The 56,910-nt window shown below is 67.2% G+C and carries 52 protein-coding genes, 1 tRNA gene and 2 riboswitches (1 of these 55 running past the window's edge); of the genes, 33 read left to right on the top strand and 20 right to left on the bottom strand.

What is annotated here, in order from left to right; all coding sequences use genetic code 11:
- The 4 genes from gcvT to BJG92_RS07885 all read left to right on the top strand — a co-directional run.
- Window positions 1-102, top strand: the final stretch of a protein-coding gene (gene gcvT, locus BJG92_RS07900) for a glycine cleavage system aminomethyltransferase GcvT (protein WP_232083469.1). The gene continues 1,047 nt to the left of window position 1, outside the view; the window shows 102 of its 1,149 coding nt (coding positions 1,048-1,149); its start codon lies off the left edge, out of view; the stop codon is at window positions 100-102.
- Window positions 103-183: 81 nt separating this feature from the next.
- A complete protein-coding gene (gene gcvH / locus BJG92_RS07895; RefSeq protein WP_232083468.1) occupies window positions 184-579 on the top strand; it encodes a glycine cleavage system protein GcvH in 396 nt (131 codons plus the stop codon).
- Window positions 576-1,904, top strand: coding sequence for a serine hydroxymethyltransferase (glyA, locus tag BJG92_RS07890; protein WP_308011637.1), 1,329 nt, complete (start codon window positions 576-578; stop codon window positions 1,902-1,904). Before gcvH ends, glyA begins: the two co-directional genes overlap by 4 nt.
- 173 nt (window positions 1,905-2,077) lie before the next feature.
- Window positions 2,078-3,490 carry an L-serine ammonia-lyase gene (locus BJG92_RS07885; protein ID WP_232083467.1) on the top strand — a complete coding sequence of 471 codons (1,413 nt, stop codon included), beginning with the start codon at window positions 2,078-2,080 and terminating at the stop codon, window positions 3,488-3,490.
- Window position 3,491: 1 nt separating this feature from the next.
- Here the strand turns inward: BJG92_RS07885 and BJG92_RS07880 are convergent, their stop codons facing one another.
- Entirely contained in the window at window positions 3,492-4,046 is a 555-nt protein-coding gene (locus tag BJG92_RS07880) for a TspO/MBR family protein (protein WP_232083466.1), read from the bottom strand.
- 114 nt (window positions 4,047-4,160) lie between these two features.
- On the opposite strand from BJG92_RS07880, the gene BJG92_RS07875 reads away from it, so the two are divergent.
- Together BJG92_RS07875 and BJG92_RS07870 are read left to right on the top strand one after the other, a co-directional pair.
- Window positions 4,161-5,234 carry a peptidoglycan bridge formation glycyltransferase FemA/FemB family protein gene (locus BJG92_RS07875; RefSeq protein WP_232083465.1) on the top strand — a complete coding sequence of 358 codons (1,074 nt, stop codon included), beginning with the start codon at window positions 4,161-4,163 and terminating at the stop codon, window positions 5,232-5,234.
- A 31-nt stretch (window positions 5,235-5,265) separates the two neighbouring features.
- A complete protein-coding gene (locus BJG92_RS07870; RefSeq protein ID WP_232083464.1) occupies window positions 5,266-6,762 on the top strand; it encodes a threonine/serine exporter ThrE family protein in 1,497 nt (498 codons plus the stop codon).
- Between the two features lie 26 nt (window positions 6,763-6,788).
- On the opposite strand, the gene BJG92_RS07865 is transcribed toward BJG92_RS07870, so the two are convergent.
- Entirely contained in the window at window positions 6,789-7,628 is an 840-nt protein-coding gene (locus tag BJG92_RS07865; protein WP_232083463.1) for a siderophore-interacting protein, read from the bottom strand.
- Between the two features lie 78 nt (window positions 7,629-7,706).
- Window positions 7,707-8,477, bottom strand: coding sequence for a uracil-DNA glycosylase (locus BJG92_RS07860; protein ID WP_232083462.1), 771 nt, complete (start codon window positions 8,475-8,477; stop codon window positions 7,707-7,709).
- A 91-nt stretch (window positions 8,478-8,568) separates the two neighbouring features.
- On the opposite strand from BJG92_RS07860, the gene BJG92_RS07855 reads away from it, so the two are divergent.
- The 6 genes from BJG92_RS07855 to BJG92_RS07830 all read left to right on the top strand — a co-directional run bounded on the left by BJG92_RS07855 (window position 8,569) and on the right by BJG92_RS07830 (window position 14,378).
- Entirely contained in the window at window positions 8,569-8,886 is a 318-nt protein-coding gene (locus tag BJG92_RS07855; protein WP_232083461.1) for a DUF3263 domain-containing protein, read from the top strand.
- 82 nt (window positions 8,887-8,968) lie between these two features.
- Window positions 8,969-9,595 carry a LytR C-terminal domain-containing protein gene (locus tag BJG92_RS07850; protein ID WP_232083460.1) on the top strand — a complete coding sequence of 209 codons (627 nt, stop codon included), beginning with the start codon at window positions 8,969-8,971 and terminating at the stop codon, window positions 9,593-9,595.
- A 159-nt stretch (window positions 9,596-9,754) separates the two neighbouring features.
- Window positions 9,755-9,958 (top strand): cold-shock protein, encoded by a 204-nt coding sequence (locus tag BJG92_RS07845; RefSeq protein WP_232083459.1) that lies wholly within the window; start codon window positions 9,755-9,757, stop codon window positions 9,956-9,958.
- On the top strand, window positions 9,958-11,304 hold the full coding sequence (locus tag BJG92_RS07840; RefSeq protein ID WP_374199773.1) for an ABC transporter substrate-binding protein: 1,347 nt from the start codon (window positions 9,958-9,960) through the stop codon (window positions 11,302-11,304). The genes BJG92_RS07845 and BJG92_RS07840 overlap by 1 nt, the downstream gene beginning before the upstream one ends.
- 316 nt (window positions 11,305-11,620) lie before the next feature.
- Window positions 11,621-13,258, top strand: a complete 1,638-nt coding sequence (gene groL / locus BJG92_RS07835) for a chaperonin GroEL (RefSeq protein ID WP_232083458.1) — start codon at window positions 11,621-11,623, stop codon at window positions 13,256-13,258.
- 148 nt (window positions 13,259-13,406) lie between these two features.
- Window positions 13,407-14,378, top strand: coding sequence for a ribonuclease HI family protein (locus BJG92_RS07830; RefSeq protein WP_232083457.1), 972 nt, complete (start codon window positions 13,407-13,409; stop codon window positions 14,376-14,378).
- 27 nt (window positions 14,379-14,405) lie between these two features.
- Here BJG92_RS07830 and BJG92_RS07825 read toward each other — a convergent pair whose 3' ends face one another.
- From BJG92_RS07825 to BJG92_RS07815, 3 genes are all read right to left on the bottom strand, one after another.
- Complete coding sequence (locus BJG92_RS07825) at window positions 14,406-14,693, bottom strand: WXG100 family type VII secretion target (protein ID WP_232083456.1); 288 nt, start codon at window positions 14,691-14,693, stop codon at window positions 14,406-14,408.
- Between the two features lie 140 nt (window positions 14,694-14,833).
- Window positions 14,834-16,360, bottom strand: coding sequence for a HAMP domain-containing sensor histidine kinase (locus tag BJG92_RS07820; protein WP_232083488.1), 1,527 nt, complete (start codon window positions 16,358-16,360; stop codon window positions 14,834-14,836).
- 5 nt (window positions 16,361-16,365) lie between these two features.
- Complete coding sequence (locus BJG92_RS07815) at window positions 16,366-17,076, bottom strand: response regulator transcription factor (RefSeq protein WP_232083487.1); 711 nt, start codon at window positions 17,074-17,076, stop codon at window positions 16,366-16,368.
- A gap of 227 nt (window positions 17,077-17,303) precedes the next feature.
- On the opposite strand from BJG92_RS07815, the gene BJG92_RS07810 reads away from it, so the two are divergent.
- Entirely contained in the window at window positions 17,304-17,561 is a 258-nt protein-coding gene (locus BJG92_RS07810; RefSeq protein WP_232083455.1) for a hypothetical protein, read from the top strand.
- A gap of 3 nt (window positions 17,562-17,564) precedes the next feature.
- Complete coding sequence (locus tag BJG92_RS07805) at window positions 17,565-18,440, top strand: FHA domain-containing protein (protein WP_232083454.1); 876 nt, start codon at window positions 17,565-17,567, stop codon at window positions 18,438-18,440.
- Window positions 18,441-18,464: 24 nt separating this feature from the next.
- Here BJG92_RS07805 and BJG92_RS07800 read toward each other — a convergent pair whose 3' ends face one another.
- Genes BJG92_RS07800 through BJG92_RS07790 form a run of 3 tightly spaced genes read right to left on the bottom strand, consistent with a single transcriptional unit; the run spans window position 18,465 to window position 22,853 of the window.
- Complete coding sequence (locus BJG92_RS07800) at window positions 18,465-20,120, bottom strand: DNA repair helicase XPB (protein ID WP_232083453.1); 1,656 nt, start codon at window positions 20,118-20,120, stop codon at window positions 18,465-18,467.
- A complete protein-coding gene (locus BJG92_RS07795) occupies window positions 20,117-22,609 on the bottom strand; it encodes a helicase-associated domain-containing protein (RefSeq protein WP_232083452.1) in 2,493 nt (830 codons plus the stop codon). Before BJG92_RS07795 ends, BJG92_RS07800 begins: the two co-directional genes overlap by 4 nt.
- A gap of 10 nt (window positions 22,610-22,619) precedes the next feature.
- Window positions 22,620-22,853 carry a hypothetical protein gene (locus tag BJG92_RS07790; RefSeq protein WP_232083451.1) on the bottom strand — a complete coding sequence of 78 codons (234 nt, stop codon included), beginning with the start codon at window positions 22,851-22,853 and terminating at the stop codon, window positions 22,620-22,622.
- Window positions 22,854-23,031: 178 nt separating this feature from the next.
- On the opposite strand from BJG92_RS07790, the gene BJG92_RS07785 reads away from it, so the two are divergent.
- From BJG92_RS07785 to BJG92_RS07775, 3 genes are read left to right on the top strand one after another with little or no spacing between them, the layout of a single operon-like run.
- Window positions 23,032-23,415, top strand: coding sequence for a cold-shock protein (locus BJG92_RS07785; protein WP_232083450.1), 384 nt, complete (start codon window positions 23,032-23,034; stop codon window positions 23,413-23,415).
- Window positions 23,416-23,423: 8 nt separating this feature from the next.
- The gene (locus tag BJG92_RS07780; protein WP_374199772.1) at window positions 23,424-23,990 is read left to right on the top strand and encodes a DUF3027 domain-containing protein; all 567 of its coding nucleotides are present in this window, start codon (window positions 23,424-23,426) and stop codon (window positions 23,988-23,990) included.
- 44 nt (window positions 23,991-24,034) lie between these two features.
- The gene (locus BJG92_RS07775) at window positions 24,035-25,300 is read left to right on the top strand and encodes an MFS transporter (protein WP_232083485.1); all 1,266 of its coding nucleotides are present in this window, start codon (window positions 24,035-24,037) and stop codon (window positions 25,298-25,300) included.
- Between the two features lie 29 nt (window positions 25,301-25,329).
- Here the strand turns inward: BJG92_RS07775 and serC are convergent, their stop codons facing one another.
- Window positions 25,330-26,457, bottom strand: coding sequence for a phosphoserine transaminase (gene serC / locus BJG92_RS07770; protein ID WP_232083449.1), 1,128 nt, complete (start codon window positions 26,455-26,457; stop codon window positions 25,330-25,332).
- Between the two features lie 296 nt (window positions 26,458-26,753).
- Between serC and BJG92_RS07765 the strand changes: the two genes are divergently transcribed.
- From BJG92_RS07765 to BJG92_RS07730, 8 genes are all read left to right on the top strand, one after another.
- On the top strand, window positions 26,754-27,449 hold the full coding sequence (locus tag BJG92_RS07765; RefSeq protein WP_232083448.1) for a metal-dependent transcriptional regulator: 696 nt from the start codon (window positions 26,754-26,756) through the stop codon (window positions 27,447-27,449).
- A gap of 121 nt (window positions 27,450-27,570) precedes the next feature.
- A riboswitch (cyclic di-AMP (ydaO/yuaA leader) is annotated at window positions 27,571-27,811 on the top strand.
- Between the two features lie 4 nt (window positions 27,812-27,815).
- A complete protein-coding gene (locus BJG92_RS07760; protein WP_232083447.1) occupies window positions 27,816-28,637 on the top strand; it encodes a M23 family metallopeptidase in 822 nt (273 codons plus the stop codon).
- A 149-nt stretch (window positions 28,638-28,786) separates the two neighbouring features.
- Window positions 28,787-28,946: riboswitch (cyclic di-AMP (ydaO/yuaA leader) on the top strand.
- A gap of 261 nt (window positions 28,947-29,207) precedes the next feature.
- Window positions 29,208-29,987 (top strand): NlpC/P60 family protein, encoded by a 780-nt coding sequence (locus BJG92_RS07755; protein WP_232083446.1) that lies wholly within the window; start codon window positions 29,208-29,210, stop codon window positions 29,985-29,987.
- 231 nt (window positions 29,988-30,218) lie between these two features.
- Window positions 30,219-30,719: an HNH endonuclease gene (locus BJG92_RS07750; protein WP_232083445.1), complete on the top strand. Its 501-nt coding sequence runs from the start codon at window positions 30,219-30,221 to the stop codon at window positions 30,717-30,719.
- 49 nt (window positions 30,720-30,768) lie between these two features.
- On the top strand, window positions 30,769-31,755 hold the full coding sequence (locus BJG92_RS18540; RefSeq protein WP_232083444.1) for a DUF6457 domain-containing protein: 987 nt from the start codon (window positions 30,769-30,771) through the stop codon (window positions 31,753-31,755).
- A complete protein-coding gene (locus BJG92_RS07740; RefSeq protein ID WP_232083443.1) occupies window positions 31,752-33,233 on the top strand; it encodes a molybdopterin molybdotransferase MoeA in 1,482 nt (493 codons plus the stop codon). Before BJG92_RS18540 ends, BJG92_RS07740 begins: the two co-directional genes overlap by 4 nt.
- 113 nt (window positions 33,234-33,346) lie before the next feature.
- Window positions 33,347-34,219: a formate dehydrogenase accessory sulfurtransferase FdhD gene (gene fdhD / locus BJG92_RS07735; protein ID WP_232083442.1), complete on the top strand. Its 873-nt coding sequence runs from the start codon at window positions 33,347-33,349 to the stop codon at window positions 34,217-34,219.
- A gap of 111 nt (window positions 34,220-34,330) precedes the next feature.
- A complete protein-coding gene (locus tag BJG92_RS07730) occupies window positions 34,331-37,375 on the top strand; it encodes a glycoside hydrolase family 38 C-terminal domain-containing protein (RefSeq protein ID WP_232083441.1) in 3,045 nt (1,014 codons plus the stop codon).
- A gap of 223 nt (window positions 37,376-37,598) precedes the next feature.
- Here BJG92_RS07730 and BJG92_RS07725 read toward each other — a convergent pair whose 3' ends face one another.
- The 3 genes from BJG92_RS07725 to BJG92_RS07715 all read right to left on the bottom strand — a co-directional run bounded on the left by BJG92_RS07725 (window position 37,599) and on the right by BJG92_RS07715 (window position 40,015).
- Window positions 37,599-38,342, bottom strand: a complete 744-nt coding sequence (locus tag BJG92_RS07725; RefSeq protein WP_232083440.1) for a hypothetical protein — start codon at window positions 38,340-38,342, stop codon at window positions 37,599-37,601.
- A gap of 183 nt (window positions 38,343-38,525) precedes the next feature.
- On the bottom strand, window positions 38,526-39,275 hold the full coding sequence (locus BJG92_RS07720; protein WP_232083439.1) for a hypothetical protein: 750 nt from the start codon (window positions 39,273-39,275) through the stop codon (window positions 38,526-38,528).
- Window positions 39,272-40,015, bottom strand: coding sequence for a hypothetical protein (locus BJG92_RS07715; protein ID WP_232083438.1), 744 nt, complete (start codon window positions 40,013-40,015; stop codon window positions 39,272-39,274). Before BJG92_RS07715 ends, BJG92_RS07720 begins: the two co-directional genes overlap by 4 nt.
- Window positions 40,016-40,286: 271 nt before the next feature.
- On the opposite strand from BJG92_RS07715, the gene BJG92_RS07710 reads away from it, so the two are divergent.
- A complete protein-coding gene (locus BJG92_RS07710; protein ID WP_232083437.1) occupies window positions 40,287-41,960 on the top strand; it encodes an ABC-F family ATP-binding cassette domain-containing protein in 1,674 nt (557 codons plus the stop codon).
- Window positions 41,957-43,870 (top strand): ABC transporter ATP-binding protein, encoded by a 1,914-nt coding sequence (locus BJG92_RS07705; protein WP_232083436.1) that lies wholly within the window; start codon window positions 41,957-41,959, stop codon window positions 43,868-43,870. The genes BJG92_RS07710 and BJG92_RS07705 overlap by 4 nt, the downstream gene beginning before the upstream one ends.
- A gap of 13 nt (window positions 43,871-43,883) precedes the next feature.
- On the opposite strand, the gene BJG92_RS07700 is transcribed toward BJG92_RS07705, so the two are convergent.
- From BJG92_RS07700 to BJG92_RS07685, 4 genes are all read right to left on the bottom strand, one after another.
- The gene (locus BJG92_RS07700; RefSeq protein WP_232083435.1) at window positions 43,884-44,975 is read right to left on the bottom strand and encodes a TRAP transporter substrate-binding protein; all 1,092 of its coding nucleotides are present in this window, start codon (window positions 44,973-44,975) and stop codon (window positions 43,884-43,886) included.
- A 151-nt stretch (window positions 44,976-45,126) separates the two neighbouring features.
- On the bottom strand, window positions 45,127-45,525 hold the full coding sequence (locus tag BJG92_RS07695) for an NUDIX domain-containing protein (protein WP_232083434.1): 399 nt from the start codon (window positions 45,523-45,525) through the stop codon (window positions 45,127-45,129).
- On the bottom strand, window positions 45,522-46,043 hold the full coding sequence (locus BJG92_RS07690; RefSeq protein WP_232083433.1) for a DUF6314 family protein: 522 nt from the start codon (window positions 46,041-46,043) through the stop codon (window positions 45,522-45,524). Before BJG92_RS07690 ends, BJG92_RS07695 begins: the two co-directional genes overlap by 4 nt.
- 1 nt (window position 46,044) lies before the next feature.
- Window positions 46,045-46,117: transfer RNA gene (locus BJG92_RS07685), tRNA-Arg, on the bottom strand.
- Between the two features lie 86 nt (window positions 46,118-46,203).
- Between BJG92_RS07685 and BJG92_RS07680 the strand changes: the two genes are divergently transcribed.
- The gene (locus tag BJG92_RS07680) at window positions 46,204-46,974 is read left to right on the top strand and encodes a DUF998 domain-containing protein (protein WP_232083432.1); all 771 of its coding nucleotides are present in this window, start codon (window positions 46,204-46,206) and stop codon (window positions 46,972-46,974) included.
- 78 nt (window positions 46,975-47,052) lie between these two features.
- Here BJG92_RS07680 and BJG92_RS07675 read toward each other — a convergent pair whose 3' ends face one another.
- Window positions 47,053-48,627, bottom strand: coding sequence for a chitinase (locus tag BJG92_RS07675; protein WP_232083431.1), 1,575 nt, complete (start codon window positions 48,625-48,627; stop codon window positions 47,053-47,055).
- Between the two features lie 202 nt (window positions 48,628-48,829).
- Between BJG92_RS07675 and BJG92_RS07670 the strand changes: the two genes are divergently transcribed.
- From BJG92_RS07670 to BJG92_RS07660, 3 genes are read left to right on the top strand one after another with little or no spacing between them, the layout of a single operon-like run.
- Window positions 48,830-51,175, top strand: coding sequence for a glycosyltransferase family 2 protein (locus BJG92_RS07670; RefSeq protein ID WP_232083430.1), 2,346 nt, complete (start codon window positions 48,830-48,832; stop codon window positions 51,173-51,175).
- On the top strand, window positions 51,172-51,699 hold the full coding sequence (locus BJG92_RS07665) for a hypothetical protein (RefSeq protein WP_232083429.1): 528 nt from the start codon (window positions 51,172-51,174) through the stop codon (window positions 51,697-51,699). Before BJG92_RS07670 ends, BJG92_RS07665 begins: the two co-directional genes overlap by 4 nt.
- A complete protein-coding gene (locus tag BJG92_RS07660) occupies window positions 51,689-53,209 on the top strand; it encodes an EAL domain-containing protein (protein WP_232083428.1) in 1,521 nt (506 codons plus the stop codon). The genes BJG92_RS07665 and BJG92_RS07660 overlap by 11 nt, the downstream gene beginning before the upstream one ends.
- A 109-nt stretch (window positions 53,210-53,318) precedes the next feature.
- On the opposite strand, the gene BJG92_RS07655 is transcribed toward BJG92_RS07660, so the two are convergent.
- Window positions 53,319-53,543 carry a hypothetical protein gene (locus tag BJG92_RS07655; protein ID WP_232083427.1) on the bottom strand — a complete coding sequence of 75 codons (225 nt, stop codon included), beginning with the start codon at window positions 53,541-53,543 and terminating at the stop codon, window positions 53,319-53,321.
- 211 nt (window positions 53,544-53,754) lie between these two features.
- Between BJG92_RS07655 and BJG92_RS07650 the strand changes: the two genes are divergently transcribed.
- Window positions 53,755-54,777, top strand: a complete 1,023-nt coding sequence (locus BJG92_RS07650; RefSeq protein ID WP_232083426.1) for a hypothetical protein — start codon at window positions 53,755-53,757, stop codon at window positions 54,775-54,777.
- 204 nt (window positions 54,778-54,981) lie between these two features.
- Here the strand turns inward: BJG92_RS07650 and BJG92_RS07645 are convergent, their stop codons facing one another.
- Entirely contained in the window at window positions 54,982-55,635 is a 654-nt protein-coding gene (locus tag BJG92_RS07645) for a hypothetical protein (RefSeq protein WP_232083425.1), read from the bottom strand.
- Between the two features lie 98 nt (window positions 55,636-55,733).
- On the opposite strand from BJG92_RS07645, the gene BJG92_RS07640 reads away from it, so the two are divergent.
- Complete coding sequence (locus BJG92_RS07640) at window positions 55,734-56,591, top strand: inositol monophosphatase family protein (RefSeq protein WP_232083424.1); 858 nt, start codon at window positions 55,734-55,736, stop codon at window positions 56,589-56,591.
- The last annotated feature ends 319 nt before the right edge of the window (window positions 56,592-56,910 follow it).

Genomic DNA, 56,910 nt, shown 5'->3' with positions numbered 1-56,910 from the left:
GTCGCGTTCGCCGAGCCCGGCACCGCCCTGGACATCGACCTCCGCGGCAAGGCCGAGCCCTTCGAAGTGGTCGCACTGCCGTTCTACAAGCGCGTCAAGTAGCCCTGAGGGTGGCGGACCCCGCCGCGTCACCCAGCCACAATAGATGTAGCCCACGAATCTTTAGACTTAAAGGAAAAACACATGGCAAAAGTTGCCCCTGAACTGCAGTACTCCGACGAGCACGAGTGGGTTGCCCGGGACTCCGGCAACGCCGGATCCAACATTGTGTCCATCGGCATCTCCGCCGTCGCCACCGACGCCCTCGGCGACATCGTCTACGTGGACCTGCCCGAGGTTGGCGCCGCGGTGACCGCGGGGGAGACCTGCGGCGAAGTCGAATCGACCAAGTCCGTCTCGGACCTCTACGCCCCCGTCACCGGCGAGGTCACCGAAACCAACCCCGCCGTCGTCGACGACCCGTCGCTGATCAACAGCGATCCGTACGGTGCCGGCTGGCTCTTCAAGGTGGCCGCCGAATCCGACGGCCCCCTGCTCTCGGCCCAGGAGTACGCCTCCAAGAACGGCGGCGAGCTGTGAGCGGCGCAGGGACCGCAGGGACAGTAACTTTTGAGCAGGTTCTCTCCCCGAGCCTGGACGCCGAGCTGTCGGCCCTGGACCCCGAGATCGCCGTTCAGATCGACGCCGAGCTGACCCGCCAGCGCGACGGCCTGGAAATGATCGCCTCGGAAAACCACACCGCCAAGGCCGTCATGCAGGCACAGGGTTCGGTGCTGACCAACAAGTACGCCGAGGGGTACCCGGGCAAGCGCTACTACGGCGGCTGCGAGCACGTCGACGTGATCGAACAGCTCGCGATCGACAGGGTCAAGGCCCTCTTCGGCGCCGCGTACGCCAACGTCCAGCCGCACTCCGGCGCCCAGGCCAACGCTTCGGTCATGCACGCGCTGATCCGTCCGGGCGACACCATCATGGGCCTGAACCTGGCTCACGGCGGTCACCTGACGCACGGCATGAAGATCAACTTCTCCGGCCGTTTGTACAACGTGATCCCGTACCAGGTCCGGGAAGAGGACCACCGGATCGACATGGCAGAGGTCGAACGCCTGGCCCAGGAGCACAAGCCGCAGCTGATTGTTGCCGGCTGGTCCGCGTACGCCCGCCAGTTGGACTTCGCCGAGTTCCGCAGGATCGCCGACTCCGTGGGCGCCTACCTCATGGTGGACATGGCCCACTTCGCCGGGCTCGTGGCCGCAGGGCTGCACCCGTCACCGGTGCCGCACGCGCACGTCACCACCTCCACCACGCACAAGACCCTTGCGGGTCCGCGCGGCGGCATCATCCTTTCCAACGACGCCGCCATCGCCAAGAAGATCAACTCGGCTGTGTTCCCGGGCCAGCAGGGCGGACCGCTCGAGCACGTTATCGCCGGTAAGGCCGTGGCCTTCAAGATCGCCGCGTCCCCGGAGTTCAAGGAACGCCAGGAACGTGTCCTCGCCGGCGCCCGGATCCTCGCCGACCGGCTGGTCCAGCCGGACGTCACCGCCCGGGGCATCAACGTGATCTCCGGCGGCACCGACGTGCACCTGGTCCTCGTGGACCTGCGCAACTGCGAACTCAACGGCCAGGAAGCCGAGGACCGCCTCGCGGACATCGACATCACCGTCAACCGCAACGCCGTCCCGTTCGACCCGCGCCCGCCGATGGTCACCTCGGGCCTGCGGATCGGCACCCCGGCCCTGGCCACCCGCGGCTTCGGCGAAGCAGCCTTCGCCGAGGTTGCGGATATCATCGCTGAGGCGCTGACCGCCGACGCCGGTGCGGAGCTGGCAGGCCTGCGCACCAGGGTGCAGGCCCTCGCCGCCGCCCACCCGCTCTACCCCTCGGTTGCCAACGTCAGCTGACTGTTGTCCGGGCCCGCTCCGGGACCGGCTGGCCTCGGAGGGGGCCGGGCATCCGGCAGCCTGCGTCCAAGGGAGCGTCACGTCCGCGCAGCGGGCGTCTTCGCGACCGAGCATGCAGAGGATGTCCGGTTCCCTCCGCCGACCGACCACGAATATTAGTTAGGAACCCGGCCATGGCTGTTGGCGTCTTTGATCTTTTTTCCATTGGGATCGGGCCTTCGAGTTCGCATACGGTGGGCCCGATGCGAGCTGCCGCGGTTTTCGCGGAGGAGCTGAAGGCCGCCAGGGACCTGGAGAAGGTGGCGTCGCTCCGGGTTGACCTGTATGGCTCGCTCGCCGCGACGGGGCATGGCCACGGGACGATGACCGCCATTTTGCTGGGCCTGGAAGGATTCCACCCCGAGCTGATCCTCCCCGAGGAAGTGGAGGAGCGGCTGGCCACGATCGCCGAGACCGGCACCCTGCAGCTTGCCGGCGCCGTCGCGCTGCCCTACGCGGTGCAGGACATGATCCTGCGCCCCCTGACCATCCTGCCCCGGCACACGAACGGGATGACCTTCACGGTCTCCGACGCCGACGGGGAAGTCCTCCACACGGCGACGTTCTTCTCGGTCGGCGGCGGCTTCATCGTCCGCGAGGGCGAGGAGGATGCCGCGCTGAAGGAACTCGACGAATCCAAGAAGGAACTTCCACTGCCTTTCCGCACCGCCGCGGAACTACTGGGCCGCTGCCAGTCCAAGGGCCTCTCGATCGGTGAGATCATGTTCGTCAACGAGCGCGCCTCCCGGACCGAGGCGGAGATCCGCGACGGGCTCCTGCACATCTACTCCGTGATGGAAGGCTGCGTCGAAGTCAGCCTCAAGCGCGAGGGACTGCTCCCGGGAGGGCTCAAGGTCCGCCGTCGTGCACCCGACTGGCACGAACGCCTCATGAAGGAAAACCGCGGGCAGGACCCCGACTACCGGGACCCCAAGTACTGGCAGGAATGGGTGAATCTGATTGCACTTGCCGTGAACGAGGAAAACGCCTCGGGCGGCCGCGTGGTCACCGCCCCCACCAACGGCGCGGCCGGCATCATCCCCGCGGTGCTTTATTACGCCCTGCACTTCGCCCCCGGCATGGACAAGGCCAGCCAGGCCGACCGCGACGACGTTGTGGTCAAATTCCTGCTGACCGCCGGTGCCATCGGGGTGCTGTATAAGGAACAGGCGTCAATCTCCGGCGCCGAGGTGGGCTGCCAGGGCGAGGTCGGCTCGGCGTCGTCGATGGCCGCAGCAGGCCTCGCGGAGGTCATGGGCGGGACGCCCCAGCAGGTCGAAAACGCCGCGGAAATCGCCATGGAGCACAACCTCGGACTGACCTGCGATCCCATCGGCGGGCTCGTGCAGATCCCGTGCATCGAACGCAACGCCATTGCGGCGGCGAAGGCCATCAACGCCGCCAAGATGGCGCTGTGGGGCGACGGCACGCACCGGGTCTCCCTCGACGAGGTCATCGTCACCATGCGGGAAACCGGCAGGGACATGAGCTCCAAGTACAAGGAAACGGCCATGGGCGGCCTCGCCGTGAACGTGGTGGAATGCTAGGTCAGTTGTGCAGCGCCGCCCAGAGGTTCAACGACGAGGCAAAGACGACCCAGGCGAGGTAGGGCAGCATCAGCAGCCCGGCGGCGCGGCTGATGGGCCAGAAGTACAGGGCGGTCACGGCCACGGCAACGGCCAGGGCCACAATGATCACGAACGCGATCCACAGGGCGGGCGTGCCGAGTGCCGGGTACAGGCCGAAGAAGGCCGGTGTCCACAGCAGGTTCAACACCAGCTGCACAGCGTAGGCGGTGAGAGCGGGCCTGGTCCTTGCGGTGCCGCGGCGCCAGACAAGCCACGCGGCCACGGCCATCGCGCTATAAAGAATGGTCCATGCCGGCCCGAACACCCAGTTCGGCGGAGACCAGGGCGCCTTGTCCGCGGTGGTATACCAGCCGTCGACATTGCTGGCCGAGGCCAGTCCGCCCAGCCCTGCGACCAGAGCGGAGGCCGCGAGGAAGACCAGCAGCCCCAGCACCTGGGCGCCAGGCGTGCGGTGTCCGGCCGCGCGTTCCTGGCTTCCGGATCCTGTGGCCAATGATTGCTGATCAGAGGGCATGCTTCCAGAGTAGCGTTCCGCTCCGGGCGGGAACAGGGACCCGGGCGGATAGACTTGACTCTGCATGTCCACATGCCGCCGACGCTCGAACAGCAATGATTGGATGCCGCACCCTTGCGTGAATTCACTGCCCGCTTTGCCTCTTCCGAAGAGATCGCCAACTGGGACGCCCACGTCACCGCGAACCCCAATGGCGGCAACCTGCTGCAATCGGCAGCCTTTGCCGAGGTCAAGCAGCACTTCGGCTGGAAACCCCTGCACCTTGTCTACGAGAGCGCCGAGTACACAAGTTACAACCTCGTCCTGGAGAAGTCCTTTCCCCTCCTGGGCAAGCTCTGGTACCTCATCAAGGGCCCGGACGTGGCGTCCGTTGAGGACATCCCCGGCATCGCCGCAGCCAACGCCGAGTTCGTCAAGCGCGCCCGGCTGGGAGTCTTCGCCATCAAGATCGAGCCGGACATCGTCCTCTCCGAGGAGGCCCGGCGCGTCCTCGAAGGCGCCGGGCTGATCAAGACCCCCAACCTGCAGCCCAATGACTCGACGGCCCTGCTGGATATCTCCCCGGAGGAGAACCAGCTGCTGCGCAACCTGCACTCCCGGGGCCGCAATGCCGTCCGCCGTGCCATCCGCGAAGGTGTCGAGGTCAGCACCGTGGAACCCACCGAAGAGAACTTCCGCGCCATGTACGCGCTGATGACCACCACCGTGGAGGCCAAGTCCCAGGTCCGGGTCCGCGAGTATGAGTATTACCGCCAGTTCTGGACGAATTTCATCAACCGGGGCCAGGGCAGGCTCCTCTTCGTCTACGAGAACGGCGTGCCCTCAGTGGGCGCCTTCGTCATCAACTACGGCCGGAAGGGCACCTACAAGGACGGCGGCTCGCTGCAGAAGCGCAGCCAATACGGGGATTCCCACCTGGTGCAGTGGACAGCCATCAACCAGCTCAAGCAAATCGGCTGCACCGACTACGATTTCTGCGGTACTCCTCCGAGCGACCAGCTGAAGGACACGTCCAACCCGTTCCACGGGCTGGGCCTGTTCAAGACCAGCTTCAGCAAGACCGTCACCGACTTCGTCGGCTGCTACGACCAGGTGCTGAGCCCGTCAAGGTACAAGGCCTGGATGGCCGCCGGGGAACGCCTGGCCCGCCAGATCTATACCCGCCGCACAGGCCAGCAGTTCTACTAAACCGGTTGCCACGGAAACTGAGGACGCCGGAATGACCAAGGAAGCCGACGGCCGCCGCAGGCCGCACACCGACGGATTGCCCATGACCGAGCCCATGTCGCCTCTGCAGGTGCGCCAGAACGCCGCCGCGAAGCGCATGCTGCGCCGGCTGGTCCAGGGCGAAAACCCGCCGACAGCCCCGATGAGCATCGTGGACCGCCTGGCCGGCAGCCCCTATGCGAACCCGATGATCCAGGTAGGCGGGGTGGACACCTCCGCCCGCAAGACCATCGACTTCGCGCTGCACCTGGCCGAATCGATGTTCCGCTACGGCGCCGGCGCCCTCGAAGTCGAGACGAGCATCATCGCGATCACTGCCGCGCTGGGGCTCAAAAACATCGAGGTGGACATCACGAACCAGTCGGTGGCCATCAACTATGCGCCCAAGGACCAGACGCCCATCACGCTGCTGCGCGTCGTGCGGTCCTGGACCAACAACTACGCAGGGCTGGCCCAGGTCCATTCCCTGGTCACGGACATCGTGGCCGGAGGAGTGGGCCGTGAGGAGGCCGTTCGCCGGCTCGAGGACATCACCCAAAGTGCCAAGCCGTTCCCGCGCTGGATGGTCACGGTGGCCTTCGGGGTGTTCTCCGCCGTCTTCGTCGGAGTCCTCGGTGGCGGACTGGGCGCCTCTGTGGTGGCGTTCTTCTCCAATCTGCTGGTCAGCCTGCTGGCCCGGCAATTGGGGCGCTGGCGCACTCCGGACTTCTTCGTCACCGCGTCCTGCTCCTTCCTTGTCACCATCGTCGCCCTGCTGCTGTGGCGGTTCGGCAGCCCGGTGGGGATTCAGATCGCCCCCGCCATCGTGGTGGTGGGCGGCATCTTGCTGCTGCTTCCGACCGGGCGGCTTGTCTCGTCGGTGCAGGACGCCATCAACGGATTCCCGGTCACGGCGGCCGGCCGTTTCGTGTCCACCATGCTGACCTTCGGGGCGCTCGTCGCCGGAATTGCCATCGGTTTCGTGGTCGGGGATATGACCGGAATGGAGCCCATCGACGTCACGGAAACATTCCCGCCCAAGTATGACTTGTGGGTCATCGTCCTCCTGATCGCCATTGCAGTGCTCATGATTGGCATCACCGAGCAGACCAGCTGGACCCTGCTGCTGCCGACGGCAGCCGTCGGCGTTGTGGGCTATCTGGTGCTCATCGGAGGAGACGCCCTCGGCATCGGCCCGCGATTCGCGCCGGCTCTCGCCGCCGTCGTGATCGGCTTGCTGGCCCGGGTGGTCGCGCTGCGGATGGGCGCCCCGCAGCTGGTGGTGGCCGTCCCCGCCGCCCTGATCCTGCTGCCCGGCCTCACCATATTCCGTTCGATGTATGTCTTGACCATCGAGGAGTCGGAGATCCTGATAGGAGCCGGCGGCATGCTCAACGCTGGGGCGATCGTCCTCGGCGTCGCGGCCGGGATCGTGCTCGGCGACACGCTCGCGCGGCCCCTCACCCGGAGCCTTGCCAGTAACGAACGACGGCGGGCCCGGCGCCGCTAACGCCTGGCCGGCGCCGTCGTGCGCCCTTAGATCTTGCCTATCGGCAGCTTCTTCTCGGCCTGGAAATCGTCCTCGACCCTGCCCCGGGCCCAATAGCCGGACAGTGAGACCTGTCCACGTTCGAGTCCGCGCTCTGTGAACAGGACATCGCGGAGGCCTTTCATGGAGCCGCGCTCCCCGTGGGCGAAGACCTGGACCCGGCCCTCGGGCCAGGCGGCGTCGCGGACGGCGCTGACTAACAGTTCGGCGGCCCCGGCCGGGACGCCGTCACGCTGGAGCCAGCGTAGTTCGACGCCGGCGGGAGCGGCGATGGCCTGGATGTCGGCCGCGCTGTCCACCTCCAGGAAGGCGAGGCCGCGCGCGTCTTCGGGCAGGTATTCGATCGCGGCCCCGATGGCCGGCAGCGCGGATTCGTCGCCCGCGAAAAGGTGCCAGTCCGCCGCCGGGTCCGGGTTGTAGCCGCCGCCCGGGCCGGTGAAGATGAGGGTGTCCCCGGGTTCGGCCGAGGCCGCCCAGGGCCCCGCGAGGCCATCTTCGCCATGGATGACAAAATCAATGGCGAGTTCGCCGGCGGCCTCATCCACCCAGCGGACGGTGTAAGTCCGGGTGTGCGGCCACTGATCGCGCGGCATGGAGTCCCGCACTTCCCAGAGGTCCAGCGGCTGCGGGTAGTCGACGCCGGGCTGCGGGAACACAATCTTGACGTACCGGTCCACGAACCCGTTATTGACGAACTCGGCAAAGCCCGGGCCGCCCGCCACGATCCGGACCATGTGCGGTGAGAGCTGCTCGCGCCGCAGGACCGCGAGGTTCGTCTGCGGACGCGATTTCCGGGAGGCCGAGGTGGTGGCGGGGACTGAAGTCATGGGGACAAGCCTAACGAAGAAGCCTGACGGCCGGTCCCGGCCGGCAAGCCCGGCAGCAACCACCCGACGGCCAGCCCGTCAGGGAAGCGGCGGGAGTTCCCAGTCCACTTCACCGCCACCTTGTTCCTGGAGCAGGCCGTTGGCGCGGCTGAAGGGCCGGGAACCGAAAAATCCCCGCGAGGCCGACAGGGGGCTGGGGTGGGCGCTGGCGATCACCGGCGCAGCCCCCAGCAGCGGCGTGACGGACCCCGCGTCTTTGCCCCAGAGGATCGCGACAAGCGGCGCCGGTGCCCCGTCCGCGGCACGACGGTTCGCGACGGCGGTGATGGCCGCCGCCGTGATCGCCTCCCACCCCCTGTTCCGGTGCGAGCCGGCAGCGCCGGCGCGGACGCTGAGGACCCTGTTCAGGAGCAGGACTCCCTGGTCCGCCCAGCGGCTCAGGTCCCCATGGACCCGCGGCGGCAGTCCGAGGTCGGCGTCGAGCTCTTTGTAGATATTGGCGAGGCTGCGGGGAATGGGGCGGGTTGCGCCGTCCACCGCGAAGGACAGTCCGATCGCGTGCCCGGGCGTCGGGTAGGGGTCCTGGCCAACGACCAGGATCCGGACGCCCGCCAGTGGTTGCCGGAACGCGCGCAACACGTTCGACGGGGAAGGCAGCACCTCATGCCCTCCGGCGACCTCGCCCGCCAGGAACTCCAGCACGCCCCGCAGCTGCGCATCGACCCCGGCAAGCGCCTCAGCCCAGTCCGGCGCCACGAGCTCGCTGAGGGGGAGCCGGGCCAGCCCGGCAAAGCCCACCGGTTCAGCCGCTGCGGGCTCCAGTTCGAACAACGCCTCGGAATCAAACACGGCTCCATTCTCGCAGGGTCCCAAATGACAAGCCTGTTATTCGCCCGTAACATGGGGGAGATTCTTATCGGAGCCAGCCAGGGAGTGTGTCGTGGCCGAACAAGCGCAAGAGCATCCTTCGACGGCGGACGCAGCCGCCGCGGAGACCGGCAATGAGTCGGCGCTGAGCAGCCGGGACCAGCAGATGCTGGCTCTGGAACGGCAGTGGTGGAAGTACGCCGGGGCCAAGGAACAGGCCATTCGGGAGCTCTTCGACCTGTCCGCCACGCACTACTACCAGATCCTGAACGCGCTCATCGACACCGATGATGCGCTGGCCCACGATCCCATGTTGGTCAAGAGATTGCGTAGACTACGTACGTCACGCCAACGCGCGCGCACTGCTCGCCGGTTGGGAACAGACGCGTAAAACCATGGCCGTAGCGCATCTTCCTGCGCACAGACCGGCCTTGGGAAATTCGTAAGAAATCAGCAAGGACGTCTTTTTTACCATGACCAAATACGCTCGGGATGAATTTGATCGGGTCCCTGAAACCTCCACACGGCAGGGTGTCCACCGGACGGTCGCCGAATCCCGCCGCCGCCGTCTGGGCCCCGTCCTGGCCGCCGGTGCCGCGGCACTGGCCGTGGGGCTGGTGGCCTTCCTGATCATGCCGAAGCTGGGCACGACGCCCGCCGGAACCACCGCGGCCGTCTCGGCCGGCCAGGGCAGCAGCGCCACCGCATCGTCCGCCCCGGCCAGCGCCGCCCCGGCCAGCCCCGCGCCGGCCAGCCCCGCGCCGAGCGAGGTGCCCTCCGCCGCCGCAACGCCGTCGGGCACGCCCAAGCCGGCCGCCGCCGCCGTCGACAAAACCCAGCCTGTCGCGATTTACAACGGCACCACCACAGCGGGACTTGCGGGCCGCGTGGGCGGAACGGTGACCACGGCAGGCTGGAACCTCGGCCCGACTGGAAACTGGGGTGGCGTTCGCCAGCAGGCCTCCGTGATCTTCTACAGCAGCGCTGCGCAGAAGGGCAACGCCGAGGCCCTCGGCTCGCTGCTCGGTATCCCGGCGATGGTGGAGTCCGCCGAGTTCAAGATGCCGCTTGTTGTGGTGCTTGGCCCCGGCTTCCAGTAGCCGTTTCCGGTTACGCCTGAATAACTATTAGCCGCGGCCCCGGCACGCGGCCTGCACTCCGGCCCGATGCTGCGGGTACAGTATTTTCGGACTTCTTATCGCATTCCGCGGCGCACAGTGTGGTGGGCCGTTCGCCAGCAAACTGAAAGCGTGGACAGCATGGCATTGGGAACCGTCAAATGGTTCAACGCCGAAAAGGGCTACGGTTTCATCACGGTGGACAGCTCCGGGGCCGACGTCTTCGTGCACTGGTCCGCGATCGCGGGGGAGGGCTACCGCGCACTCGACGAGGGCCAGCGCGTGGAGCTGGAAATCGGCGAGGGCGAGAAGGGCCCGCAGGCCGAAAGCGTCCGGCCAGCGTAGTGTCACGTCCCGCTGCTGAGCGCAGCCCGCACCCGTCCCCGGACGCCGCGTCCGGCAACGCCGGCTCCCGTGCGCCGCGCCTCCGCCGCACCGCGGCTGCGGCCGCCTCGGCCGCTGCGGCTGTGCTTGCCCTGACGGCCTGCGGGGGCCCGGCCGGCGGCGCCCGCGTGGGGCCGGCCGATGCCAGCGGAGACGGCACCCTGAGGATCGGGCTGATCCTGGACAACACGGGCCAGCAAAACTTCCTCAACGCGCCCCAGCTGGCCGCGGCGAAACTCGCCGTCAAGGAGATCAACGCCGCGGGCGGCCACAAGGGCAAGCCGGTGGAGCTGCTCCCGGCACGAATCGGCGCGGACACGGCGGCCCAGGCCAAGGAGCTGGTGGCGGCCAAGGCGGACGTTGTGATCGGCCCGACCGATTCCAGCCGGGCGCCCGGCGCCATCGACGTGCTCTCCAACGCCAGGATCGCCCTGATTTCCCCCGCGAACTCGGCCAGCGGGCTCAGCAGCTACAAGAGCAACGGCTACTATTTCCGCACCTCGGCCGCTGACATCGCGCAGGCCCCCGTGCTCGTCAAGCTCGCGAAGGACGGCGGCGCGTCAGCGATCGCCGTCGTGTTCGAGGAAGGCAGCTACGGCAAGGACGTCTCCGCTGCCGTCTCCGCCGCCGCCAAGCAGGCCGGGCTCGGCCCGGTAACAGTCGCCGAATTCACGCCGGGACAGGCCCAGCAGGCCGCTGCCGCCGCCGAGGCCGCGGGTCCCGACGCCGTCGTCCTGGTTTCCCGGGACGGTGCGCAGGGGGCCATTGCCGAACTGAACAACGTCGGCCTGGCCGGGAAAAAGCTGATCCTCAGCGATGGCGCCATCAACCAGTACGGGTCCGGCCTCGGTTCCCGGGCGCTGGACGGCGCGAGGGGGATCCTTCCCGGGATCTTCGCCTCCGCGCACTTCCAGGGTGAGCTGGTGTCGGTCGATCCCGGGCTGAAGGACATGGCGTTCGCCGCCGAGACGTACGACGCCGTCAACCTGGCCGCTGTTGCGGCCGCCGCGGCCCAGGACGACGCCGGCACGTCCATCGCGTCGAAGCTGATCGCCGTCTCCGGCGGTACGGCCCCCGTGTCCGGCGGCGCCCTGCCCGCCGGGGAGGCCGCCGTGTGCACGAGCTACAAGGAATGCAGCGATGCGCTCCGCGCCGGCAAGCGACCGGATTACGACGGCGAATCCGGGCGGATCAGCTTCGACTCCAACGGAGACGTCACCTCCGCGAACTACGTTGTCTACACCTATGGACCAGAGAACCTGGCCACCATGAGCGGAAGCGAAACAGCAAGCCGTAAGGGGAGTTAATCGCCCGTAGCGAATTGTGGCCCCGCGCTGCCCGCCGTGGCGCAGATACCTAGCCATCCGGCACGCCCACTGCTTGCACTCTCCCCGGGGGAGTGCTAATTATTGACTTAGCACTCCCGCGTATTGACTGCTAAAACGACGCCCGGTTCGCCCGGCCGCGAAGTGAAGCAGCCGGTCCGGGAGCGAGAGAAATACCTGGCTGTGGTGAGATCCCGGACCCGGCGGCATACAGAGGCCGCAGGCGAGGAATCGTCCGTCGCGGGCACCGCAGCCAAGGTCCATTCTTAACGACTGTCCCGAAAGGACTACTGCCGTTATGGCCAAGATCATTGCATTTGATGAAGAGGCACGCCGCGGTCTTGAGCGGGGCCTGAACATCCTCGCCGACGCCGTCAAGGTCACCCTCGGCCCGCGTGGACGCAACGTCGTCCTCGAGAAGAAGTGGGGCGCCCCCACGATCACCAACGATGGTGTTTCCATCGCCAAGGAGATCGAGCTGGACGACCCTTACGAGAAGATCGGCGCCGAGCTGGTCAAGGAAGTTGCCAAGAAGACGGACGACGTCGCTGGCGACGGAACCACCACGGCTACCGTGCTGGCCCAGGCCCTGGTCAAGGAAGGCCTGCGCAACGTCGCGGCCGGCGCAGATCCCCTGTCCCTCAAGCGGGGCATTGAAAAGGCTGTCGAAGCCGTCACCCGTGAACTCCTGGCTTCCGCCAAGGAAATCGAAACCAAGGAAGAGATCGCCGCTACGGCCTCGATCTCTGCCGGTGACAACGAAATTGGCGCCCTGATTGCCGAAGCCCTGGACAAGGTCGGCAAGGAAGGCGTCATCACGGTCGAGGAGTCGAACACCTTCGGCCTGGAGCTGGAGCTCACCGAAGGCATGCGCTTCGACAAGGGCTACATCTCCGCGTACTTCGTCACCGACGCCGAGCGCCAGGAAACGGTCCTTGAGGATCCGTACATCCTGATCGTCAACTCCAAGATCTCCAGCGTCAAGGAACTGGTTGCTGTCCTCGAAAAGGTCATGCAGTCGTCCAAGCCGCTGCTGATCATTGCCGAAGACATCGAGGGCGAGGCCCTGGCCACCCTCATCGTCAACAAGATCCGTGGCACTTTCAAGTCCGTCGCCGTCAAGGCTCCGGGCTTCGGTGACCGCCGCAAGGCGCAGCTCGCCGACATCGCCATCCTCACCGGTGGCCAGGTCATCTCCGAGGAAGTCGGCCTCAAGCTTGAGACCGCCGGCCTCGAACTCCTGGGCCGCGCCCGCAAGGTCGTTGTCACCAAGGACGAGACCACCATCGTCGAGGGTGCAGGCGACGCGGACCAGATCGCCGGCCGCGTATCCCAGATCCGTGCCGAGATCGAGAACTCCGATTCGGACTACGACCGCGAGAAGCTGCAGGAACGCCTGGCCAAGCTGGCCGGCGGCGTTGCAGTCATCAAGGCCGGCGCCGCAACCGAAGTTGAACTCAAGGAACGCAAGCACCGCATTGAGGACGCTGTCCGCAACGCGAAGGCTGCTGTCGAAGAGGGCATCGTCGCCGGCGGTGGCGTTGCCCTGATCCAGGCCGGCCTCAAGGCCTTCGCCAACCTGAACCTCACGGGTGACGAGGCAACCGGTGCGAACATCGTCCGCGTCGCCATCGACGCCCCGCTGAAGCAGATCGCCTTCAACGCCGGCCTCGAGCCCGGCGTCGTGGTCGACAAGGTCCGCGGGCTGCCTGCCGGCCACGGCCTGAACGCTGCAACCGGCGAGTACGTCGACCTGCTGGCTGCCGGGATCAACGACCCGGTCAAGGTCACCCGCTCTGCCCTGCAGAACGCGGCTTCCATTGCCGGCCTGTTCCTCACCACCGAGGCCGTTGTGGCCGACAAGCCGGAGAAGAACGCGCCGGCCATGGGCGGCGGCGACGACATGGGCGGCATGGGCGGCATGGGCGGTTTCTAACCACCCGGCTCCCGGCCACCTGAACGCATCGTTCGACGACGGCGGTCCCACCTTCGGGTGGGGCCGCCGTCGGCGTTAACCGGAGGCCGGTGCGGGCCGGCCTTCGCCGGCCGGCTATTGTGGCTCAGCAGTCTGGCAGGATAGTGCAGTGACGATTACAGCAGCAGCCGACGGTTCGGCTTTAGGAAATCCCGGTCCGGCCGGATGGGCCTGGTACGTGGACGAGGACTGCTGGCGCGCCGGAGGATGGCCGCACGGCACCAACAACCAGGGCGAGCTGATGGCCGTCCTGGACCTGTTCCGGTCCACCAAGCACCTCGCCGGGGAGGAGCTGCACATCCTCTGTGACAGCCAGTACGTCATCAACTCGGTGACCAAGTGGATGCCTGGCTGGAAGCGGAAGGGGTGGCGCAAGTCCGACGGCAAGCCCGTGATGAACGTGGAGCTGCTCAAGGACATCGACCGGGAACTGGCCGGGCGCAAGTACACCTTCGAGTGGGTGCGCGGCCACGCCGGGCATGACCTGAACGAGGCGGCCGATGACCGCGCCCGGGCCGCGGCCACGGCCTACCAGCAGCGTGTTGCCGTCCGCCAGGGCCCCGGTTTCGGTGCCGAGGCGGAAGGTGAGCCCCCTGCGGCGGGGGCCGCACCCCCGGTGCCGCAGCCCTCCCCGGTCCCCGCGGCCCAGCAGGGACTGTTCGGGGGACCCGGAATGTTCGATGAGCCCGACCTTTTCAGTGAGCTGGAGGAGGACCCGACGCCGGCGCCCGGCACGGATTCCAGCCCGGAAGCGATTGTTGAAGCACTCGAGCGCGAGCTGCTGCGCCCGGAAACCAGGGCCGACACGGGACGCACCGGCGTTCTGTTGCACCCGGACTTCACCGAAATCGGCAGCTCGGGCCGGATCTGGACCCGCGACGCCATGATGATGGCGCTGGAAGAGGGCCCGGGCGCGCCCACCGAGCTGGAGCTGCTGGGGGCGGAACGGGTGGGCGAAGGTACCGTTCTGCTGACCTACCGCAGCTACGCACGCACCGGAACGTCACTCCGTAGCTCCCTATGGGTCCACGACGGCGCGCAATGGCGGCTCCGCTTCCACCAGGGCACCCCCGAAGCCTGATTGACGCAGCGGGCCGCCGAGGGCCGCCTAGCTGAAACGCTGGGTGTTGTTCAGTTCGGCCTGCGCGTAGCTGGCCGCAGCGGAGTTGAGCGCCAGGTTGATGGAGGCCAGGGACGCCTCGACCTTGCCTTGCGTCAGGGTCCACTCGGCGACGAGCGCCTGGAAGTTCGTGGCGGCCGAGCCGCGCCACGTGGACTGCAGTTCGTCCAGGCCGCGCTTCATCATCTGGACGTCAGCGCTGATCCGGTCGACCGTGGCTTTGACGTTGGCTGACTTGAGCTGGAGGAGTTCCGTGTCGACGGAGATAATGCTCATGGAAGATTGCCTCTCGAGGGAGTGACCCGCCCGGGCTGTCCGGACCCCTCGAGCCTAGGCAGGCTGCCGCAGCACGCGGCGGGGCCACGTGGGCTATGTGGAAAAGCCTTCAGACGGCGCCGCCGGGACGGACCGGCCGGCTAACGGTCGGCGGCATCACGGGCAGCGTCGGGGACGGCGTCGGCCGCGCTGTCATCGACAGTGTCCTGGAGGCCGTCTCCGGGACGGTCCGCGGTTGACTCGTCCAGGAACGGAAGGCTGACCACTAGCGTGGCGCCGCCGCCGTCGGTCTCCTCGACCCGGACGGTGCCGGAGTGGGAGCCGACAATGGCCGCCACGATCGCCAGCCCCAGCCCGCTGCCGCCCGTTTCCCTGGTCCGCGACGTGTCCGAACGGTAGAAGCGCTCGAAGATCCGGGCGGCTTCCTCGTCCGGGACGCCGGGGCCGTGGTCGCGGACCTCGATGACCGAGTACCTGGCGCCGTCCTCGCCGGCACGGACGCCGACCGCCAGTTCAATCGGCGTGCCTCCGGGGGTGTAGCGCAGGGCGTTGCCCACGAGGTTGCCCACCACTTGGCGAAGCTTGGCCTCGTCGCCGAGGACCGGCGCCGGTGCGGCGGGGCCGCCGTCGAGCCCGGTGAGTACGATGGCGCGGCCCTGGTCGCTGGCCTGCGTGTCCACCACCGCGTCGTTGGCAATCAGCAGCAGATCGGCGGGTTGTTGCTGCAGCGGACGCTGTTCGTCGATCCGGGCAAGCAGCAGCAGGTCCTCCACCATGGAGCCCATCCGTTTGGCTTCGCTTTCGATCCGCCCCATGGCGGTGGCGACGTCCTCCGGGGTGGACAGTGCGCCTTGCCGGTACAACTCGGAGAAGCCACGGATGGTCACCAGCGGGGTGCGCAGTTCATGGGAGGCGTCGGCGGCGAAGCGGCGCATCCGTGCCTCGGACGCCATCCGGGCGGCGAAGGCTGTTTCGATGTGCGCCAGCATGGCGTTGAGCGAGCTGCCCAGCCGGCCTACCTCCGTGCCGGGGTTTTCGATCTTGACGCGCCTCGAGAGGTCGCCGGCGGCAATGGCCGCCGCGGTCTTCTCCACCCGGGCCAGCGGCCGGAAGGACCTGGAGATGCTCCACGTGGCGATGAAGAAGGCCAGCACGAGTGTCAGCAGGCCCACACCCACCACCACCAGCACGGCGTGTTCCATCACGGAATCCACTGGCCAGAGCGGCAGCCCGATCACCACGACGGAGCTGCGCTGGCTGTTGTCGACGACGCTCAGGGCAACCACCCGCCAGTTGCGTCCGTCCGTCCCGCGGACCTGGAACGGTACCTGTGCGCGGTCCTTGGCTTCCGCAGCGCTCATGCTGCTGATGGCCGGGTGCAGTTCCTTGTCACCGCCGAAGGGGATGGCGGACTGCCCCTGGGGCAGGAGCATCAGGGAATAGTCCGTGGGGATGCTCTGGTTCTGGTCCTGCAGCTGGCTGAACGACTGCTGGCGGACCACCGAATCGACCGCCGCCTTGAGTTTGTCATCCACCTGGCCCTGGAGGTAGCTGTGCAGCAGCGTCAGCGTTCCGGCGCCCGTGGCGGTGAGCGCCACCAGCATCAGCGCCGTCATGATGGCGACCAGCTGCGAGCGGAGCGAGGCCGCCTTCCAACGCTTCAGCAACAAGGTCAGCGCTTCTCGGCCGTCCGCAGCACGTAGCCGACGCCGCGCTTGGTCTGGATCAGCGCAGGCGCATCGGGGTCGATGTCCACCTTGCGGCGCAGGTAGGAGATGTAGGACTCCACGATCGAGGCGTCTCCGTTGAAGTCGTATTCCCAGACATGGTCCAGGATCTGCGACTTGGACAACACCCGGTTCGGGTTGAGCATGAGATAGCGCAGGAGCTTGAATTCCGTGGGGGAAAGCTCAATCACGGTTCCGCCACGGCGCACCTCGTGGGCGTCGTCGTCGAGCTGCAGGTCATCGACGCGGATGACGGCGTCGTCGTCCTGCAGCGGCTGGGTCCGCCGGAGTACGGCGCGGATGCGCGCCACCACCTCGTCGAGGCTGAAGGGCTTGGTGACGTAGTCGTCGCCGCCCACCGTCAGGCCCATGACCTTGTCCTCGGTGTCGTCCTTTGCGGTCAGGAACAGGACGGGGAAGTGCTTGCCGGAGGCGCGGAGGCGGCGGGTGACGGTAAAACCGTCCATGTCCGGCAGCATGACGTCCAGCACGGCGAGGTCGGGGGCGTGGAGCTCCGCAGCGGCGAGGGCCTCGCGACCGTTGGACGCCGAGACCACTTCAAAGCCGGCAAAGCGCAGTGAGGTGGACAGCAGTTCGCGGATGTTGGGTTCGTCATCGACGACGAGCAGCTTGGCTTCCGGGCTGATCTTTTTCATGGTTCCCATGATCCTCCCAGACTCTGTGAGTTTTCTGAACGAAAGATGTGTGTTGCATGTGCCGCGACGCAGCCCCCTGGCAGCCCCAGGCTGCGGCGTCGGTCACCCCTGGTTTCCGTCGGCCGGAAGTCATTCCGCTTTGCTGGCAGGGACACTAGAGTGAAGTCACTGGCACGACTCGGACCGGCGGCTGCTTGCCCCGACTCAAGAAGAGGACACGAGAACAGATGACCGAAAGCACTGGGATGAACAGCACAGGCAACCCTGACCGGAGCATCCGGGACTGGGCGGACCTTGCCGAAGAGATGTGGTCCTACCTGACGGGTAAAGGCGCCGCCATTAACTACAACTTCGTCGATATGACCATTGAGGTGCCCCGCGACATCGGGCCCGACGCGCCGCGTGCCACCTGGAAACTGAACGGCAGCCTCCGGGTGACCACCAGCGACAAGGACGCAGCCGGCTCCGACGAGAACAGGGGCTGAAGCATGGCCCCTCGGTTCCGGGCCGACATCAACCTGGACTTTTCGCTGCTGGAGGATTCCGGGGCGGAGACAAAGGGGTCGGTGCACGCCGCCGGAACCGAAGTCGTGGTCTCGGTGGACCGCATCGACGCGCTGCGCTCGCAGCGCCTGCCTTCCCTGGCTGCCATCAGGCCCCTGGCCAAAGCGTTGTCCGACCAGAACATCACGGTTGTCGTGGAGGGGCCGCACGGCCGGATTATGAGCCTGGGGGCCGTTGACGTGCCCAGACCGCAACGCGCACTTACCCGCTCCCCGCACATCAGGCTCGGCAAATTGGGTGCCTTGGCACCCATGCTGAAGCGCCGCCGTCGGACACCTGCCCGGAGTTTTTCACTGCTGCCTCCGGGGACCATGTTTCCCCTGTTGCCGACCGTGAAGCGCACCATCCCGCGGCGGATCACCACGACCCACTACACCCGCGGTGGCGGCCGGCCGCGGCTCATCTTCGTTCAAAATGCCGTGTCCTGGAACGGACAGATTCCGCGTGAGTTCAACCTCACCGCTGAGCGCGTGCGCATCGGCAGCGACCAAGCCGCGGAATTGCAGCTCCCGGGACTCGATCCCGTGCACGCAGAGATCGTCCACAACGACCGGGACGAATACGTCCTGGTCCGGCACGGGAAGATCAGCGGAAGCTTCGGCCAGGGATCCACGTCTGTGCTGCGCACCGGCGCGAGGATCCAGCTGGGCGAGTGGTGCCTGGCCTTCTTCCGCGAGGAATTCGCCGACCATGGCCGCCCCTTCGGCGGGAGGAGCGGCGGTGAATTCGCCTACCAGCGGCCCCAGCGCGACCCCCGCACGGGAGCACTTGAACAGGACGGCTCAACGTTCACCCGCTAGGCGCGGGGAGGGGGAGGCACCGGCTCAGTCGGTGGAGGAGCTGGTCCCGACGTCGTTGGCGTCCATGATGCGGTACGCGTAGCCCTGCTCCGCGAGGAAGCGCTGGCGCTTGGCTGCGAAGTCCTGATCCAGGGTGTCCCGGGCCACCAGCGAATAGAATCGGGCGGCACGGCCGTCTTTCTTGGGCCGAAGCAGCCTGCCCAGGCGCTGGGCCTCCTCCTGGCGGGAGCCGAAGGAACCGGAGACCTGGATGGCGACCGAGGCCTCGGGCAAGTCGATGGAGAAGTTGGCGACCTTGGATACCACGAGCGTCTGCACGTCGCCGGCACGGAAGGCATCAAAGAGCTTCTGGCGTTCCTTCACCGGGGTGTCGCCCTTGATGACCGGGGCCTGCAGGCGCTCGCCGATCTCATCGAGCTGGTCGATGTACTGGCCGATCACCAGCAGCTGCTCGCCGGCGTGTTGTGCCACCAGCTGTTCCACCACGAGCGTCTTGGACTCGGAGGTGGCGCACAGCCGGTACTTGTCCGCATCCTCGGCCATCGCGTAGGCCACCCGTTCGTCGCGGGGCAGGTCGATCCGGACCTCGACGCAGTCCGCCGGGGCGATGTAGCCCTGGGCCTCGATGTCCTTCCACGGGGCGTCGTAGCGTTTCGGGCCGATCAGGCTGAATACCTCGCCCTCGCGGCCGTCCTCGCGGACCAGTGTGGCGGTGAGGCCAAGCCGGCGCCGGGCCTGCAGGTCCGCCGTCATCCGGAAGATCGGGGCGGGCAGCAGATGGACCTCGTCGTAGATGATCAGCCCCCAGTCGTTGCCGTCCACGAGCTCCAGGTGCGGGTAGAGCCCGCCGCGCTTGGTGGTCAGCACCTGGTAGGTGGCGATCGTGACGGGGCGGACTTCCTTGACGGAGCCGGAGTACTCGCCAATCTCGCCTTCGGTGAGGGACGTCCGCTTGAGCAGCTCGTCCTTCCACTGCCGGGCGGACACGGTGTTGGTGACCAGGATGAGCGTCGTCGTGGAGCTCGTGGCCATCGCGGCCGCACCCACGAGCGTCTTGCCGGCGCCGCAGGGGAGCACGACGACGCCGCTGCCGCCGGCCCAGAAGTTCTCCATGGCCAGCTGCTGGTAGGGCCGGAGCTTCCAACCGGTTTCGTTGAGCATGATGGGGTGGGGCGTGCCGTTGACGTAGCCGGCCAGGTCCTCCGCCGGCCAGCCGATCTTGAGCAGCAGCTGCTTGAGCTGGCCGCGCTGGGAGGAATGCACCACCACGGTTTCGCCGTCGATCCTGGGCCCCAGCAGGGGAGCGATCTTCTTGGCCCGGCTGACCTCCTCAAGCACCGGGTAGTCCGATGTCCGCATAACGAGTCCGTGCTGCGGGTCCTTCTCGAGCCGCAGCCGTCCGTAGCGGGACATCGTCTCTTCGACGTCGATCAGCAGGGAATGCGGGACAGGGAAGCGCGAGTACTTCAGGAGCGTGTCGAGCACCTTTTCGGCGTCGAGCCCGGCAGCCCGGGCGTTCCAGAGGCCCAGCGGCGTGAGCCGGTAGCTGTGCATGTGCTCGGGGGCACGCTCCAGCTCTGCGAAGGGCGCTATGGCGTGGCGTGCCTCGGTGGCCAGTTCGTGCTCGACCTCAAGCAGGATGGTTTTGTCACTCTGGACGATCAGCGGTCCGTCGTTCACTGGAGCAATTCCTCTACGGCTTCGACGTCGATAATCCGGTGGATGGACACGACGCGTTCGATTTCCTTGTCCGGATCGAAGATGCGGACCCGCCCACCGCTCACTGCTACCGGAACAACCGTTTCGCGGACGGCATTCCCCATGCTGTCCACGATGTTCATCATCACGCGCTGTTTGAGCCGGATGGCCTTCTGGAGCGTCTCGAGCCCCAGCTGGGTCGCCTCTTCGCTCCCGCGGGCCGCTGCGGGGTGACTGGCGGTCCCGCTGCCGGCGGGCCGTTCGGCGCGCAGCACGGCCAGCTGGGCGTCAACGTCGGCCTCCGGAGGGGCGGTGCGCGGGGCGCTGTAGATCGGGCGGGCACTGCCCGGGACCGCGGTGCTGCGGCGCAGCCGGACCAGGCCGGACTCGGGTTCTTCCACCGCCGGGGACAGCCCAAGCCCCCGCAGGACGTGAGCGGTTTCCCGCGGGGGCGAGTGCGAAATCAGCACCGTGGGCGCGATTTCCACGAGGCCCAGGCCGGAGGCGGCGGAGGTGTTCAGGAGTTCCAGCAGCGCGGTCTCGTCGTCGCTCTGGATGAAGCTGGCGGCGGTCCCCACCCGGAGCCTGGCGTGGCGGGCGGCGGTGTCTTCAATGAGGTAGCTGAGGGGCTGCGGGATGGCCGTGGCCGAATGCAGGCGCAGGAAGTCCAGCAGGGCCTTCGCGTCCTGGCCGGCGTCGAGCGCACGTCGGACCGAGGCGACAGAGAACCGGTAGATGGTGGCAGGCCCCTGGCCTTCGGCGTCGGCCATCGTCAGGAGCTTCTCGCTGAGTTCCGGCGCGAGATACCCAGGGGCCACCGCGGTCAGGTCCGCCTGGAGCAGGACGTGGTTCAGTGCTGCCGGGAGGTGTTCACCCAGTATTCCGAGGGCCTCGTCGGGCTGTTCGTCGGCGATCGCCGCCCCGATCTGGGACAGGGCGCCGGAGCCGATCAGGCCCAGCATCTCCGCCTCGGACAGGACTCCGCGGACCAGCGAGCTGAAGCGCCGTGCCATCCTGGGCTGGCTCCAGTCGGCACGCTCCAGCACGGCCGCGGCATCCAGCACGGGGGCCTGGCCGTCTGCAGCCGCGGCTTCCCTGGTGAGTTCGTTGAGGATTTCCAGGATCCGCTTCCGGACCACGGGGGCGTCGGGCCGCTGGGCTTCGGCGGAGAGCGCGTTGATGGTGGTGCCTGCTGTGCCGCGGTGCATGCCCGGGCCCGAGGCGACGCCGTTGACGGGCTGGCCCACGAGCGAGGGCGCCCGTTCGCTGGCGAGCCAGGCGTTGACAAGCCAGAGCCATTGCTCCTGCCGCGGGAGCGTCAGCCATTCGAGCTGAGGTGGCTGCACCCATGCGGAACTGTCCACGTCCAGCCGCAGCAGCCCGGCGAGGGCGCAGAGCTCGGCGAGGATCCCGGCCTCAGGCAGCTCGATCCGCAGGGCATCGGCCAGCCGTTTCATTTCGCGGACGCCGACACCGCCGCTGCGGAGGGTGATGAGGGGCTGATTGTGGACGCTGTACAGCAGCTCGCCCACGAGCCGCAGGGTTTCGGCGATCGCGCCCAGGGCCGCGTTGCGACGCAGCGCGGCACTCGTGCAGCCCAGCTGCGGCACGGGAGGCACCAGGGCGAAGTTCTCGATGACGAAGCCGCCGCGCAGCGAGACGCCCACGCTGTGCGGGAGTTCAACGTGGGCGGCGTCCAGCGGCACCAGGAGGCCGCGGGCCAGCAGCCAGTCCACGGGTCCGACGTCGGAGCCCTCGTGAAGCACGGAGGCGCGGCGCTGTGCCTGGGGGACGGCGCCCATGGCCCAGTTCCCGAACCGCGCGAGGAGCGCGCCGGTGCGGTCGGGGGCGCCGGCAAGGATCTGCTGGAGGGATTCCGGCGTGGCTGTCCAGTGCTGCAGGGACAGGGCCGCATCCATCGGCGTGGTGGCGGGGGAGATCGCGGCGCCGCTGCGGTGCAGTTCCGCGACGAGCTGGACGACGTGCGCGGAGAACGCGGGCTGGAGCCTGACCAGCTCGGTGTAGCTGCGGCCCAGCCCGGCCGGGTAGATGCCGATGACGTCCTTGAGGCTTCCCACGGGCAAGTAGTGGCGCTGCTTTGCTGCGGCCGGGCCGGCGCCGTGCGGCGGGTCGGCCCGGTGGACGAGGGCAAGTTCCTGGAGGGCGTGCAGGAACCGTTCGATGGCGGCGATCGAGGAGCCGTTGATGAGCTTCTTCAGCATCGCCGCCGTGGCGCTGTGTCCGGTGTCCGTGTTGGTGCACAGATGCAGGGTTTCCAGCACCTGCATCTCGGGCCGGTTGAGCCGCTCAAGGGCCCGCTGCACGCTCACCCGGCCGCTTGCCCGCGCTGCGAGGGCGGCGAAGTCCGGGACGCCTGGGGAGATGAGGTCCGGCCGCGCGGAGAACAGCGCCCGCAACGAGTCGTCGCTGCGTGCCTGGAGTTCTTTGCTGAGCGCGCGGATAAGGGACATCGGTCCAACGTTACCTTTCGCCTGGTCCTTGCGTCCGGCGTCGGGCTGCGACGCCGTCGATCACGAGGAAAAGCATAAGCAGGAAAGCCAGCGGCAGCCCATAGAGGGCTGTGGAGGTGATCCAGACGGGGGCCACCGCGTGGTTGAAGGCCATGGCCATCACGACGCCGACGGCAACGAGGGACAGCACGGCGACAGCGGCCGCGATGAACAACAGGGGCCGCCGGAAACGCAGTGGTGTCATGGGAGTAACGCTAACAGCACGGCTTCTCCCGCGCCCCAAACCGTCAAAGTGGGTCGGGCAGGATAACCTTGGGGGAACAGACCAACATGGTCCGGGCAGTCACACCCTGAACCCGCACATCACTGCAGATGCGGTGACAGCCGGCCAAGTCCCCAGCAGAACGAAGAAGGTTGATTACGTGCCTACCGGCAAGGTCAAGTGGTATGACAAGGAAAAAGGCTTCGGCTTCCTGGCCGGCGAGGACGGCCAGGAAGTCTTCCTGCCCAAGTCCGCACTGCCCGAGGGCGTAACGGACCTCAAGCCCGGGACCCGCGTCGAGTTCGGCGTGGCCGACGGCCGCAAGGGCGCCCAGGCGCTCGGACTGCGCGTGCTGGACAAGACGCCGTCCATCGCCAAGGCCAAGCGGCCAAGTGCGAAGGATCTGGCCCCGCTGGTGCAGGACCTCGTCACCGTGCTGGACAACTTGTCCGGGACGCTTTCGGCGGGCAAGTACCCGGAAGGCACCAAGGGCAAGGCGATCGCCATCGCCCTGCGTAAGGTTGCCGACGAGCTGGACGCGTAAGGTACCTGATGACCCCGGAACCTGAACAGAACTCCTCCGGCGCAGCCGGAATGCCGGCTGCCGGATCCAAGGCAGCAGGGTCCACCCCGCGCGCCGGCGTTCCTCGCTGGCGCACCGGCAAACCCGACGCCGTCCTGGCCGGCGCCGTCGACGTCGCCCGCACGGCTGTGGAAGGCATCGCCCCGGCCGGGCAGGTTGGCCGGCACCTGGGCGCCAAGAGTGAGGGCGACCGGCTGGTCACCCACCTCTTCGAATCGCAGCTGCCCGGCTACCTGGGCTGGCAGTGGTATGCCGTGCTGACCCGCAACTCACGGTCCAAGGTGGTCACCGTCGATGAGCTCGGCCTGCTGCCTTCCGAAGACTCGGTCCTGGCACCCGTTTGGGTCCCGTGGGCCGAGCGTGTGCGCCCGGGCGACGAGCAGGAGGACGAGGCGCCGGCGGACGCCGCCGCGGCCGTGGCCGAGGACGCAGCCCCTGCCGAGGAGTCCGGCGCTGCGGACGCCGCCGGAGCCGGTGACGATGACGGCGATGACGCCGACGGCGCCGGTGACGAGCCATTCAACGAGGTCGACTAGGGATTGGAACTGTCAGGGGCGATGAACTCTGAGGGCCGGGCATGATGTCCACCTTCAAGTCCTTGCACATCCTGAACTACCGGATCTGGTTCATCGGTGCCCTGATCTCCAACATCGGCACCTGGATGCAGCGCACCGCGCAGGATTGGCTGGTCTTTGACCACCTGACCGGGCAGGACGCGGGGGCCATGGGCATCACCATGGCCCTGCAGCTCGGGCCGCAGCTCTTCCTGGCGCCCGTGGCGGGACTGGTAGCCGACCGGTTCAACCGAAAACAACTGCTTGTCGCCACGCAGTCCGCGATGGCGCTGCTCAGCGCGGCGCTGGGAATCCTGGTGGTCTCCGGCGCAGTGCAGCTCTGGCATGTGTACGGCTTTGCCCTGCTGCTCGGCGTCGTCTCAGCCCTCGATGCCCCGGTGCGCCAGACCTTCGTCTCCGAGCTCGTCCGGGACGACTACCTGCCCAACGCGGTGGCCCTCAACAGCGCCTCCTTCAACGTGGCCAGAATGATTGGACCAGCCGTCGCCGGCGTCCTGACGGTGGCCGTCGGCCCCGGCTGGGTCTTCCTGATCAACACCTTGACGTTCGTGGCACTCCTGCTGAGCCTGAGAATGATTCCCTCGGACTCGCTCCGCCAGCTTCCGCGGGCGGCGGCCGGCAAGGGCCGGATCCGGGAAGGGTTGCGTTATGTCCGGCTCCGCCCGGACCTTGTGGTGGTGCTCGTGGCGGTCTTCATTGTGGGGACCCTGGGACTTAACTTTGTGCTGTTCATCGCGGCCATGGTCGGGACGGAATTCGGCCTCGACGCCGGCGCCTTCGGACTGATGAACTCGATCATGGCCATCGGCTCTGTCACCGGGGCGTTGCTCGCTGCCGGCCGGAAGAAGCCAAGGCTCCGGGTCATCTTCGGGGCCGCCGCAGCCTTTGGCGTGACCTCGGGCCTGGCGGCGCTGGCCCCCAGCTACTTCTGGTTCGGCGTCGCGCTGGTCCCGGTGGGTCTGTTCGCGATCACCATGATGACCAGCGCCAACGGCTATGTCCAGACCACCACGGACCCGGTGATGCGGGGCCGGGTGATGGCGCTCTACATGGCCATCTTCATGGGCGGCACACCGATCGGGGCGCCGCTCGTGGGGTGGGTCGCGAACGTCGCCGGCCCCCGCTGGTCCATGAGCGTCGCGGCGGCCTCAGGCTTGATCGCAGCCCTGATCGGGCTGCTCTGGATCATCCGGGCCAAGCGGCTGCGGATCGGCTTCGACCGCCGGGCCCGCGGACTCCGCTACTTCCGCGTTCGATCCGTCGAACGCTGACGCACCAGCGCGGGCACAGTGTTGCGTGGCTACTTCTTCAGCTCGCCCACAACGTAGTCGATGCAGTCGAGCAGGGCCGACACGTCATCCGGCTCGATGGCAACGAACGTGGCGATCCGCAGCTGGTTGCGGCCAAGCTTTCGGTACGGCTCGGTATCCACGACGCCGTTGGCGCGGAGCACCTTCGCGATGGCGGCGGCATCGATCGAGTCGTCGAAGTCGATGGTGGCGATGACGTTGGAGCGGTCCTCGGCCTTCGCAACGAACGGCGTGGCGTACCCGGAGGCCTCGGCCCAGTGGTAGATCCGGCCGGCGGAGTCCGCGGTCCGCGAAGAAGCGAAGTCCAGCCCGCCGTTGGCGTTGAGCCACTGAACCTGGGCGTCCAGGGTGACCAGCGTGGCCAGCGCCGGGGTGTTGTAGGTCTGGTTCAGCCGCGAGTTGTCGATCGCAGTCTGGAGGTCCAGGAAATCCGGGATCCAGCGGCCGCCCGCCTTGATCCGCGCCGCGCGCTCCAGTGCCGCCGGGGAGAACAGGCCAAGCCAGAGGCCGCCGTCGGACGCGAAGTTCTTCTGCGGAGCGAAGTAATACACGTCAGACTCCGCCACGTCCACCTCCAGGCCGCCGGCCGCGGACGTGGCGTCCACCAGCACGAGGGAGCCCTCATCGGCACCCGCTACGCGCCGGACCGGAGCGGCGACCCCCGTCGAGGTCTCGTTCTGCGGCCATGCGTACACGTCGACGCCGGCTTCCGCCCTGGCGAGCGGGCGGGTGCCCGGCTCGGATTTGATGATGGAGGACTCCGCCAGGAACGGCGCCTTATTGGTGGCCGAGGCAAACTTCGAGCCGAACTCGCCGAAAGACAGATGCTGTGCCTTGTTCTCCACGAGCCCGAAGCTGGCGATGTCCCAGAACGCCGTGGAACCGCCGACGCCGAGGATGACCTCATAGCCGTCGGGAGCGCGGAAAAACTGGCTGAGGCCGTTCCGGACCGAGCCGACCAGATTCTTGACCGGCGGCTGGCGGTGGGAGGTCCCCAGCAGTTTCGCCGAGGCGGCTAGGGCCGCCATCTGTTCCGGACGGACCTTGGACGGTCCTGCGCCGAACCGGCCGTCCCGGGGAAGGATGTCTGCGGGAATCGTGATGCTGGTGTCGCTCACAGGGGCTCCAATGTTCGGCTGGTACAAAGTGTGGCTCGGGAGGTGGCCCGGCAGGGTGGCTGCGGCGGAGCCTCCTTTTCATTCTGCCTGACTGCGCCGGGCGGGCGGGAAAGGAGCCCGTCACAGTCCGGTCATCGAGACGCCCCCGGCGGTGCCGGAGGCGGCTGCGGGATTATCCGGACAAATTCAAAACAGGCTAAGCTGTCCTGCGGACGCACGGCCGAGCTCGCCAGGGCTCATCTTGCCCGCGGTACGGTGGGAATGACGCAAGGACGGCGCTCGAGGAGCTGAGCTGAATGACGGATCTGATCGATACTACGGAGATGTATCTTCGGACCATCCTGGAACTTGAAGAAGAAAACATCGTCGCGCTCCGCGCCCGCATCGCCGAAAGGCTGCGCCATTCCGGCCCGACTGTTTCCCAGACCATTGGCCGCATGGAGCGCGACGGCCTGGTAGTTGTTTCCGGCGACCGCCACCTTGAGCTGACGGAAACCGGCCGGAAACGTGCCATCGGAGTCATGCGCAAGCACCGGCTCGCGGAGCGCCTGCTGGCCGACGTGATCGGACTCGACTGGGCCTACGTCCACGAGGAGGCCTGCCGGTGGGAGCACGTCATGAGTGAACGCGTGGAGCGGCGCATCTTCGAACTGCTCGACCACCCGACCGTTTCCCCTTACGGCAACCCGATTCCAGGCCTCGCGGAACTCGGCGGCCTGCCGTCCCAGCCGCACGCGGACGGCGCCGTCAACCTGCTCGAAGCCATGGCAGGCTACGGCGCCGATTCCCGGATCACCGTCAACCGTCTTGCCGAGCCCATCCAGGTAGAGCCCGAACTCCTCGTCCAGCTGGACGAGGGAGGAATCCGTCCCGGGGCCCTCGTGTCGCTGGAGCGGGTGGGGGAGTACATCTCGGTGCGTGTGCCGGACATCGAAGGTGCACTCGAGTTGCCCCCCGAAGTCGCCGCCCACGTGTTTGTTACCGTCGGTTAACCAGCCGTCACCGGGCCGGTGGTGGGACGACCCACACGTTATGCACAGGGTCGGTAACGGATTTATTACTGGGCTGCTTAATCGCCTATAGTTGGTGGCTAGTACCGATACCAAAGCGTTATCTGATCCGAAGCCGAGCTCTGCCAGCGGATCAGTTGCAGAGTCACCTACTGGCAGGGGCGGGGGAACCACTTCCGGCTGTTGCAAAGCAGCCTCGGGGTGAAGTCCGCCAGCGGCAAGCACTGCAGTAGGAGCTCTTTTTGGATGCCTCCGAGCCTGGGCGCTTGCCGCGGCGGACCGGGTCTTGGATTTCTCCGACCCGAATCCGACAGCTAACTTCGCAGGCTATCCAGAGAGGAACCGTTCTTGACCACCCAGACCGCCAGGGGCCGCCGCCGTTCGACCGGCCCCGCTCCGGAGCCGCGCCCGGGCGTCGCCGCCTCGGGCGACCGCCCACGCGACGCGCACCGCAATGAACGGCGGGGCCGCCGGAGCCCGTTCCGTCAGGTAACAGAGTTCGCGGCCGCCAGCGGTGTTGGTCAGAAAGCCGGTATGGCCCTGGCTGCCACTGGTCTGGTCCTGACGGTTGCGGTACCTGCCACCGGCCCGGTGATGGCCACCAGCGAAGCCTCGCCCGCAGGCTCTGTCTCCGCCGCGCAGCCCGACGTCACCGCGGCAGCAGGCGCGAAGCTCGACTTCAACCGGACGGCCGTCACCACCCAGGGCGATCCGGACGGAAAGCTCAAGCAATTGCTGGGCGCCCAGTCCGCCGGCAGTATCACCCGTGCCGCCTCCTCCGGAAGCCTCGGCGCTCCGCTGGAGGCCATGACCACCGTCTCGGCCTTCGGGCTGCGAGTGAGCCCCATCACCGGCGGATCCGGCGAGTTCCACCGCGGCCAGGACTTTGCGGCTCAGTGCGGAACCACCGTCCACGCTGCTGCCGCCGGCAAGGTCACGTTTAGTGGATGGCACCCCTACGGCGGTGGCAACCGAGTGGTGATCGACCACGGCAACGGCCTGGAGACCACCTACAACCACTTGTCGTCATCGAGCGTCAAGGTGGGCCAGCAGGTCTCCCGCGGCGATGTCGTCGCGATGAGCGGGACCACCGGGGCCTCCACCGGCTGCCACCTGCACTTCGAGGTCATGGTCAACGGCGACGTCGTTGACCCCACCGGCTGGCTCTAAACCAAGCCGAGGCATCACTCTCGCATTCGCCCGACACGCCGTGATCTGAATGTGACATTGAATCCGAACTGCTGTACCGTATGGGGTACGCCAACTTTTCCGAAGTTGGCGCTCTTGAGTGGATTGCCTAGCTCTGCCACCGCTCAAGGTCCGTTCGCATGACATCGTCTGGCAGGGGCGGGGGAACCAATTTTGGCCTTCGAAAGAAGGCCTTGGGGTTAAGTCGCACAAGCTTCCCAGGAAGCCGCGCGGCCGGGTGACTCCCATCCGAATCCGACAGCTCACCTCGTAGGCATTGGGAGAGGCTACTTTCGTGTCTTCACGCCACAATGCTGCGCGTCACCGCGCTTGCGCGGCTCTTTCGAGCCCGCTGGAATCCGACTTTCGTGCTGCCCTTGCCGGCGCCCGGATTGGATCACATTCCGCAGTGCCCGCTTCTGGCGCGTCTTCGCAGTACACCCTTCGCTAAGTAACCCATTCGGGGCGATCCGGCGTACCCCCAAGATGCCGGAGCGTCCTCAGAAACGCGCCTTCAGAGCGCTTTCCCAGGAACACGAAAGAGAGAACTTAATGACTACTCGTGCTATCGCACGGCACCGCGCCGAGGTCACCAAGACCAACTCGCTGGCTGTCATTGCCAAGGCTGTCGGCGACAACGCCGGCGGCATGGGCCGCCAGGCTGCAGTTATCGCTGCCGCTTCCGGTCTGGTCCTGACCAGCGGTATCGCAGCGAACGCTGCTGAGACGAACGTTCAGCGTGAATCCACCTCCGCCTCCGCCATTGAAGTCCAGTCGGCTGCCCCGGCAACGATTTCGGCTGCGTCCAGCATCGCGATTTCCTACGAAAAGCCGGCAGTCACCACCACCCCGGCCCCCGTCGTTGAGGCTCCGGCTCCCGTCGTTGAGGCCCCGAAGCCCGTCGTCAAGGTCCAGGAGGCTGCAGCGGCCACGAAGACCGCCGGCACCAAGGTCGGCACCGCCGCTACGGTGGCCGCCCCGGCCGCGACCGGTGTTGCCAGCGGCATGGGCTCCACGATCGCCGCTGCCGCCTACGCCCAAATCGGCGTTGCGCAGGACTGCACCGCGCTGGCCACAAACGCACTGGCCGCCGCCGGCATCAACTACCACGGCTGGCCGGCAGGTTACCTGTCCCTCGGCCGCACCGTGAGCGCCGCTGAGGCACAGCCGGGCGATCTCGCCTACTACCAGAACGGTGGCGTGGGCATGGCCCACATCGCGGTCTACGTCGGCAACGGCATGGCAGTCCACGGCGGCTGGAACGGCGGAACCACCGCGCTCTACAGCGTCAACGTCGGCTCCGGCCCGGTCTTCATCCGCGTCGGCGGCTAAGCCGCACGGCTTCGAACGAAGCTGATTGACCCAAGGACCCCTGCCCCGGCGGCAGGGGTCCTTTGCGTTGCCGATCCCTGCCCGCCGGCCGACTCGGGCGTCCTGCGGAAAGAAAAATTCGGAGATCCGGCACTTGGGTGTTTACTCTTGTGGTGTCGATCCATAGCCCGACCATGCACAAGGCAGCCGGCCCTGTGCCCCTGGCGGGTGCGGCCGTGAAGAGGTATGCGGATGCGCACTCTCGTTCTGAATGCTGGATATGAACCGCTGGCGGTTATCACCTTCCGCCGGGCGCTGGTTCTTGTGCTGACCGGAAAGGCAAGCGTCGTAGCCGAAGGCGATGAACCGGTCGTAGGGCCCACGGACATCCTTGGCCGCCCGTCGGTGATTCTGCTCCACCGCTACATCCGGCCCCGGTACAACACCAGGACGGCCGTCAGCCGCCGCGGTGTGCTCCGCCGGGACGGGCAGCGCTGCGCCTATTGCGGCAATGCCGCGCACACCATCGACCATGTCCACCCCAAGTCCAGGGGCGGCGCGGATTCGTGGGAGAACCTCGTCGCTGCCTGCCTGCGGTGCAACAACGCCAAGGGCGACCATACGCCGGCCGAGATGGGCTGGAAGCTGAGCTTTGTCCCGGCGCCGCCCAAAGGAACCATCTGGCAGATCAAGGAACTGGAGAAGCCGGCGCCGGCCTGGGACCCGTTCCTGCTGCCGGAATCTGCTGCCTGAACGCTCCGCCTGCGGGGTTTCCGCGCTTCTGTCGCGCTAGGCTGGGCCGGTGGAATTCGATGCTGTCATTCTCGCCGGCGGGCGCTCCTCCCGGCTGGGCGGAGTGCCCAAGTCAGCCCTGGTGTTCGACGGCGCCACGCTCCTTGAGCGGTCGCTGCAGGCTGCCCGCGGGGCGGGCGCCGTCGTCGTCGTCGGGCCGGAGCAGGGAACGCTTCCCGCCGGCGTGCTGAGCTGCCGTGAAGACCCTCCCTTTGCCGGTCCCGCCGCAGCGATCGCGGCCGGACTGGCTGCCCTCCGGGCCCACCATGCCGGCCGCGCTGGCCGCGCCGCGCCGGTGACCCTCGTCCTGGCCTGCGATATGCCGCGGGTGGCTGCCGCAGTGGAGGCTCTCCTTGAAGCCGCGGACGGCCCTCGCACGGACGGCCCCGCCCCGGGAAGCGGCCAACCCCACGACGGGCTCATGGCGTGCCCCGACGGCAGGAAGCAACCACTGGTCGGTTTATATAACACAGCTGCGCTACAACGCTGCGCTGGCGATGCCGCGCGCCGTGGCGCGCTCACAAACGCCTCGGTATTCGCCCTTCTTGCTAGTCTTGAGGTACGGGAAGTTACCGTCCCCACCGGGTCCACCGACGATGTGGATACGTGGGACGACGCCGCCGTGCTCGGGGTATCCGGCCCGGGCCACGGCCATGAACCGGGCCGCCCGTCCGGTACCGCTCAACTGAACCCGACCTTGGAGGCAACGGTGAAAAGCCAGGATGAAACGCTGGAAGACTGGTGCCGTGCCCTGCTTCAGGCACTGGAGCTTGAGGGGGTCGAAGTGGACGTCAACGAGGTCCTTGCCCTGGCCGGTGTGGTGGCGCACGCCGTAGTGCGCCCGGCCGCACCCCTGACAACCTTCATCGCCGGCTTCGCCGCCGGCCTGGCCGCTGGCTCCGGGCAGGCCACGGACGCCGTCTCGATGCAGGCCGCCATGGCCGTGGCACGGAGGCTCGCCAAGGACTACGAGGCCAGCGAAGCCTCCGGGGCATGACGGCTGCACCTCTTCCGGGCGGAGCGGAGGCAGCCGGGGATGAGTACGGCACTGACGCCAGCGGCGAACAGGAGCCGCCCGAACCCGAGGCGCCCCACCGGCGCCTCGCCCACACCTGGCAGGAAGCCCGGCAGCTCGCGTTCGACAGCGCCGTGCCCATCCCGGCCGCCCCCGTGGCCCTGCGCAGCGCGCTGGGGCGGACGCTCGCGGCCGACGTCGCGGCGCTCCACGATATGCCCCACTATGCCTCCTCCGCCATGGACGGCTGGGCAGTCAACGGCGGCGGACCCTGGATCCTGGCCGAGCCCGGCCAGCGGCTGGCCCCGCATCAGGCGAGCCCGATCGTCACCGGAGGGCTGATCCCGCCCGGCGCGAAGGCCGTCTTGCGCAGTGAGAGCGGCAGGATCGGCACAGACGAGGACGGGCTCCCGGTCCTGCGGACCGGCAGCGCCGCCAAACCCGGTGAACCCCGCAACGGAGAACACATCCGCAGGGCCGCAGAGGAAGCCGGCGCTGGCGACGTCCTCATCAAGGCAGGCACCCTGCTCAACCCCGCCCATCTGGCCCTCGCCGCGCTGGCCGGCCACGACACACTGCCGGTCCTCGGCAAAGCCATGGTCCGGCTGGTGCTCACGGGCTCCGAGGTCGTTGCCGCGGGACTTCCCCAGCCGGGGCAGGTCCGCGATACCTTCGGCCCCCAACTGGCCGGCGTCGTGAACATGCTCGGCGGGATTTGTTCCGAAGAGGTCAAGATCGGCGACAGCTACGCCGAGTGGCTGGCGGCGCTCGAGGACACCGAACCCGGCGCCGCCGGTGAGCCGGTCCCCTGGCCGGCCGGTGCACCGGCCGGTGCACCGGCCGCTGAGCCCGGCGCCGGACCCGGCGAGCAGGCGCTGCCCGCCGACGTCGTGATCACCACCGGGGGGACAGGCCGCTCAGGGACGGACCACCTGAGGCGCTCGGTGGCCGAACTCGGCGGACGGCTGCTGGTCGACGGCATCGCCATGCGCCCTGGCCATCCGGCTGTCCTCGCCGAACTGCCGGACGGCCGTTTCGTCATCGGCCTGCCGGGCAATCCGCTTGCGGCCATGATGGCGCTCTCGACGTTGGGAGCCCCGCTTTTGGCGGCCCTGGGCCACCGGGTGCTGCCGCCTGTCGCCGAAGTGCCGTGCGGTTCGATGATCGAACCCGAACCCGGCCGCACCAGGCTGATGCCGTTCCGCCTGCTCTACGGCATGGCGTCGCCAGCGCAGCACACGGGCCCCGGCATGATGCGGGGCCTGGCGGCGGCCGACGGTGTGCTGGTGGTCCCGCCCCACGGCGTGCAGCTGGGCCAGCCGGTCCCGGCCTTCGCTCTTCCGTGGGGCGCCCCCATTCCGGAGCAGGCGGCGGGCGCCCATGCCAAGCCCGCCCCGAAAAGGACCCCCCGGAAGCCGTCCGGCTCCGAGGGGCCCGTGGACTGGAGCGCGCTGCTTTAGCCGGCAGCGCCGGCAGCGGGCTGCCCCGTCCCGGGGCTGCTCCGCGGAATCCCTGTACTGGCCACCCGGCCACGTGCTTGCAATGATGGATACATGTTGGTTAGGAGTACCTGATGGGCCGCGTCACGCAACGCCGCAAGGTGCACAAGTTTGTCCTGGACGGCTCCCCCCAGGCCCTCGAATTCCCGGTCCGGTTCCGCGAGGACGTCCTCGCTGTCGAGGAGCCGCTGGAGATCCGGATCGGCAGCCTGTCCTTCTCCGTCACGATGCGGACCCCCGGCAACGATTTCGACCTCGTGGCCGGATTCCTGGTCTCCGAGGGCGTCATCTGGGAGCCTGATCAGCTGGTCTCCCTCCGGTTCTGCGCCGGCGAAGACGAGGACGGCGTCCAGACGTTCAACGTCGTCGAAGCCCAGCTCCGGCCCGACGTCGAGCGTCCCGACACCGGCCGAAACGTCTTCACCTCCAGCTCCTGCGGAATCTGCGGGACGGAATCCATCGAGGCCGTGCACAAGTCCTCGCACTTCAGCCCTGCCGCCGACCCGCTCACGGTTCCGGTGGAAACGCTCGCGTCCCTGCCGGAGCGCCTGCGGGAGGCGCAGGCCGTGTTCGATGTCACCGGCGGCGTCCACGCTGCCGGGCTGTTCCGGATCGCCGCCGACGGCTCAGCCGAGCTGCTCTGCCTGCGTGAGGACGTCGGCCGGCACAATGCCGTGGACAAGGTGGTGGGCTGGGCCCTGCGTGAGAGGATGCTGCCGCTGAGCGGAACCGTGCTGCAGGTCTCCGGCCGGGCTTCCTTCGAGCTGGTCCAGAAGGCCGCGCTGGCCGGAATCCCCGTGCTGGCGGCGGTCAGCGCGCCGTCCAGCCTGGCCGCCGAACTGGCGGAAGCCAGCGGAATGACGTTGGCAGGGTTCAGCCGCGGCACCAGCCTCAACGTCTACACCGGCCGCCACCGCGTCTCCGTCCCGGTCTCCGCGGTCCGCTGACGGTTCCGCCCGAGGCGGACCGCTTGGTCCTGGGCCTGCGGCGCCGTATGTTTTATCCAGCGAGTGGATGCACACCGGCGCCCTTCCGCACCAGCCCTGAAGAGGTTTACCTTGCACGATGACCGCCGTCTCACGGAAGTCCGGCTGGAGCGCTTTGTGCGCGATCGCATCATTCCCGCCGTCTACCCGCGCAGTGTACCGCTGGCCCTGAGCAGCTGGGACGTCCCGGACGTCCCGGACGAGCCGGTGCCGGTCCTGGAGGCGCTCCGCCAGGACTTCACCCCGCAGGAGCACGGCGCGGCCTGGGGCAGGCCGTGGAGCACCAAGTGGCTGAGGCTCCAGGGCGAGGTCCCGGACGCCTGGGGGAGCGGGGCGGACACGGCGGTGGAAATCGTGGTGGACCTCGGGTTCAGCGGGATCCTTCCCGGTTTCCAGTGCGAGGGAATCGCCTGGCGGTCCGACGGCACCATCATCAAGGCCATCTCCCCGCGCAACCAGTACATCCCGCTGAAGCTGCTGGGCGGCGGCATGTCCGTCGATTTCTACGTCGAGGCGGCGGCGAACCCGGACCTAACCCAGGGGTGGAGTTTTGCCGCCACGCCATACGGCGACAAGGCCACCGCGGGCGCTGAACCGAATTACCGGCTGGGCCGCATCGTCATCGCCGAGCTCAACCAGGCGGTATGGGAGCTCCAGCAGGACATCTGGACGCTCAGCGGACTGATGCACGAGCTGCCCACGGAACTGCCCCGCCGCCACGAGATCCTGCGGGCGCTCGAACGGATGCTGGACATCCTGGACCCAGACGATGTGCCGGGAACCGCGGCCGCCGGCCGTGCGGCGCTCGCTGCCGTCCTGGCCCGTCCGGCGTACGCCTCGGCCCATCAGCTCGTGGCCACCGGACACGCGCACATCGACTCAGCCTGGCTGTGGCCGGTCCGGGAAACCGTCCGAAAATGCGCCCGGACTTTCTCCAACGTCCTGGCACTGATGGACGAGGATCCGGACTTCGTTTTTTCCTGCTCGTCGGCCCAGCAGCTTGCCTGGATCAAGGAACTGTATCCGGAGCTATTCGGGCGGATCCGGGAGAAAGTCAAGACCGGCCAGTTCGTACCGGTGGGCGGCATGTGGGTCGAATCGGACACGAACATGCCCGGGGGCGAGGCCATGGCACGGCAGTTCCTCGAAGGGAAGAGCTTTTTCCTGGCCGAATTCGGCGTCGAATGCCAGGAAGCCTGGCTTCCCGATTCCTTCGGCTACTCCGCGGCCATGCCGCAGATCGTCAAGTCCGCCGGCAGCAGATGGTTCCTGACCCAGAAGATCTCCTGGAACCAGGTCAACCGGATGCCCCACCACACGTTCAACTGGGAGGGGATTGACGGCACCAGGCTGTTCACGCATTTCCCGCCGGTGGACACCTACAACTCGGAGCTGAGCGCCCGGGAACTCGCGCACGCGGAGCGGAACTACCGTGACCATGGACGCGGGAACGTTTCGCTTGTTCCCTTCGGCTATGGCGACGGCGGCGGGGGCCCCACACGTGAAATGCTGGCGGCGGCGCGCCGCACCGCGGACCTCGAAGGGTCCCCGAAGGTCCAGGTGGGTTCCGCCGCGAACTTTTTCGCGCGGGCGGAGGCCGACTACGAGTCGCTGCCTGTCTGGGTCGGCGAAATGTATCTGGAACTGCACCGTGGCACGTATACGAGCCAGGCCAAGACCAAGCTGGGGAACCGGCGCAGCGAGCACCTGTTGCGTGAGGCGGAGCTGTGGTGCGCCACCGCCGCCGTGCGCACGGGCCACCCCTATCCAGCAGCGGAGCTCAAGCGCTTGTGGCGCCTGGTCCTGTTGCAGCAGTTCCACGACATCCTCCCCGGGAGCTCCATCGCGTGGGTGCACCAGGACGCCGAACGGAACTATGCCGCCGTCGGCAGGCAGCTTGAGGCCATCATCGCCGACGCCGGCACGGCAGTCCTGGGTGCCGGCGGGCGGAACTTCCTGCTCAACGCCGCCCCGCACGAGCGCGCGGGTGTTCCCGCCCTCGGGATCGCCGAGCCGGTCCGCGCCGGGCAGGCCGTGCTGGTTACCGAGGCCGAGGGCGGCTACGTCCTGGACAACGGGATCATCCGGGCCGTCATCGACGCCCGCGGGCTGCTGACTTCCCTGCTGGATCACGCCAGCGGGCGCGAGGCCATTGCGCCCGGGCAGTTCGGAAATCTCCTGGAACTGCACCGGGACACCCCCAACGAATGGGACGCCTGGGACATCGACGCCTTCTACCGCCGGAACGTCACGGCGCTGACCGAGGCGAGGTCGGTGACGCTGGAACGGGACGCCCGGGGGGACAGCCCGGACGCCGTCGTCGTGGTGGAACGGCTCGCCGGAAGCTCAGCGGTGACGCAGCGGATCTCGCTTGAGCCGGGATCCGGGTCCCTGGCGATTTCCACTGCCGTGGACTGGCAGGAAAGCGAGAAGCTGCTCAAACTCGGCTTTGCCCTCGACGTCCGGGCGGACCGCTCGGCGTCGGAGACCCAGTTCGGTCACGTGTTCCGGCCGACGCACCTCAACACCTCGTGGGAGGTGGCAAAATTTGAGATCTGCGCGCACCGCTGGATCCACGTTGCCGAGCCCGGCTACGGCGTGGCGGTCTCCAACTCCGCCAGCTATGGCCACGATGTCACCCGGACTATCCGGGCGGACGACGGCGGGACCACCACCACAGTGCGCCTGTCGCTCCTGCGGGCCCCGAAGTTCCCGGACCCCGCCGCGGACCGCGGACGCCATGAACTCAACGTGACGATCCGGCCTGGCGCCAGCATCGCCGACGCGGTCGAGGAGGGCTACCGGACCAATCTGTCGCCGCGGATGATCCGGGGAGCCCACGGCGTGGTGCCGCTGTTCACCGTGGTCAACCAGGCGCTGGTCATCGAATCCGTGAAGCTGGCGGAGGACGGTTCAGGCGATGTGATTGTGCGCCTGTACGAGTCCCTGGGGGAGCGGTCCACCGGAGTGGTGACGGCCCACTTCGACGTCGCCAGCGTCCACACCGTCGATCTGCTGGAAAGAGCCGTGGCGGCGGCGGGAGTGACGCCCGGCCGCGATTCGGTGGATCTGGTGCTCCGGCCCTTCCAGCTGGTGACTTTGAGGTTCGTGCGCTGAGATCCGGGCGGGCGTGCCGCCGCCGGGCAGCCGGACGGCGGCCGGAGGCGGAAGGCCGCTTAAACAGGCTGAGTGGTAGCGGTCCAGATGGACCGCTACCACTCATCCCCCCAATGGCGCTTGGGCGGCTGCCTCGGCTCCGCACGGCTGATTCCCGTACACGAAGCGAATGCCGCTTTCACACATTCATGATTCTCTCACGGTCTAATGATTTTGTGAATGTCTAGTCGGTGATCTTACTAAATGTTGCATTAGTGTTACCTGATTTGCCGGCTATCACCCCGGAGAACCAGAACAGGGCGAGGCCCAGGACGTAGGCCAAGACCGCCGAGTAATTGACCACGTGCTGCCCCAGCGCCCAATCGGGAGGGGCGAAGGAAGCCGGAATACTGAGCACGACGGCGAGGGCGCCGAGGAGCGTCACGAGCGCCGCTGCCCGCACGAGCCGCGGCATCTGGCTCCTGGCCGCAGCCAGCAGGGGTGCCATGAGGATGAGTGAGACAAAAGCCGGGTAGCTGCGGCCGGCGGCGGCATAGAAGGGGGCAAGGAACGCGTTCCGCCCGCCGCTGCCCTGAAGCGCCGCCAAGCCTGCAGAGGACCCCCGCGTGTCCATGAGGAGGAAGAGTACGGTGACGGCCACGCAGCTGATGCCCAGGGCCCAGCGCCCGATGCTTCCGGCTATCAGCCGGTAGCCCGTGGCCGCGGACAGCCCCCGGGTCAGCCGCAGGCCCACCAGCAGGACGGTGGCGAAAACGAGGAACCGCAGGATGAGGTGGGTGAGGTTCCAGCCGCCGAGCACGCCGTCGATCGCCTCATAGGGACCGGAGACCGCGAGCAGGCTGCACAGCGTTGCCAGGAGCAGGATTCCAAAAACGGTTCTGTTCCGTCCGCGCACAGCATCAGGAACGCGGAGGAGAAGAACGGTGCAGCACACCGCCAGCGTGCCCCACTCAAGGAACGCCGTCATCCCGGATCCGTCCAATTTTGCTCGCCTTCTCAGCCTGCAGCGTTCATCAGCTGAAGCCAGTTTGCGTCTTTGACGTCCGCTGCGCCACTGTCTTCCCCAGCCGGATCAGGGCAAGGGGCAGGACCGGACCAAGAATCGCCGTGTAGGCGGAAACGAAGCGCAGGAAGCCTGGCGACGCGGGGATCACCGGGGAAGTGCAGCCAAGCCAAGGGCTCGATGACGGCGAAGCGCACGACTAGCCATGAGGCTGGAGACCCAGACAAAGGCTAGTCCCGAGGTGAGGCACAGTACCGCTGTGTAGTTGATGATTGACTCAACATATCCAAGGTCCGAGGGGATCAGTGGGAAGAGGGTGGCGACGGCCATGGATGCGAAGGCGACAGTCAGCAGCGCGGCTCCGGTGCGGATTGCCTTGGGCAGCCTCTGGCCGATGGCCCTGTATGTGGCGGGCAGGATGCACACCGCCACATACGATGGATATAACCTGCCTACCGCCGCATAGGATTCGATAAGAGCGGCATTCTCGGGACTTCGTGCCGGGAGGGTGGTCAGCCCCGTGACTGTCCCGGCGGTATCGGCCAGGAGGAAGAGCGCAACGGTCGCGATGCAGATGAGGGAGAGGACTCCAATGCCCACCGGCCCAGCGATGCGGCGGATACTCGTCCCAGAGTCGAAGGCCTTGGCAATCCGGTAGCCGGAAAGCAGGACCGCGCCGTAGATCAGGAAGCGAAGCAGCAGATTCGTGTAGTTTTCGGAACCGAGCCAGGAATCGATGACCGTGTAGACCGCATCGATGCTCAGTAGGATGGCCACGGTCGCGAGCACGAAGATGCCGAAGATTGACCTGTTCTCGCCCCGGACGGCGCTGGGGATGCGGGCAACTGCGGCAAGGGCGCAGACCGCAAAAGTGGTCCACTGCAGCATCGCGATCATCCGAGGTTCTCCCAAATCTTTTGTGTTTGTGCTTGTTCCTGCTCCTGGCGGCGCAGGGTCTTGCCCAGCGACAACAGGCGCTCGCCGGCCAAGGCCGTCAGTTCGCCGTCGGAGACTGCGTCGAGGGCGGCTTGCTTAGCCCCCGGCGGCCAGCCGGCCTCGTCTTCGGTGATCAAGCCGGTCGCGACGAGTCCGCCTGTGAATCCTATGCCCGCCGCGCGGGCTGTCGCGACGGCCAGCTCCGGAGACATCCTGTTGGCGGTCAATTGTGCCGAGTAGTTTTGCGGTGCGATCCCGGTGGCGGCAGAAACCCGGTGCCGCAATTCGCCGTCGTCGATCGAGTCGACCCAGTTCCTGACGGAGGTGGCGTGCGGCGCGGCGCTGAGCGCAGGGGTCCTTGAGCTGCCGTCGTCGCCATAGCCGCCGTAAGCCGGGGAAGACCGGGAAATAACCGCGCGCAGCAGATCCATGGTGGCAATCTGGCTGACCAGCTCGGCAGGAGTCGGCAGCGGCGGGCTGCTAAGGTCCGCGAAGCTGTCGAAGGATGCGAGGGCCGCCAGGGGACTCAGGTGCAGGGCGCGGCTGATGCTCACGAGGGTTGTTTCCGCCACCTTCCCGCGCACCAGCTGCTGGGCCAGGGTGGTGCGTTTGATGCCGGAGATCCTGCAGATGTCCGCCGTGCTCGCTGTCGGCGCGACACTGTGAAGCCAGAGTTGAAACGCCTTGGCTGGTAGTGGCATCTACGGCTTCCTGCAGACTCGGTTGGACGGGCGGCAAAGGCAGTGCGGCTGAACTGTGGAGCTGTGGGCGGGGATTTTGCGTGAGATCCTGATTGAACTATGCTAGTTGGTCGAACCCGCTGGTCCGTACACCCCCCAAGTCCGGACCAGCGGGTTCTTCTTATGCCCGGCGGATCTTTCGGCCTCCGCCGGTACCCTGGCGGGCGTGCGGGCCGCCGCGGGGGATGCCGTGCGGGCCGCCCGCTTTGGGCCGCGGTGAGAGGATGGACTAATGACTGCAACCCTTGTTGCCAAGGACCTTTCCGGTGGTCACGACCACCGCACACTTTTCGCCAAACTCTCCCTGACGGTTGCCCCTGGCGACGTCGTCGGCGTCGTGGGTGCCAACGGCGCGGGAAAAACCACGCTGCTCCGCCTCCTTGCCGGCGTCGATGAGCCGCAGGAGGGCAGCGTCAGCCTTGCCCCGGCAGACGCCTTCGTCGGCTGGTTGCCGCAGGAACACGAACGGATCTCCGGTGAAACAGTAGGCGGCTACATCGGCCGCCGGACCGGCTGTGCGCAGGCCACAGCGGACATGGAGTCCTCCGCCGAAGCATTGGGCGCCGGGGCCCCCGGCTCGGACGACGCCTACTCCCTGGCCTTCGACCGCTGGATGGCCTCCGGTGCCGCCGACCTCGAGGACCGGATCCCGGCAGTCCTGGCCGATCTGGGCCTCACGGTAGGACCGGATGCCGAGATGACTGGGCTCTCCGGCGGCCAGGCGGCCCGCGTGGCGCTCGCGGCACTGCTGCTGAGCCGCTTCGACGTCGTGCTCCTGGACGAGCCCACGAACGACCTGGACCTGGACGGGCTGGCCAAGCTTGAGGCCTTTGTCCGGGGCCTGCGCGGCGGCGTCGTGCTGGTCTCCCACGACCGGGAGTTCCTGGCCCGCTGCGTGAGCACCGTCGTCGAGCTGGACCTCGCCCAGAACGCCGTGGCGGTCTACGACGGCGGCTATGAGGCGTATCTGGAAGAACGCGCAGTGGCCCGCCGGCATGCCCGGGAACGGTACGAGGAGTTCGCCAACACCAAGGCCGATCTCGTTTCCCGTGCCCGTACCCAGCGCGAATGGAGCTCCCAGGGCGTCCGGAACGCCATGAAGAAGAACCCGGACAATGACAAGATCCGGCGCGCGGCCAGCACCGAGTCCTCCGAGAAGCAGGGCCAGAAAGTCCGGCAGATGGAATCCCGGATTGCCCGGCTCGAGGAAGTGGACGAGCCGCGCAAGGAATGGCAGCTCCAGTTCAGCATTGGCCAGGCGCCGCGCTCGAGCGCCGTGGTGGCCACGCTCCGCGACGCCATGGTCCGGCAGGGTGACTTCACCCTCGGCCCGGTGAACCTGCAGCTGAACGCCGGCGAGCGGATCGGCATCACCGGCCCCAACGGCGCCGGCAAATCCACGCTGCTCCGGCTCCTGTTGGGCGTGCAGCGGCCTGACTCCGGCAGCGCGTCCATGGGGGCCTCCGTGGCCATCGGCGAGATCGATCAGGCCCGCGGGCTGCTGGCCGGCGGGCTGTTGCTCGGGGACGCCGTCGAGGCCGTGCTGACCGATCAAACCCCCGCGGAGGTCCGCACCCTGCTCGCGAAGTTCGGCCTCAAGGCGGACCACACGTCCCGCCCGGTGGATTCGCTGTCCCCCGGGGAGCGGACCCGGGCCGCCCTGGCCCTCCTGCAGGCCCGCGGCGTGAACCTGCTGGTCCTCGACGAACCCACCAACCACCTGGACCTGCCCGCCATCGAACAGCTCGAGGAAGCCCTCGAAAGCTACGAGGGGGCGCTGCTGCTTGTCACGCACGACCGCCGGCTGCTGGAGAACGTGCGCCTGGATGTGCGCTGGAATGTGGACAGCGGCGTCGTCACCGAATTACTGGGTCAGATCGCCTCGAAAGGCAACAACAACACATGAGCATGGACCGGGTAGCCTGGAGCTCCCTCTACAACATCACGCGCGCCTCGAGCGGCTCCAAGCCGTTCTCCAAGGAGACGCTCAAGCGCGTGTTCAGCTTCGCCCGGCCGCACCGTGGCCGGCTGATCGCCTTCGTGCTGCTCTCGATCGTGATGGCTGTACTGGCCGTGGCCACCCCGGTCCTCGCCGGCCAGGTGGTGGATGCGATCATCGCCGGAACGGGCGCGGACGTCGTGATCCGCCTCGCCGTGCTGATCGCCGTTGTTGCCGTGGCCGAGGCCGGGATCGGCCTGGTGACACGCTGGCTGTCCTCCACCATCGGTGAGGGCGTGATTGTGGACCTGCGGACCAAGGTGTTCGACCACGTGCAGAAGATGCCGATTGCCTTCTTCACCAGAACCCGCACCGGGGCGCTCGTCAGCCGGCTGAACAACGACGTGATCGGGGCGCAGTCGGCCTTCGCCGGCACGCTGTCCGGCGTGGTCAGCAACGTCGTGGCCCTGGCCCTCACCCTCGTGGTCATGCTGAACACGTCGTGGCTGGTGACGGTGCTCGCCATGATCCTGCTGCCGATCTTCCTGATTCCGGCCCGCCGGATGGGCTCCAAGCTGGCCGACCTGCGCCGCGAAGCCGCCGAGCACAACGCCGCCATGGGCACCCAGATGACGGAGCGCTTCTCCGCCCCCGGCGCCACGCTGGTGAAGCTCTTCGGCCGTCCCGATGAGGAATCCCGCGAGTTCGCGGTCCGTGCGGGACGGGTCCGGGACATCGGCGTCCGCACCGCGATGCTGCAGTTCACCTTCGTGACGGCCCTGACTCTTGTCTCCGCGCTGGCCCTGGCCCTGGTTTACGGCCTGGGCGGTGTCCTGGCCCTGCAGGGGCAGCTGGCGGCGGGCGACGTCGTGGTGCTGGCGCTGCTGCTCACACGGCTCTACGCGCCGCTCACGGCGCTCTCCAGCGCCCGCGTGGAAATCATGAGCGCCCTCGTCAGCTTCGAGCGGGTCTTCGAAATCCTGGACCTCAAGCCGCTCATCCAGCAGAAGCCCGATGCGGTCTCCTCGCCGCCCGGTCCGCTGTCCGTGGAGTTCGACGACGTCCGCTTCGCCTACCCCTCGGCGGACAAGGTCTCGCTGGCCTCGCTGGAGGATGTGTCCACGCTGGATACCCGCGGCGGCGAAGAGGTGCTGCACGGCATCAGTTTCCGGGTGGAACCGGGCCAGACGGTGGCCCTCGTGGGTTCCTCGGGCGCCGGCAAGTCCACCATCGCGCAGCTGCTTTCCCGGCTGTACGACGTCGATTCGGGCGCCGTCCGCTTCGGCGGCACGGGTCCAGGCACGGGCGTGGACGTCCGGGACCTCACGTTCGACTCGATGCGGGAAACCCTGGGCATGGTGACGCAGGACGGTCACCTGTTCCACGAAAGCATCGCCTCGAACTTGCGCCTGGCGCGGCCGGACGCCACCGAGGAGCAGATGTGGGACGTGCTGCGCCGCGCCCGGCTCGAATACATGATCCGGTCCCTGCCGGACGGGTTGGACACCGTCGTGGGGGAGCGCGGCTACCGGCTCTCCGGCGGCGAACGCCAGCGCCTGACCATTGCCCGCCTCCTGATCGCCCATCCGCGCGTCGTCATCCTGGACGAGGCAACAGCCGCCCTGGACTCCACCAGCGAAGCGGCGGTTCAGGAGGCGCTCGGTGCCGCGCTGGAGGGCCGCACCGCGGTCGTGATCGCCCACCGGCTCTCCACCATCCGCGCCGCCGACGTCATCCTGGTGGTGGAGGAGGGCTCGATCGTGGAGCGCGGTACCCACACCGAGCTGCTCGCCGCCGACGGCCGTTACGCGGAGCTGTACCGGACCCAGTTTGCCGAGGCCAGCGCCGTCGCCGAGGAAGCAGTCCCCGAGTACTGAGCGGAGGGCGCGGTCATTGGTGTTCGAGGTCGCAGGCGCCGGGCGGCGCCTGGGCCGGGGCGGCCGCCGCGATGGTCCGGAGTTTGGCGATCAGCGCCCGCGTGGGGGGATCCTTTTCGAGTTCTGCATAGACGGGGGCCGCGGCGTCCCTGAATCCTGCGAGCTGCGCCTCCGAAGCCAGTACGACCGTTCCGCCACCCTGGCAGAACTGCTTCGCGTCATTGGCTGTGGAGGGCAGCAGGGCCACAGACCACTCCCTGGTGATCTCGGCGGCCTCCCGGAGGATCCGTTGCTGGTTGGCGCTGAGGGCTGCCAGGACGGCCGCGTTGATCACCAGGGTGTTGATCTTGGGGAACAGGACCAGGTTGCCCGTGACCGTCGACGGCTTGGGCAGCGTTGGCTCGTAGGCGAACGAGGATTCGGCCGCCCGCAGCGCCCCCCGGGCCACGAGGTCGGTCATCTGTTGGGACGAAAGGTCGTCGGCGGTGGCGCCGAGTGTGGAGAACAAGGCATAGCTCGTGGCGGAGCGCGGCGACCGGACGGTTGCGCCCTTGAGGTCCGCGGGGACCAGAACCGGAGCGCCGAACGAAAAAAGGAAGCGGGGACCCTCCGGGAAGAGCGCCAGTCCGGACAGCCCGATAGCATCGAGTCCGGCCAGCATTTCCGTTGCTATTGCCGGGGCTGCCACCGCTTTCATGGCTGCCTCTGAAGTCACGAGGAACGGCGCGTTCAGTGCCCGCAGCGACGTCACCCCTTCGGTGTCCCACGCGCGGGCGGGGATAAGGCCCATCTCGAGGTCACCGGACACCACCTTCCGGGCCACGGCCTGGTCCCAGTCGCGGGGGACATCTCCGGCCGCCTTGTAGACCGGCTCGACCAGCAGCCTTCCCGACGAGGCGGCGTTCACCTGCCGGGCGTATTCCTCGATTTGACGCCGCGTCGGGACGTCGCCGTCGTCATTCGTTCCGATCCGCAAGGTGACGGTTTGCGGCGTGGGCGCCGGCGTCGGCGGTCGCGGCTCATCAAAGGTGCACGAGGCAACCGTCACGGCAACGGAAACGGCAATGGCACCGACCATTGCCGCCAGTTTCGACTGCTTCTTCATGGCCTGCGCCTCCCCGTCGGGACGGGACCATCGAACGTTCCGGAAGCGGCCACCCGGCCCGGGCATGGTGCCGATTGCCCCGCGTGGCCCCGCCCATACGCGAACCGTACTCCTCGGCGCATTCCCAGACAACGGGTTGGGGAGCCGGCTGCTACTTTGCGGAGAGGGCCGGCAGGACGTGATCGGTGAGCAGCGGGGCCAGATCATCCGGGAGGTCCGCGGCGAGGTCCAGCCAGCGGATTTCGGCAATTTCTGCACGGGGGCGGGCACTCCAGGTCCCCGGGGCGGTGAAGACGGTGGCCTGGATCTGCGTCGCGGCCTCATTGGCGGCGTCCGCACACCAGACGCCCAGCAGCTCCAGCTCCTCGGGCGCCAGGACGATCCCGACTTCCTCCGCCAGCTCCCGCGCGGCGGCCTGGGCAGGACTCTCGCCCGCCTCGGGCTTACCGCCGGGATGCATGAACTTGTCCGTGCCCTTCTTGCGCACGGTGAGAAGCCGCCCGGCCGCATCGAAGACGCAGACGGCCGAGACCACAATCAGCGGATTCACCCGCGGGACCCGGGGTGCCGGCGGCGCAGGACGGAATCCAACACTTGGTCCTTGGCAGGTCCCGTCACGTCCCAGCGGTAGCGGAATTCGTCGGCGCCGGTTCGTGCGTAGCTCACGCGGTAGGTGTCCGGGTCGCACCAATGCTGGGCGAGGCAGTCCTGCGCGCCAAAGCCCATGCGGTGGAAGGGGCGGCCGTCAGGGAAGAACATGTCCATCGTTTCCGGAGATTCGGTGCCCCGCAGCAGGTAGTCGCGGGTGGCTGGACCGGTGAAGGGCTTGCCGGTGAAGGAGGTCCAGGAGATGGTGCCTTCTTCGTGGAGGCGGAGACCGCCGTCGTGCGGTCCGTCGGTACCGTGCTGCACATCCCCGCCACCGAGCGGGGTGAAGCTGACGACGCCGGTGAAGGTACCGCGGGTTCCGTTGGCCCGGTCCAGCAGGGTGCGTTCCACGGTCCAGATGCCCAGCAGGTAGCCACGAAGGTCAAGATCCGGAGCAGTTTCCGGCGCTGGTGCGTTCAAGTGCCCTCGATTGGAATCGAACCAACGACACCGGCTTTAGGAGAGCCGTGCTCTATCCACTGAGCTACGAGGGCGCGCATCCGCGGTGGCCGGCCGCGGGCCGGCCCGTTTGGACACGGATATAAGCATACAAGGTGAGGGCACGTACTACGCTCTTGTCATGACCGCACCAGCCGCCGCGCCTGCCCAGGACATCATCTACCTCCCCGACGTCGCGTCCACCCGGTTCTATCTGGGCGCGCTCGCCAAGCTCAGCGTGCTGCAGTACTTTGTCGCCGAGGCCGCTGTGATCGGGGCCTGGGCGGGGGCCGCGCCGTACAGCCGCCGGACCGGATACATCAGCGATCTTGGCGCCACGGGCTGCGGGGATTTCGAGGGCCGGGACGTCTGTTCCCCCGCCCACCTGCTGATGAACGCCTCGTTCGTGGTTCAGGGCCTCGGGATGATCGTCGGAGCGCTGCTGCTTAGTGCTGCCCTGCTCTGTACGGCCGCGCGGCCGGGCGTTCGGTTCGTCCCGGGGCACGCCAGCCGGGCGCCCTGGCGGGCGGCGCTCGCGGCACGGGTCTTCGCCGGCGTGGCAGGCGTGGGGACCGTGGTGGTGGGGTTTGTGCCCGAGGACGCCGGCTCCGCGTGGCATGGTGTCGGGGCCGTCATGTATTTCGCCGCCGGGGCGCTGGCCCTACTGCTGCTGGGCTGGCTGTGGCTCCGGCAGACTCCCTTGGGCTGGTTCATCCTGGCGTGCGGACTGGTGTCGCTGGCCGCCCTGATCACGGGCGGCGTGACAGGGATGAGGGTGCCGGAACCCGGCACCCTGGAGCGCCTCATGGGGTACCCCATCACCGTCGGCATGGCCGCAGTGGGCCTCGTCGTCGCGCAGCGCGTCCGGCTTGCGCTGGCCGCGCGGAAGATTGCCAGGGCGCAGCGCAGCTGACGGCCGTGGAGAAAAGGGTTTCTCCACGGCCACAAAACCTGTCGGCTGCGGCCCTGACGGGCGCTGGTTGGACGGGCCTTACTTGGGCGTAGCCGTCGGGGACGCGGACGCCGTCGCGATGATCTTGAGCAGCTCCTCGTCCCGCAGCTTGGACCAGGGCGAGTCCGGCGAGCCCTGGAGCGCCGCTTCCGGGCTGTCTGTCTGGGTCCACCACTTGGCTTCGAAGACGCGGCCCTCGAACAGCACGCGGTCACCCTTGCGGTAGACGGTTGCCGGCTGCCACTGCGGCGCGGTACCGGCTGGTGCGGTGAGCTGGGTGGTCGGCCTGTCGCCGGGCAGTACGGGGCCGATGATGCGCCATGGCGTTGCCGCGCCCTGGAGTACCGGATCATCCGGGGTGTCAGCGCGGGTCCACCACTTGGCCTCGTAAACGTTGGAGTGCCAGACGATCCGCTCGCCGGCCGTGTACGCGGCGGCTTCGCTCCATACCGGGAACGGGCTGGTGGACGGATCGTCCGTAACGGCCGGAGCCGAGGTCGGCTGCGCAGACGCGGCCGGATCGGCGGACGGGGCGCTGACGCCGGCGCCGAGAATCGTCGCGAAGCTCGGTGACCCCTGCTCCACGCCGCTGCAGCCGTCAGAGACCTGCTTGACGTCGGGGTAGTTCGGGCTGCAGGTGCGGTCGCGGTTGAGGGACCACATGGACAACCGGCCCACTCCCTTGGTGCTCGCATAGCTGCTGAGCTCCTGCGCGTCCTGGAGGGTGAAAATTTCGCCCGCGATGTCGTTCTGGCCGATCATCGGGGTCAGGCCAACCTTGCGCCATACCGTCCCGCTGCCCAGCTCGCTGCCCGCCGCCTTGTACAAGGTGGTGAGCTGCCCGTGGGTGGCCTCGGCTGCCGAGACGGCGTTCTCATACATCGAGCGGCCCGGCAGCTTGCTTCCGCCGTAGTCCATGGTCATGACGTTGACTCCCGCGAGATCGGTGCCGGCCGCGATCATCCGGCGTACCGCCTCGGTGCCCGCCGTCGTCATCCCGTTCGGGTCGGCCGGAAGCGTCAGCCAGACGCTCAGGTCCTTGCCGTCGCGGCGGCGGTCCAGCTGCAGCGCCGCGATCGCCGCCGAGCGCCTGTCCAGGGAAGCGACGTCCCCGAGTGCTTCACCCTCAATGTCGAGATCGATGCTGCTGACGTTGTAGCGGTCGACGACGGCGCGGTAGGCAGCCTCGAGCCGGACCGGGTCCGTGCAGCTGGTGGCCAATTCGCTGTTGATCAGTCCGCCGAAGGAGACCGACACGGCCCCGCCCAGCTGCTGGAGCCGGGCCACCCGCCGGTCCAGGTCAAGAGCCGAGCCGGCACCGTCCAGGGAGTACGCGGCGCCCCAGCTCGGCGCGCAGCCGTCTTTGCCGTCCGCCACAATGAAGGACAGCAGGACATTCTGGGCTTCCTTGGAGACCGGTGCCTCGAAGGCGTACCGCGGAGTCGCCGTGACATCTACGTAGCCGGAGAAAATGGACGGGATGGCCCCGGCCGCCCGGACGTCTTGGAAATTGCCCCAGGCACCCACTGCGCCGATTGTGGCGGCGATCGCGATGCTCGTGAGTACGCCCAGCCGGGCCAGCGATAACTTGCGGCCTGGGAATCTTTCGGACACAGGGCCCCCTTATGTCATTAGTGAACTGCCGGTCATGCGCCGGCCATCGGGATCAGTTCGAGTAATTTCCGGGGTGTCTGTTGTCCGGAAACGGCCTGTCCTTGCATTATCATAAGGGCACTCACCGGAACATTCCGGTGCATCGTGCGCGATTTGACATAAGCGCACGCCGAAAAGCCGACTTTGCCGTCTATGGGGACTAATGTCTGATCAGCTTGTCTTGCCGCGCCTTGATGCAGAAATCGTCACAGCCGATCAAAAAGGTGCCGCACGGCGCCGTCAATGGGGGGCTGAGCGGCGGTCCGAGCCGCTGTCGATCGTCCATCCGCGTCCTTCGCGGCGCAAGATCATCCTTGGCCGGCTGGGTATTCTCACGACGGTACTTGCCTGGATCAGCTACGTTGTTTCGACAATCCTGAAGGAACTGGCGGATAACCCGAATGCGGGTTTTCGGTTTCAATTCGAGACGGTTTCCTATCTCGTCGTCGTAACATTCCTGACATTTTCGGCACTCATGTACCTCATGGCTAGGCAAGGGGCGCTTTATCGATTCCGGGACCACCAGCGGGTTCCCCGCGGAGAACTGGATCGCCACTTCGCCGACTACGCCGACGGCATCACCGTCCTGGTGCCCTCCTATGCCGAGGAACCGCAGGTTGTGCGTGCCACGTTGTGGTCGGCTGCCCTGCAGGAATTCCCTGATCTCAAAGTCGTTCTCCTGCTGGATGATCCGCCGTACCCTGCGGACCCCGCAACCCTCGCCCGGCTGGACAAAACCCGGGCCCTGACGGCGGAGATCGCCGCGGCCATGGACGCACCGGCGAAACGCTGCAATGCCGCTGTGGCGGAATTCCGGCGCCGTGCCACGGCCGGTGTCCGCAGTGACGCCGCCGAACTGGGCCTCCTCATTGAAGAGTACGAGGCCGCAGCCGGCTGGCTGGAGGCGATGGCGGCCGCCGAGCAGGTCGAGGACCACGTGGATGAGTTCTTCGTGGACCTGGTGCTCATGGGACTGGCCCGCGAGCTGCGACTGGTGCTCGTGGGACTGAATGCGGCGTCCGTGCAGCAGGCGTGCCCGCCGCGGTCCCGCCTGGAGGAGCTGTACCTGCGGCTAACCTGGATCTTCAACGTGTCCACGGAGACCTTCGAGCGCAAGAAGTACGCGAGCCTCTCGCACGAGGCCAACAAAGCGATGAACCTCAACGCCTACATCTCCCTCATGGGGCATTCCTGGAAAGAGGAAACCACAGCCGACGGTGTGGTCCTGCGGAAGCTGCCGCCCGGCGTCGAACTTGAAGGCCGTGGCCCGGTCCTGGAAGCTCCGGACACCACTTATCTGCTGACGCTTGACGCCGACTCGCTGCTGCTGCGCGACTACTGCCTGCGTTTGGTGTACTTCCTGGAATCGGCCGGCAACGAGCGCGTCGCCGTGACCCAGACGCCGTACTCCTCTTTCCGCGGCGCACCGACGCGGATCGAACGCATCGCCGGGGCCACGACGGACATTCAGCACATCCTGCACCAGGGCATGACGTACTACGGTGCCACGTTCTGGGTCGGCGCCAACGCGGTCATCCGGAAACGTTCGCTGGAGGACATTGTCGAGGTCGAGAGCAGCGGCGGCTTCGAGATCCGGACCTACATCCAGGACCGCACGGTCATCGAGGACACCGAATCCAGCATCGACCTCGGCCAGCACGGCTGGACCCTGGTCAACTACCCGGAACGGCTCAGCTACAGCGCCACCCCGCCGGACTTCGGCTCCCTCGTGGTCCAACGAAGGCGCTGGGCCAACGGCGGACTGCTGATCTTGCCCAAGCTGTGGACCCAGCTCCGCCAGCACCGCTCCGAACGCCGGGCCATCCTGTTCCGCGAGGTGCTGCTGCGGGTGAACTACATGGCATCCATCGCCTGGGCGAGCTTCGGCCTGATCTTCCTTTTGGCCTACCCGTACGACAGCCGGCTGCTGAGCCCGATCGTTTTCCTCGCCGCGCTGCCCTACTTCCTGGCCATGGGAAGCGACCTTCGCGACTGCGGGCACCGCTTCAGCGACATCCTTCGGATCTACGGCTTCAACCTTGTCCTGCTTCCCGTGAACCTGGCCGGTGTACTCAAGTCACTGCAGCAGGCCGTCACCGGCGACAAGATCCCGTTTGCCCGCACTCCGAAGGTCAAGAACCGCACGTCCGCGCCGGCGCTGTACGTGCTGACGCCCTACGCCATCGTGGCGTTCTCCCTGCTGACTGTCTGGCGCGACGCCCAGTTGGGAAACTGGGGCAACGTGGCCTTCGCCTCACTGAACGCGATCCTCGCCGCCGGCGCGATCCGCGCGTACATCGGAGTCTTCAACTCCGCAGTGGATGCGTTCCTTGGCATGGTCAACTGGCTCTACGTCAGCCCGCGGCCCGCGAAAGTCAAGGAGAGCCCCGTGATCCCCAAGACAGCGGAGGAAATCGACTGGGAAACAATCCTCTATCATGGCGACCGCCGGCTGAACCGTGATCTCCGCGGCTCTGCCGACCGCCGCCGTCGGATTGCCGTCCGATGACGACTGAGGCCCTGGCCTGGCCCGACGGGCGAACCCCCGACGGACCTGGGGCCGGCGTCGTGCCCGGGGCCGGCGTTGTGCCCGGGGCCGGCGTTGTGCCGTCCGTGGCGGTGACCGCTGCCGTTGTGACAGCTGCCGTTGTGGCTGCGGCCGTTCCGGCGGCACTGCCGGTCGGTGTCCGGATGCTCGACGGCGGGATCATCGAAGTGACGCTGCCGGCCAACGTGGAGATCCAGGGTCCTGAGGCGCGGATCGCCGGTGCAGCGGTCCGGGCACTGGCCGGCGGGCGCCGGATGCCTGCACTGCTCGTCATCACCGGCGTTGTCGGCGTCAGCGCCGAAGCCCGGCATGTCTTTGCCACCTCGATCGCGGCCTCCGCGTTTGCCCTGGTGGGTGAAAGTCCGGTGGACAGGGTCTTCGCCCACTACCTCCTGCGGTCCAGATCCGAGACTATTCCGGCCGAATTCTTCACCTCCGCGGCGGACGCCGTCGAGTGGTTAGGACGTTACGCAAGTGACCACTGATCCTCCGGACCCCAGGCTTCACGCGCTCGTCGAGGGCATCGTCCGTATCGCAGGCGGCGACCTGACCACCAGGATTCCCCCCTCCGGCAAGAGGGACGACGTCGCCGCCGTCATCGCCGGCATCAACCTGATGGCAGACGATCTGCAGACCATCTACCAGGAGCTCGAGGAACGCGTCGAGAGCCGCACGGCCATGCTGCGCGAGGCCCAGGTGGAGCTCGAGCGGATGGCGCTGACAGATCCGCTGACTCAGCTTGCCAACCGGACCGCGCTCAATTCGGTGCTTAGTCACGCCCTCGCGGAGACGGCCCGGGGTGAAATGCCCCCGGCCCTGCTGATCCTCGACCTCGATTCCTTTAAGGGCATCAACGACACCCTGGGCCACAGCGCAGGCGACGACGTCCTCCGGCTGATCGCCCGAAGGCTGCAGGACGCCGTCCGTGAAACAGATACCGTCGCGCGCCTCGGCGGCGACGAATTCGCGATCATGCTGCCCAAGTCCAATCTCGTCCGGGCCCGGCGGGTGGCCAACAGGATACTCAAGGCGCTCGGCGAGAGCCTGGAAATCGGGGATCTGAGGATTACGTGCGGCACCAGCATCGGCCTGCGCGTCGCGGAAGCTGGCCAGTCCGCCGACGAACTGGTGATGGAGGCGGACACGGCAATGTATGCCGCCAAGGCACAGCCGCACAGCAGTATCAAGGTGTTCGAACCCGCACTGCTGTATGCCCGGCGGTTGCAGAGTGCCATGGTGACGGAAATGCGTGAAGCCATCCGCCAGGACCAGCTCACCCTGCACTACCAGCCGGTGGTTGAGCTCGCGACCGGCATCATTGAAGGCGTCGAAGCGCTGGTGCGGTGGAACCACCCGGAGCGCGGACTCCTGATGCCGGACTCGTTCATTCCGCTTGCCGAGGAAACCGGCATGATTTTGGACCTGGGCCACTGGGTGCTGCGCAACGCGGTGCGCCAACTTCGCGACTGGCAGCTGAGGCTGAACGTGGACAGCAGCTTCAACGTCCGGGTCAACGTCTCAACAACTGAACTGCAGAACCTGGACCTGATCGAACATGTCCGCGACATCCTGCGGGAGACCGGCGTGGACGCGGCAAACCTCATTGTCGAGCTGACTGAGTCCATGGCCGTCAACGGAGGGGACGTGGACCAATACTCCCTGAGCGGGCTGCGCCGACTGGGTGTACAGCTTGAAATTGACGACTTCGGCACCGGCTACTCGTCCATCAGCTATCTGCGGAAACTGCCGGTCAACGTGGTCAAAATCGACAAGAGCCTGATTGACGGGCTGGGCACAGATGTGGAGCAGAGCAACTTTGTCGAGGCCGTGCTGCACCTCATCCACGCGTGCGGGCTCAAGGCTGTTGCCGAAGGTATCGAGACGGCGGAGCAGGCGGCCGAACTGACCCGGCTTGGCTGCGCGAGCGGCCAGGGCTACTACTTCAGCCGGCCCGTGCAGGCCAGCGAGATCGAGCGGCTTATCAGCGTCCGCTGAGTGCGGGGCCGCGCTTCGGTCTTCGGGACGCAAGAGGAACCCGGGAAAGCCAGAGCGGTGGGTATCGGATTCTTTTCCGATACCCACCACTCCAGTTGTCGCGGCGACTTTAGACGCTTGGCTTGGCGTCCGGCCACCAGCCCGGGGCTGCGCTGGGCTTGAGATCCGGCCACCAGCCCGGGGCTGCGCTGGGCTTGAGATCCGGCCACCAGCCCGGAGCTGAGACCGAAGTCTGCTCTGAATTGTCGCCGGTTGCCGAGATCGCGGCCGTTGCGGAGACACCCGCAGCAGCCAGCGCACCGGCGGCAAGGAGGATCGCGATGGACTTCTTCATGGAGTGCTCCTGATACGTAAGTGACTGTTGTTACTTGAGTGGTGCGAGTTCAGTATAGGGACAATCGACACGCCGTGATGTAACAATTTGCGGGGCGGCGAAAATCTACATGTTATGGCAGGATTCCTGCGAAGCCCCTGCGCAAATACTGCGCGGGGCATTTTTGAATGTCTTGTACGTTTCCGGTCCCGCCGCAACGGATAATTAGCACATGCAACAAAATTCCGTTTCGCCACAGTATGTCGCAGCAGAGCTACTCGCGCGGGAACAGTGGACCAATCACGACTTCGGCCATGCTGCCGGAAGCGCGCGCAGTGCGGCGGAAATAGCCGTGGCCGAAGGCGACCCCGACTCTTGGTGGAATATGACCTTCTTCCAAGCCGAATGTTTGCTCGCCGCCGGCGAGTTCGAGCAGTGTGCTTTTGTTGCATCTCTACTACTCAGCGCGCCACCCGTCGGCGGCGGTCAGCTCCACGCACGCGTCAGAATTATGTTGTCCAAGGCGTGGCAGGGGGCCGGCCTTCTTGAAAGGGCGGCCGACGAAGCCAGGGAAGCCGCAGAGCTGGTCGCCGATGAAGTCGATATTGAGATCAATGTGACTGCCCGGCTTGCTTTGGTCGCGGCCTTGGGCGAAAGCGGCAAAGTGGACGACGCTTGGGCGGAAAGTCTCATCCTCGCCGACGTGATATCAGCAGAAGTGGACGATCAGCTCTTGGGTAAGGCCTACTGGGCGATAGGCAATTCAGCATTCCTTAGTGGCAGAGTAGCCGACGGGCTCCAATACCATGAGCTGGCCGCGACTACCTTTTCGCCAGCAAGAAATCTTCATGTCTGGGCCAAATTCAACAACGCCTCGGCTGCCATGCGGCTGGCGGCTGAAGTTGCCGATGCGGCGACGCTTCGCTGCATCGAACGAGCAGAGCTTGCGACAGATGTCATCGGCGGAAGCGAAGAAAGCATGCTGTTGCAGAAGTTGAACCGCGGTCATTGGAATTATCTGGCAGGCGACTGGACGGCTGCGGTTGAGATCCTGGAAGAAGTCTGCTGCGACACTGACGGGCTGCCGCCCCAGACATTGGGGGAAGCATGCCTCCTTCTAGGTCGGGCGCAAAAAGCCATTGGTGACTCGGCAGCGGCGGAGCAGCACTTGCTCGCGGCAGCTGGTCACTTCGACAGGGCTGGCGCCCAGCAGCGGGGAGCCCTAGCCCTCGAATACCTTGCAAACGAGCTCTGAGCCCAGCTGGCGGAGCGTTTCGACGGTACCCCGGATCACCCCTCCTGGGGGCATGCCCTCCGGTCGCCGTGCCCGTTGGGCATAGTGGCACTATGTCCTTTGGTTGCTGCAAGGACTCGGCGTGTCCCCCGGTGTGAACCACTGAGCATGCCCTCCAGGCCCCGCCGCGGATGCACATAGTGGGATTATGTCCCTCGGTCGTAACTAGGACTGGACATGTCCCGCGGCGGGCGAGGCCGGGCGTGCAGGCTTCCGGCCCAGGAACACCGCGGCGCCGCCAATCAGCAGGCTGACGACCAGAAGCACCCAGCCTGCCACGGTGAGCGCCGACGCCAAGGCCACCTGGCCGGCGTCGACGGCGTCCGCCGAGAGCATCGTGTCGATGGCCGAGTTGCTCCACAGCCGCACGGCGGCAAACAGGACGGGGACAGCCCACAGGGCCCAGCGTAGGCTCTTCCGGGCGACATTCGTTCCAATCAACAGCAGCCAGGTGAAGCCGAAAATCAGCGGGAACAGCGTGCCGGCGGTCTTGTGGACATAGTTGAGCTGCCCGCGGGCGTCCGCGTCCATGGCAGAGCGCAGCTGGTCCACGAACCCTTGGTCGAAGCCCCCGAACTGCGAATCGGGCATGGGCAAGCCGCCGGAGAGCTGGGTGAGCTGGTTCAGGGTGAGCAGGTGGAGGTACCAGAACAGGAAGAGGCTGGCGACGACGCCGGCAATCAGGATCAGGTTGCTGTTGCTCTGCGCCTTCTGCGGGGACCGGCTCGTGCTCGGATTGATCACCGACGGCAGCCGGTGCTGGGGGACGGCCGCGTTGGCGCCGTGCTTCTTGATCCGCTGTGCTGGTGTCTTGGCCATGGCTCCATTATCGCCCGTTCTCCATTGTCTCCAGGCCCGATTCCGGCCGCTCACGGTTGTCTGTGCGCGGACCCATGGCCACCGATAGGCTGGAGCGCGTGACCGAACTAGGAAAGCACCGGCTCGGCCGGCACAGCACTGCTGAACTCAACCCCGACCTGGATGACTACCAGCTCGCCGAGGCCCTCGTGCGGGAGGCCGGAACCCTGGCGCTGCTCATGCGCCAGGCCGGGCTGGAAGGCCGGCAAAAGACGTCGGTTTCGGATGTCGTCACTGCAGCGGACCATGCGGCCGAGGCCTATGTGCTCGAACAACTCCAGCGCTGCCGGCCCCACGACGGCATCCTCGGCGAAGAGGGTGCCTCCGTGACAGGCACCAGCGGCAGGACCTGGGTTATTGATCCGGTCGACGGCACCTACAACTTCCTGCACGGCTCCACTTACTGGTGCTCCGCGATTGCCCTGAAGGACTCATCCGGAGTGCTGCTCGGCGGGATCTTCCAGCCTGAGGAGGACAAGCTCTGGCTTGGCGGAACGGACAGGCCGTCAACACTCAACGGCGTACGGCTGAGCACCTTCGGCCCGGGTGAGGTTCAGGGCGCCAGCCGGTCCGACACACCCTTGTCAGAACTCGGTGCCGCCACCTACATCCATCCCACCTGGCTCGCCGACCCGCTGTGCGCGATGCCGTGGCACGCCGCCGCGACCTCGGCAGCGTCGTTGCGCATGTTCGGCTCGGGCTCCTGCGACCTCGGCCGGGTGGCCGACGGCGACCTGGACTGCTGGTTCCAGCACAGCTGCCCGGAATGGGACTGGCTGCCGGGCAAGGCCATCGTCCTCGCGGCCGGCGGCGCGGCCGACGTCGTGCGGGTCAACGGGTTCGAGTGGTTCCTCGCCGGAGGCACGACGGCGGTCCGGCAGCTCCGCGACGCGCTTGAGTCCGGCTCCGTCGCTTAGCTGCAGGCGGTGAGCGCCCAGCACCGCGGGACATGCTCGTTTCCCGGGCTCACGACTGGACATGCTCAGTGGCCGCTTGGAGCTCCGCGGGACATGCTCTGTGGTGGCGGCGGTGCGTGGGCATGTGGGCACTATGTCCAGTGGCCGCGGGCAGGGGAGGGCATGTGCCGGACGGGCGGACGGAGGTGTCAGCGGCACCGCCTAGACTTGTTAACACCATGGATATGTTGTTTGACCCTTACACCGACGGACCCTTCCGAGCTGCCTCCGCAACGGCGGCCGCCACCAAGTCGCCCGCCGGAACGGGCATAACTGCCCT

Origin of the sequence: Arthrobacter sp. SO5, assembly GCF_020532805.1 — a bacterium.
In the GTDB taxonomy this organism is placed as follows: domain Bacteria; phylum Actinomycetota; class Actinomycetes; order Actinomycetales; family Micrococcaceae; genus Arthrobacter.
Note: the sequence above shows the minus strand (reverse complement) of the source record. Positions and strands in the feature narration are given on the sequence as shown.

Excerpts from the sequence above, each read along its gene's own strand:
- BJG92_RS07880 (WP_232083466.1), bottom strand. The coding sequence starts at position 4,046 with ATGCCCTCTGATCAGCAATCATTGGCCACAGGATCCGGAAGCCAGGAA.
- BJG92_RS07755 (WP_232083446.1), top strand. The coding sequence starts at position 29,208 with ATGACTACTCGTGCTATCGCACGGCACCGCGCCGAGGTCACCAAGACC.
- BJG92_RS07665 (WP_232083429.1), top strand. The coding sequence starts at position 51,172 with ATGACGACTGAGGCCCTGGCCTGGCCCGACGGGCGAACCCCCGACGGA.
- BJG92_RS07710 (WP_232083437.1), top strand. The coding sequence starts at position 40,287 with ATGACTGCAACCCTTGTTGCCAAGGACCTTTCCGGTGGTCACGACCAC.
- BJG92_RS07715 (WP_232083438.1), bottom strand. The coding sequence starts at position 40,015 with ATGCCACTACCAGCCAAGGCGTTTCAACTCTGGCTTCACAGTGTCGCG.
- BJG92_RS07670 (WP_232083430.1), top strand. The coding sequence starts at position 48,830 with ATGTCTGATCAGCTTGTCTTGCCGCGCCTTGATGCAGAAATCGTCACA.
- BJG92_RS07810 (WP_232083455.1), top strand. The coding sequence starts at position 17,304 with ATGACCGAAAGCACTGGGATGAACAGCACAGGCAACCCTGACCGGAGC.
- BJG92_RS07850 (WP_232083460.1), top strand. The coding sequence starts at position 8,969 with ATGACCAAATACGCTCGGGATGAATTTGATCGGGTCCCTGAAACCTCC.
- BJG92_RS07805 (WP_232083454.1), top strand. The coding sequence starts at position 17,565 with ATGGCCCCTCGGTTCCGGGCCGACATCAACCTGGACTTTTCGCTGCTG.
- BJG92_RS07870 (WP_232083464.1), top strand. The coding sequence starts at position 5,266 with ATGACCAAGGAAGCCGACGGCCGCCGCAGGCCGCACACCGACGGATTG.
- BJG92_RS07700 (WP_232083435.1), bottom strand. The coding sequence starts at position 44,975 with ATGAAGAAGCAGTCGAAACTGGCGGCAATGGTCGGTGCCATTGCCGTT.
- BJG92_RS07765 (WP_232083448.1), top strand. The coding sequence starts at position 26,754 with ATGACGGATCTGATCGATACTACGGAGATGTATCTTCGGACCATCCTG.
- BJG92_RS07815 (WP_232083487.1), bottom strand. The coding sequence starts at position 17,076 with ATGAAAAAGATCAGCCCGGAAGCCAAGCTGCTCGTCGTCGATGACGAA.
- BJG92_RS07845 (WP_232083459.1), top strand. The coding sequence starts at position 9,755 with ATGGCATTGGGAACCGTCAAATGGTTCAACGCCGAAAAGGGCTACGGT.
- fdhD (WP_232083442.1), top strand. The coding sequence starts at position 33,347 with ATGGGCCGCGTCACGCAACGCCGCAAGGTGCACAAGTTTGTCCTGGAC.
- BJG92_RS07750 (WP_232083445.1), top strand. The coding sequence starts at position 30,219 with ATGCGCACTCTCGTTCTGAATGCTGGATATGAACCGCTGGCGGTTATC.
- BJG92_RS07865 (WP_232083463.1), bottom strand. The coding sequence starts at position 7,628 with ATGACTTCAGTCCCCGCCACCACCTCGGCCTCCCGGAAATCGCGTCCG.
- BJG92_RS07680 (WP_232083432.1), top strand. The coding sequence starts at position 46,204 with ATGACCGCACCAGCCGCCGCGCCTGCCCAGGACATCATCTACCTCCCC.
- BJG92_RS07645 (WP_232083425.1), bottom strand. The coding sequence starts at position 55,635 with ATGGCCAAGACACCAGCACAGCGGATCAAGAAGCACGGCGCCAACGCG.
- BJG92_RS07705 (WP_232083436.1), top strand. The coding sequence starts at position 41,957 with ATGAGCATGGACCGGGTAGCCTGGAGCTCCCTCTACAACATCACGCGC.
- BJG92_RS07725 (WP_232083440.1), bottom strand. The coding sequence starts at position 38,342 with ATGACGGCGTTCCTTGAGTGGGGCACGCTGGCGGTGTGCTGCACCGTT.
- BJG92_RS07720 (WP_232083439.1), bottom strand. The coding sequence starts at position 39,275 with ATGATCGCGATGCTGCAGTGGACCACTTTTGCGGTCTGCGCCCTTGCC.
- BJG92_RS07650 (WP_232083426.1), top strand. The coding sequence starts at position 53,755 with ATGCAACAAAATTCCGTTTCGCCACAGTATGTCGCAGCAGAGCTACTC.
- groL (WP_232083458.1), top strand. The coding sequence starts at position 11,621 with ATGGCCAAGATCATTGCATTTGATGAAGAGGCACGCCGCGGTCTTGAG.
- BJG92_RS07740 (WP_232083443.1), top strand. The coding sequence starts at position 31,752 with ATGACGGCTGCACCTCTTCCGGGCGGAGCGGAGGCAGCCGGGGATGAG.
- BJG92_RS07825 (WP_232083456.1), bottom strand. The coding sequence starts at position 14,693 with ATGAGCATTATCTCCGTCGACACGGAACTCCTCCAGCTCAAGTCAGCC.
- BJG92_RS07790 (WP_232083451.1), bottom strand. The coding sequence starts at position 22,853 with ATGACACCACTGCGTTTCCGGCGGCCCCTGTTGTTCATCGCGGCCGCT.
- BJG92_RS07780 (WP_374199772.1), top strand. The coding sequence starts at position 23,424 with ATGACCCCGGAACCTGAACAGAACTCCTCCGGCGCAGCCGGAATGCCG.
- BJG92_RS07885 (WP_232083467.1), top strand. The coding sequence starts at position 2,078 with ATGGCTGTTGGCGTCTTTGATCTTTTTTCCATTGGGATCGGGCCTTCG.
- BJG92_RS07795 (WP_232083452.1), bottom strand. The coding sequence starts at position 22,609 with ATGTCCCTTATCCGCGCGCTCAGCAAAGAACTCCAGGCACGCAGCGAC.
- BJG92_RS07655 (WP_232083427.1), bottom strand. The coding sequence starts at position 53,543 with ATGAAGAAGTCCATCGCGATCCTCCTTGCCGCCGGTGCGCTGGCTGCT.
- gcvH (WP_232083468.1), top strand. The coding sequence starts at position 184 with ATGGCAAAAGTTGCCCCTGAACTGCAGTACTCCGACGAGCACGAGTGG.
- BJG92_RS07775 (WP_232083485.1), top strand. The coding sequence starts at position 24,035 with ATGTCCACCTTCAAGTCCTTGCACATCCTGAACTACCGGATCTGGTTC.